At 43.8% G+C, this 57,671-nt stretch carries 50 protein-coding genes, 1 rRNA gene, 2 pseudogenes and 1 riboswitch (1 of these 54 running past the window's edge); of the genes and pseudogenes, 18 read left to right on the top strand and 35 right to left on the bottom strand.

Features of this window, described 5'->3' with window-relative positions; genetic code table 11:
• Window positions 1-837, top strand: the 3' end of a protein-coding gene (locus HFD99_RS22795) for an amidase (protein WP_045245278.1). It extends 1,332 nt beyond the left edge of the window; only the last 837 of its 2,169 coding nucleotides appear in the window; the start codon falls outside the window, past its left edge; its stop codon occupies window positions 835-837.
• A 172-nt stretch (window positions 838-1,009) separates the two neighbouring features.
• Here the strand turns inward: HFD99_RS22795 and HFD99_RS25830 are convergent.
• From HFD99_RS25830 to HFD99_RS22780, 3 genes and pseudogenes are all read right to left on the bottom strand, one after another.
• Window positions 1,010-1,129: pseudogene (locus tag HFD99_RS25830) on the bottom strand (QacE family quaternary ammonium compound efflux SMR transporter); the annotation flags it as partial.
• 81 nt (window positions 1,130-1,210) lie between these two features.
• Window positions 1,211-1,309: riboswitch (guanidine-I (ykkC/yxkD leader) on the bottom strand.
• Window positions 1,310-1,317: 8 nt separating this feature from the next.
• On the bottom strand, window positions 1,318-1,839 hold the full coding sequence (locus tag HFD99_RS22785) for a GNAT family N-acetyltransferase (protein ID WP_045245277.1): 522 nt from the start codon (window positions 1,837-1,839) through the stop codon (window positions 1,318-1,320).
• A gap of 31 nt (window positions 1,840-1,870) precedes the next feature.
• Entirely contained in the window at window positions 1,871-2,323 is a 453-nt protein-coding gene (locus HFD99_RS22780; protein WP_017426905.1) for a MarR family winged helix-turn-helix transcriptional regulator, read from the bottom strand.
• Between the two features lie 114 nt (window positions 2,324-2,437).
• Here HFD99_RS22780 and HFD99_RS22775 point away from each other — a divergent pair, with 114 nt between their 5' ends.
• Window positions 2,438-3,082, top strand: coding sequence for a YczE/YyaS/YitT family protein (locus HFD99_RS22775; RefSeq protein WP_045245276.1), 645 nt, complete (start codon window positions 2,438-2,440; stop codon window positions 3,080-3,082).
• Between the two features lie 211 nt (window positions 3,083-3,293).
• Window positions 3,294-4,181 carry a dihydrodipicolinate synthase family protein gene (locus tag HFD99_RS22770; protein ID WP_016818793.1) on the top strand — a complete coding sequence of 296 codons (888 nt, stop codon included), beginning with the start codon at window positions 3,294-3,296 and terminating at the stop codon, window positions 4,179-4,181.
• 89 nt (window positions 4,182-4,270) lie between these two features.
• Here HFD99_RS22770 and HFD99_RS22765 read toward each other — a convergent pair whose 3' ends face one another.
• Window positions 4,271-7,918 carry a glycosyl hydrolase 115 family protein gene (locus HFD99_RS22765; protein WP_167441015.1) on the bottom strand — a complete coding sequence of 1,216 codons (3,648 nt, stop codon included), beginning with the start codon at window positions 7,916-7,918 and terminating at the stop codon, window positions 4,271-4,273.
• Window positions 7,919-8,057: 139 nt separating this feature from the next.
• Here HFD99_RS22765 and HFD99_RS22760 point away from each other — a divergent pair, with 139 nt between their 5' ends.
• Entirely contained in the window at window positions 8,058-8,873 is an 816-nt protein-coding gene (locus HFD99_RS22760) for an AraC family transcriptional regulator (RefSeq protein ID WP_167441014.1), read from the top strand.
• A gap of 98 nt (window positions 8,874-8,971) precedes the next feature.
• Complete coding sequence (locus HFD99_RS22755) at window positions 8,972-9,826, top strand: SDR family oxidoreductase (protein ID WP_044787898.1); 855 nt, start codon at window positions 8,972-8,974, stop codon at window positions 9,824-9,826.
• Between the two features lie 304 nt (window positions 9,827-10,130).
• Here HFD99_RS22755 and HFD99_RS22750 read toward each other — a convergent pair whose 3' ends face one another.
• Complete coding sequence (locus tag HFD99_RS22750; RefSeq protein WP_167441013.1) at window positions 10,131-10,784, bottom strand: GntR family transcriptional regulator; 654 nt, start codon at window positions 10,782-10,784, stop codon at window positions 10,131-10,133.
• Window positions 10,785-10,943: 159 nt separating this feature from the next.
• Between HFD99_RS22750 and uxuA the strand changes: the two genes are divergently transcribed.
• Together uxuA and HFD99_RS22740 are read left to right on the top strand one after the other, a co-directional pair.
• On the top strand, window positions 10,944-12,020 hold the full coding sequence (uxuA, locus tag HFD99_RS22745; RefSeq protein ID WP_103042416.1) for a mannonate dehydratase: 1,077 nt from the start codon (window positions 10,944-10,946) through the stop codon (window positions 12,018-12,020).
• Complete coding sequence (locus HFD99_RS22740) at window positions 12,021-13,628, top strand: mannitol dehydrogenase family protein (protein WP_167441012.1); 1,608 nt, start codon at window positions 12,021-12,023, stop codon at window positions 13,626-13,628.
• Window positions 13,629-13,734: 106 nt separating this feature from the next.
• On the opposite strand, the gene HFD99_RS22735 is transcribed toward HFD99_RS22740, so the two are convergent.
• Window positions 13,735-14,496, bottom strand: coding sequence for an SDR family oxidoreductase (locus HFD99_RS22735; RefSeq protein WP_044787902.1), 762 nt, complete (start codon window positions 14,494-14,496; stop codon window positions 13,735-13,737).
• A gap of 307 nt (window positions 14,497-14,803) precedes the next feature.
• On the opposite strand from HFD99_RS22735, the gene HFD99_RS22730 reads away from it, so the two are divergent.
• The 4 genes from HFD99_RS22730 (at window position 14,804) to HFD99_RS22715 (ending at window position 19,346) form a co-directional block, all read left to right on the top strand.
• A complete protein-coding gene (locus HFD99_RS22730) occupies window positions 14,804-16,012 on the top strand; it encodes an MFS transporter (RefSeq protein WP_016818785.1) in 1,209 nt (402 codons plus the stop codon).
• Between the two features lie 222 nt (window positions 16,013-16,234).
• The gene (locus HFD99_RS22725; protein WP_017426895.1) at window positions 16,235-17,503 is read left to right on the top strand and encodes an aspartate aminotransferase family protein; all 1,269 of its coding nucleotides are present in this window, start codon (window positions 16,235-16,237) and stop codon (window positions 17,501-17,503) included.
• 34 nt (window positions 17,504-17,537) lie between these two features.
• Window positions 17,538-18,587: a 2-amino-2-deoxy-D-mannitol dehydrogenase GutB1 gene (gutB1, locus tag HFD99_RS22720; RefSeq protein WP_019687253.1), complete on the top strand. Its 1,050-nt coding sequence runs from the start codon at window positions 17,538-17,540 to the stop codon at window positions 18,585-18,587.
• Between the two features lie 30 nt (window positions 18,588-18,617).
• Entirely contained in the window at window positions 18,618-19,346 is a 729-nt protein-coding gene (locus HFD99_RS22715; RefSeq protein ID WP_103042415.1) for an HAD family hydrolase, read from the top strand.
• 446 nt (window positions 19,347-19,792) lie between these two features.
• On the opposite strand, the gene HFD99_RS22710 is transcribed toward HFD99_RS22715, so the two are convergent.
• From HFD99_RS22710 to HFD99_RS26130, 6 genes are all read right to left on the bottom strand, one after another.
• Window positions 19,793-20,404 carry a DUF1349 domain-containing protein gene (locus tag HFD99_RS22710; RefSeq protein ID WP_016818781.1) on the bottom strand — a complete coding sequence of 204 codons (612 nt, stop codon included), beginning with the start codon at window positions 20,402-20,404 and terminating at the stop codon, window positions 19,793-19,795.
• 37 nt (window positions 20,405-20,441) lie between these two features.
• Complete coding sequence (locus tag HFD99_RS22705; protein ID WP_016818780.1) at window positions 20,442-20,996, bottom strand: GNAT family N-acetyltransferase; 555 nt, start codon at window positions 20,994-20,996, stop codon at window positions 20,442-20,444.
• A 137-nt stretch (window positions 20,997-21,133) separates the two neighbouring features.
• Window positions 21,134-22,063: a D-alanine--D-alanine ligase gene (locus HFD99_RS22700; RefSeq protein WP_017426893.1), complete on the bottom strand. Its 930-nt coding sequence runs from the start codon at window positions 22,061-22,063 to the stop codon at window positions 21,134-21,136.
• Between the two features lie 36 nt (window positions 22,064-22,099).
• Window positions 22,100-23,611, bottom strand: coding sequence for an aminotransferase-like domain-containing protein (locus HFD99_RS22695; RefSeq protein WP_017426892.1), 1,512 nt, complete (start codon window positions 23,609-23,611; stop codon window positions 22,100-22,102).
• A gap of 310 nt (window positions 23,612-23,921) precedes the next feature.
• Window positions 23,922-24,458: an oxidoreductase gene (locus tag HFD99_RS26135; protein WP_167441011.1), complete on the bottom strand. Its 537-nt coding sequence runs from the start codon at window positions 24,456-24,458 to the stop codon at window positions 23,922-23,924.
• A 69-nt stretch (window positions 24,459-24,527) separates the two neighbouring features.
• The gene (locus HFD99_RS26130) at window positions 24,528-24,695 is read right to left on the bottom strand and encodes a hypothetical protein (protein WP_162835295.1); all 168 of its coding nucleotides are present in this window, start codon (window positions 24,693-24,695) and stop codon (window positions 24,528-24,530) included.
• Window positions 24,696-24,860: 165 nt separating this feature from the next.
• Here HFD99_RS26130 and HFD99_RS22680 point away from each other — a divergent pair.
• Together HFD99_RS22680 and HFD99_RS22675 are read left to right on the top strand one after the other, a co-directional pair.
• A pseudogene (locus tag HFD99_RS22680) lies at window positions 24,861-25,519 on the top strand (LysR family transcriptional regulator).
• A 129-nt stretch (window positions 25,520-25,648) separates the two neighbouring features.
• Complete coding sequence (locus HFD99_RS22675; protein ID WP_025364863.1) at window positions 25,649-26,470, top strand: helix-turn-helix domain-containing protein; 822 nt, start codon at window positions 25,649-25,651, stop codon at window positions 26,468-26,470.
• A gap of 36 nt (window positions 26,471-26,506) precedes the next feature.
• Here the strand turns inward: HFD99_RS22675 and HFD99_RS22670 are convergent, their stop codons facing one another.
• Complete coding sequence (locus tag HFD99_RS22670) at window positions 26,507-27,511, bottom strand: aldo/keto reductase (protein WP_031463525.1); 1,005 nt, start codon at window positions 27,509-27,511, stop codon at window positions 26,507-26,509.
• Window positions 27,512-27,944: 433 nt separating this feature from the next.
• On the bottom strand, window positions 27,945-28,628 hold the full coding sequence (locus HFD99_RS22665) for a response regulator transcription factor (RefSeq protein WP_025364861.1): 684 nt from the start codon (window positions 28,626-28,628) through the stop codon (window positions 27,945-27,947).
• A 264-nt stretch (window positions 28,629-28,892) separates the two neighbouring features.
• On the opposite strand from HFD99_RS22665, the gene HFD99_RS22660 reads away from it, so the two are divergent.
• Window positions 28,893-29,069, top strand: coding sequence for a helix-turn-helix domain-containing protein (locus HFD99_RS22660; RefSeq protein ID WP_080724265.1), 177 nt, complete (start codon window positions 28,893-28,895; stop codon window positions 29,067-29,069).
• Window positions 29,070-29,125: 56 nt separating this feature from the next.
• Here HFD99_RS22660 and HFD99_RS22655 read toward each other — a convergent pair whose 3' ends face one another.
• The 3 genes from HFD99_RS22655 to HFD99_RS22645 form a co-directional block, all read right to left on the bottom strand.
• Entirely contained in the window at window positions 29,126-30,607 is a 1,482-nt protein-coding gene (locus HFD99_RS22655) for a glycoside hydrolase family 5 protein (RefSeq protein WP_031463524.1), read from the bottom strand.
• A 689-nt stretch (window positions 30,608-31,296) separates the two neighbouring features.
• The gene (locus tag HFD99_RS22650) at window positions 31,297-32,670 is read right to left on the bottom strand and encodes an MFS transporter (protein ID WP_167441010.1); all 1,374 of its coding nucleotides are present in this window, start codon (window positions 32,668-32,670) and stop codon (window positions 31,297-31,299) included.
• A 343-nt stretch (window positions 32,671-33,013) separates the two neighbouring features.
• A complete protein-coding gene (locus HFD99_RS22645) occupies window positions 33,014-33,901 on the bottom strand; it encodes a LysR family transcriptional regulator (RefSeq protein WP_102998120.1) in 888 nt (295 codons plus the stop codon).
• A 112-nt stretch (window positions 33,902-34,013) separates the two neighbouring features.
• Between HFD99_RS22645 and HFD99_RS22640 the strand changes: the two genes are divergently transcribed.
• Window positions 34,014-35,399, top strand: coding sequence for an MFS transporter (locus HFD99_RS22640; RefSeq protein ID WP_103042410.1), 1,386 nt, complete (start codon window positions 34,014-34,016; stop codon window positions 35,397-35,399).
• Between the two features lie 159 nt (window positions 35,400-35,558).
• On the opposite strand, the gene HFD99_RS26125 is transcribed toward HFD99_RS22640, so the two are convergent.
• The 6 genes from HFD99_RS26125 to HFD99_RS22610 all read right to left on the bottom strand — a co-directional run bounded on the left by HFD99_RS26125 (window position 35,559) and on the right by HFD99_RS22610 (window position 40,182).
• Window positions 35,559-35,705, bottom strand: coding sequence for a DinB family protein (locus HFD99_RS26125; protein ID WP_158442527.1), 147 nt, complete (start codon window positions 35,703-35,705; stop codon window positions 35,559-35,561).
• The gene (locus HFD99_RS22630; protein WP_123797203.1) at window positions 35,677-36,471 is read right to left on the bottom strand and encodes an SDR family NAD(P)-dependent oxidoreductase; all 795 of its coding nucleotides are present in this window, start codon (window positions 36,469-36,471) and stop codon (window positions 35,677-35,679) included. Before HFD99_RS22630 ends, HFD99_RS26125 begins: the two co-directional genes overlap by 29 nt.
• A gap of 213 nt (window positions 36,472-36,684) precedes the next feature.
• Window positions 36,685-37,734, bottom strand: a complete 1,050-nt coding sequence (locus tag HFD99_RS22625; protein WP_167441009.1) for an AraC family transcriptional regulator — start codon at window positions 37,732-37,734, stop codon at window positions 36,685-36,687.
• A gap of 262 nt (window positions 37,735-37,996) precedes the next feature.
• Window positions 37,997-39,019 (bottom strand): NADH:flavin oxidoreductase/NADH oxidase, encoded by a 1,023-nt coding sequence (locus HFD99_RS22620; RefSeq protein ID WP_167441008.1) that lies wholly within the window; start codon window positions 39,017-39,019, stop codon window positions 37,997-37,999.
• A 215-nt stretch (window positions 39,020-39,234) separates the two neighbouring features.
• Window positions 39,235-39,663: a MarR family winged helix-turn-helix transcriptional regulator gene (locus HFD99_RS22615; RefSeq protein WP_045245258.1), complete on the bottom strand. Its 429-nt coding sequence runs from the start codon at window positions 39,661-39,663 to the stop codon at window positions 39,235-39,237.
• 255 nt (window positions 39,664-39,918) lie between these two features.
• Complete coding sequence (locus HFD99_RS22610) at window positions 39,919-40,182, bottom strand: WGxxGxxG family protein (RefSeq protein ID WP_016818763.1); 264 nt, start codon at window positions 40,180-40,182, stop codon at window positions 39,919-39,921.
• Between the two features lie 151 nt (window positions 40,183-40,333).
• On the opposite strand from HFD99_RS22610, the gene HFD99_RS22605 reads away from it, so the two are divergent.
• Window positions 40,334-40,852, top strand: a complete 519-nt coding sequence (locus HFD99_RS22605; protein ID WP_044787915.1) for a DUF3231 family protein — start codon at window positions 40,334-40,336, stop codon at window positions 40,850-40,852.
• Window positions 40,853-40,962: 110 nt separating this feature from the next.
• Here the strand turns inward: HFD99_RS22605 and HFD99_RS22600 are convergent, their stop codons facing one another.
• From HFD99_RS22600 to HFD99_RS22565, 8 genes are all read right to left on the bottom strand, one after another.
• Window positions 40,963-42,027 (bottom strand): Gfo/Idh/MocA family oxidoreductase, encoded by a 1,065-nt coding sequence (locus HFD99_RS22600; protein ID WP_044787916.1) that lies wholly within the window; start codon window positions 42,025-42,027, stop codon window positions 40,963-40,965.
• Between the two features lie 156 nt (window positions 42,028-42,183).
• Window positions 42,184-42,906 carry a hypothetical protein gene (locus HFD99_RS22595; RefSeq protein ID WP_225164904.1) on the bottom strand — a complete coding sequence of 241 codons (723 nt, stop codon included), beginning with the start codon at window positions 42,904-42,906 and terminating at the stop codon, window positions 42,184-42,186.
• 167 nt (window positions 42,907-43,073) lie between these two features.
• Window positions 43,074-44,675 carry an alpha-amylase family glycosyl hydrolase gene (locus HFD99_RS22590; RefSeq protein WP_167441007.1) on the bottom strand — a complete coding sequence of 534 codons (1,602 nt, stop codon included), beginning with the start codon at window positions 44,673-44,675 and terminating at the stop codon, window positions 43,074-43,076.
• A 194-nt stretch (window positions 44,676-44,869) separates the two neighbouring features.
• Window positions 44,870-45,712 (bottom strand): carbohydrate ABC transporter permease, encoded by an 843-nt coding sequence (locus HFD99_RS22585; RefSeq protein WP_013371135.1) that lies wholly within the window; start codon window positions 45,710-45,712, stop codon window positions 44,870-44,872.
• A gap of 28 nt (window positions 45,713-45,740) precedes the next feature.
• The gene (locus HFD99_RS22580; RefSeq protein ID WP_016818758.1) at window positions 45,741-46,619 is read right to left on the bottom strand and encodes a carbohydrate ABC transporter permease; all 879 of its coding nucleotides are present in this window, start codon (window positions 46,617-46,619) and stop codon (window positions 45,741-45,743) included.
• A gap of 79 nt (window positions 46,620-46,698) precedes the next feature.
• Window positions 46,699-48,000 (bottom strand): ABC transporter substrate-binding protein, encoded by a 1,302-nt coding sequence (locus tag HFD99_RS22575; protein WP_039277281.1) that lies wholly within the window; start codon window positions 47,998-48,000, stop codon window positions 46,699-46,701.
• A 196-nt stretch (window positions 48,001-48,196) separates the two neighbouring features.
• Window positions 48,197-49,303 carry a response regulator transcription factor gene (locus tag HFD99_RS22570; protein ID WP_016818756.1) on the bottom strand — a complete coding sequence of 369 codons (1,107 nt, stop codon included), beginning with the start codon at window positions 49,301-49,303 and terminating at the stop codon, window positions 48,197-48,199.
• Window positions 49,296-51,104, bottom strand: a complete 1,809-nt coding sequence (locus tag HFD99_RS22565) for a sensor histidine kinase (protein ID WP_123797198.1) — start codon at window positions 51,102-51,104, stop codon at window positions 49,296-49,298. Before HFD99_RS22565 ends, HFD99_RS22570 begins: the two co-directional genes overlap by 8 nt.
• Before the next feature lie 175 nt (window positions 51,105-51,279).
• On the opposite strand from HFD99_RS22565, the gene HFD99_RS22560 reads away from it, so the two are divergent.
• Entirely contained in the window at window positions 51,280-52,278 is a 999-nt protein-coding gene (locus HFD99_RS22560; RefSeq protein WP_123797197.1) for a LacI family DNA-binding transcriptional regulator, read from the top strand.
• A 39-nt stretch (window positions 52,279-52,317) separates the two neighbouring features.
• Window positions 52,318-54,594 (top strand): alpha-galactosidase, encoded by a 2,277-nt coding sequence (locus HFD99_RS22555; RefSeq protein ID WP_123797196.1) that lies wholly within the window; start codon window positions 52,318-52,320, stop codon window positions 54,592-54,594.
• A 65-nt stretch (window positions 54,595-54,659) separates the two neighbouring features.
• Here HFD99_RS22555 and HFD99_RS22550 read toward each other — a convergent pair whose 3' ends face one another.
• The 4 genes from HFD99_RS22550 to rrf all read right to left on the bottom strand — a co-directional run.
• Window positions 54,660-55,220, bottom strand: coding sequence for a GNAT family N-acetyltransferase (locus HFD99_RS22550; RefSeq protein WP_019687226.1), 561 nt, complete (start codon window positions 55,218-55,220; stop codon window positions 54,660-54,662).
• Window positions 55,221-55,943 (bottom strand): YjjG family noncanonical pyrimidine nucleotidase, encoded by a 723-nt coding sequence (locus HFD99_RS22545; RefSeq protein WP_045245252.1) that lies wholly within the window; start codon window positions 55,941-55,943, stop codon window positions 55,221-55,223.
• 419 nt (window positions 55,944-56,362) lie between these two features.
• On the bottom strand, window positions 56,363-57,214 hold the full coding sequence (locus tag HFD99_RS22540) for an alpha/beta fold hydrolase (RefSeq protein WP_123797195.1): 852 nt from the start codon (window positions 57,212-57,214) through the stop codon (window positions 56,363-56,365).
• A gap of 381 nt (window positions 57,215-57,595) precedes the next feature.
• Window positions 57,596-57,671 (bottom strand): 5S ribosomal RNA (gene rrf / locus HFD99_RS26120); the annotation flags it as partial.

Here is a 57,671-nt window from a genome sequence, read left to right as displayed (position 1 = left end):
ACTGTCTTCCCGAATCCGCCCGGTTCGGTAGATGCCAAACGTGGCAGAGACCTTGGTCACTATGACGTATTCATTGAAACCATAAAGAAAGGCGTCACCCCTTTCGAACAAATTCCTCAGTTTCATGAAGGGTTGCGGGGGCTGGAAAATGTACGAAAGATAGATTTTGAAAATTGGATGAAGCAAAACAACCTTGATTTTATTGCTTTCCCGGCCAATTCGAATATTGGCAAGGCTGATTCCGATGTGAATGAAACGTCTTATGAGGAGGCTTGGGAGAATGGCAACTATTTCTCCAATACGAATTTCCTTCTACGCGAGTACGGGATCCCAAGTGTGTCTGTGAGTATGGGCGCTATGAAGGATACTGGTATGCCCGTCAATCTGACGATGGCAGGTGCCGCATATAGCGATAATGACCTGCTTCGATACGCTTATTCCTATGAGCAGGCAACCAAAAACCGTCCTATTGCAACACGCACGCCAGCGCTTGAGGATGAAACCTTTTCCTATAACCCGCAAACTGCTCTTCCACCCTCTAAACGCAAGGAAACAGAAGCCCCTGCACTTAAGTTGAATGCTTCGGTCAAAAACGATGTTCTCGCTTTGGAAGGTTCAGTCACAGATCAAAGCGAAATCACGCAGCTCAAAGTTTATGTCAATGGCATGCGTGTCGCTATTACAGAAGATAAAGCTAATTGGTCAGCAGCGCTCCCAACTACTAAATTCAAGCAGGGAGGCGCCTCCCAAGCTGATACACTGCATATTCTCGTGCTGGCGAAGGATATTTACGGAAATACCGCAGCTCAAATCAAGTCTGTCACTTTACCCCAATGACGAAGGACATCATGGTCTTAGCAACGGGATCATTGAGCTGGGCAGGCTGGAGGTTGGTCAGATGAAGCTGTAACTTCCAGCTCTTTGAATTAAATATTTAAATTAGCAAGCTCCCTCGCTGCTTTCGCAGTATAGGGAGTTTTTCTTCAAATCCCATCATTATTCAGCTTACCTACTTCAGTCCAACCGCTGAACTGAGTACTATCGCAATGAATAAAATTCTCGTGGTATTACGCGGTTCACCATAAAGGATCATATCCAGTATGGCCCCGACCAAAGCTCCAATACCAGTTTTTGATAACGCTGCAAATGTAGTGCGGAACTAAAGCAGTAATGAAAAAAAAGCCTGAGATCATACTGCATACAGCAGTTTTTCTCCCAGGCTCTTATCCCTCCGTGACACAGTACAACGACTGTGAGTTTTCTCTTGGACCAGCCGATATGACATCGCGGAACCCTAGAAAATCTTTTTAAATTCAATTATAGTATTAATGTTTTGGTCATTATGAAATCAATCTGTTCTTCATCCCCCATATAAAAAGAGTGTGCACCCGTTTGAACAAACCCCATTTTCTCATAAAAAGCAATGGCATTTTCATTTTTTTCCCATACACCGAGCCAAACCTTCTTTTTATGATGTCCCAGTGCAATTTCGATAGCTTTATTTAACAGATGCTTACCCAGCCCATGTTTTTGAAATTTGTTTTTAATATAAATCCTCTCCACTTCGAGTGACTCATCACCCATTTTTTCGGATTGGGCATCATTTATATTGATCTTCAAATATCCGGCAAGTTCTTCATTGAAATAGATGAAAAAGATTTCTGAAGAGACAATAGCCAATTCCTTATCCAGCTGTTTCAAGTTAAATGCTCTTTCCAGATAGGCTTGCATATTTTCAGGTGAATTTTGATCTTTAAAAGTATCGTTGAAGGTTTCAATGCTTATTTCTTGGAGTATTTGTACATCTTCACAGCTGCATTTGATCATTTTCACATTCATTATAACTATATCGCTCCTTCATATAAATCAATTAATAATTTCTTTTGTTCCCTTTTTTCACAAATTCCCATTCATCACTTATATTTTTTCTTACTCTTTGAAGAAGAGTAAAAATAGTGTTTACTTCACTTTCCGAAAATCCCGCTAATGCAACTTGATCCGAATAATCATGTTCTCTTTTTATGAAAGGATAAACACTGTTTCCTTTTTCTGTTGGAAAGAGTTTATTAATTTTTTTGTTATGCTGATCCTCTTTCTTTTCAATAAAACCATTAATTACAAGTTTTTGGATAGCGCGAGATGCTGTTGTTCGATCTACTTTTATCATCTCAGCTAACTTTTCTTGAATAATTCCTGGGTTTTCACATATTCGTACAAGGTATAAATACTGTCCTTTTGTAAGGTCATATTCTTTGAATTCAATATTACTGATAGAATCTAATGCCCTTGCTATCATTCCAATTTCACGAAGTACTTCCTTCATAATGAACTCCTTTGCCTCTATTTTGTTGCAAATGCAATAAACATAGTATATATTTAATCTACCCTAATTTTGTTGCATTTGCAACTTGAAATTATAATAAAGAGGTCGAGTAAAGTGAAATATGTTTTTTTTGTAATAGGAATTTTTATATTATCCCTTGGTATTTCTTTCACTATACAATCAGACCTTGGGACATCACCTTTTGATGCACTATTGGTAGGACTATCCACAAATGTGGGGCTTACTGTAGGAAGTTGGGAAATCATAATGGCTTTAATCTTGATCTGTTGTAATTCACTTTTAAAAAGACAAAGACCAGAAGTTTTGGGGTTGTTAACAGCATTTATAACGGGGATTGGTATTGATATGTGGCTTTTTTTATTGCAGGATTTAATAACACCTGAACTATGGTACAGCAAAGTTGTTTGTTTTGGAATTGGTTTAGTTATTGTGGGATTAGGAACTGCAACCTATTTACAGACAAACTTTGCACCCATTCCAGTTGACCGATTAACCATAATCATACAAGAATTAACTGGAAAAAATCTATTTTTTTCGAGAACATTCATTTACCTTATCTTCTTGATCATAGCATTCATTTTAAATGGACCCATTGGCATTGGAACTTTGTTAACTGTTTGTTTAGGGGGGGTAATACTCAATTATTTCATGCCCCTCACTGGAAAAGTATTAGACCGCATATTAACACACTCTGGTACATCACCAAATCATAAGAAAGATAAAAAGCATTCAATGTAGAATGCTTTTTATCTTTCTTATTCAACTGACCTGATCTGAAGGCATAATATCATTATATTAATTTCAATACAGAATCTTTGTTTTCAGTTTTAAGTTTCTCTAAAAGAATTGGTACAGTTATTTGTCTCTTAATTGGTACTTTAATTGTGTCTAATTCATTTTTATAATGTGTTTGTATTTTGAAGGTCAATTCATAAAGGAGTGTAACTTTATGTTCCACGGATTATCTGCTTTTCCACTCACCCCGGTGAATGAGACAGGCATTGACGAAAAAGCATTTGTAGCACTGATTCAACGATTAGTTGCAGCTGGTGTAGACTCAATTGGGGCATTGGGTTCAACTGGAAATTATGCATATCTTAATCGAGAAGAACGTTTCCGGGTTCTTCAACTTGCTGTCCACTCAGCAGACGGGATTCCCGTGATGACAAGTATAAGTGCGATTCGTACCTTAGAAGTACTTCGATTAGCGGAAGATGCACAAAAAGCAGGAGCAAGTGCAGTGCTGCTAGCCCCTATCTCCTATCAAGCACTAACGAATGAAGAAGTATTTTCACTCTATGAACAGGTAACCCGTTCACTCTCCATTCCACTTTGTGTCTATGATAATCCAGGTACCTCCCATTTTCATTTCAGTGACGAATTGCACGGCCGAATTGCTGAGTTACCTCATGTTGGTTCTATTAAGATTCCCGGAGTACCTACTGATCCCGAAGCAGCCAAGACACGCATCAAAAAACTACGAGAGTCGATTCCTCCCCATGTAACTATAGGAGTAAGTGGAGATTCATTTGCAGTCACCGGCTTGAATGCAGGTTGTGAAGCATGGTACTCCGTTCTCGCTGGTTTGTTTCCAAAGGCATGTCTAAAAATAACCCGATTGGCCCAGGACGGTTTTGCTGACGAAGCAGAACGACTCTCGACACTACTTGAACCTATTTGGACGTTATTTCATCAGTATGGTAGCCTTCGTGTTGTTTCAGCAGCAGCAGAAATAAGTGGCTTAATCTCAAGTCCCAGTCTTCCTTTGCCCTTACAACCATTGAATCAATCAGCTAGAGAACACTTGAAACTTATACTAAAGAATCTTCAGGAATGAATTGTTTCTTTTACTATTTATCAAAAAAAGAGCGGAATCTCAACATGTATCTAGATTCCGCTCTTTCAGCATGGAGACGCTGCTTTAGCTTAGGACTGTTTTCTTATCGAATCCGTCCAGAGAGCATCCACAGGCGGTAATTCGCTCCCTTGTGTCATATATATCCGGTCGACTCTGAGTTGTGACTTTCGAGCTAAGATCGAAAACAGGTGAACACCACTGGGCAATTCCAAATCCGACAGTAAACACCAATAGTACACTTGAGCGGTGTTATACGTATGCAGTGTGCCCTTGCCCAGTTGTTCGGATAACGGTCTTACTACGCCGTCCAGCGATAAGTAGCATGAATCGGATTGGTCGTTATGATGTCGAACCAAAATCCAAATATGGTAAAGACCTGAATTCGTGATGTTTATTTTGTAATGCATCGCTGGAGCAATATCCGGGTTATCCCACTGCCTTCCAGGCTCAGAGACATGCATGGCGAAACCTGTTCTTCCATTGGTTTCTGCCTGTAAGTGGCTCCAATGAATAGCAGTACCGTCTTTACTGGACGTGAGATATGCATTTTCAGAGTTTTCCAGCGCATATTCGGCTTCGATCGCAACGATGCCGTTCGATTCGATAAACATACCCGCACCAAATTCTTTTATAACATCCTTTGTACCATCAGCATCACAAATGTTTGCATAGCGTTTATCCCCTAACGTGGTCTGCGGAACATCAAAACATTTCAAGAAGATTTCATCGATGGTGGCGTAAAAATCTCTTGTGGCATAAAGGACGACGGGAAGAGGTACTTCATGCTCTCCCGTTTCGTAAAATTGATTACATAATTGTTCGACTTCATTCCAATTCACAGTAGAACTTTCCAGTCCATGATCGGTAACCAGCCTATGATGATGCTCACTGGAAATCGGTCCTAAATTGCTCGTTTTTTGCTCTTTCGTATATATCACGAACTTGTTGATAGTGACATAAGGATCTACCATATAAATTTTTAAGACATGTATACCGGAAGCCAGGTAGGGCAGCTCCACTCTCATTTTCTCACCGTTATTAAAGACGGCTTCCTGCCAAGCCCCCAACCACTCGTCACGAGTCTCTGATTCTACCAGGATGGGTGCTGTATCATCGACTCCAATACCGAAACGAATATTGCCTGTCGAATTTAAAGTAAGAAAACGATGAATCTCTAAGGTAAACTGCCCAGCCTCTTTCAAAAAAATATCGTATCCTAAATATGGATGATTCTTAAGCTCTCCTGCAAGCGGTCGTAGTTCACCGCTCCAGGCCATCATCGCGGCTCCCTCATACCTTGCCATCCCCGGTATGGCCACCCAACCGGAATTATCGGCCGAATCTGCACCAGGAACATTATGATCGTAGGAGGCTGCTGGGATAGACACATACCCGTCTGCCTCTATATGTCCGTAAAATGTTTCAGGAACATTTACACCTTCCTCAACTTGCACCTTTATTGGAACAGAAGTCATATCTTTATGGTTTCGGACGCTTAGTTGTGCAGTCTTTCCAGCATGTTTATGTGGATCAATGACCGAGACAAGAATTCTTTTCTCCGTTTGGATCAATCCTTCACTTTCGGAAAGGATGATCCAATCAGCGTCTTCCATTACCTCAATCGTGAATGGAATGGTCCCGTTCCCCTGGTTTCCTATCTCGAACCATTTTTGTTTCTGACCATGGATGGAAAAGCGCAGCGTTGTTTCTTCATTCCAAAGGTCGATTCTCATGCCACCTTGAGCAATTTTCAATGCGGGCTTTCGCGCAGGATACAAGGCGGTAGGCGGTGGTGGAAAACTTTCCGGTGTCAGGATTCCGTTCCACTTGCCTTCACTCATTTTTGCGTTATAGAAATGAAGCATTCTTCGTTTGTAGTCCGCCATTTTTACCGAAAGCTCCACATATAGGTCAGCAGCCTGCATGTTTCCGCGCTCATAAGAAAGCGTGCTTCTGTCGGCAAAATAAAACTCATGGTTGGTATAATACGATGCGTGAATTTTCATGAGAAACATCTGGAAAAATGCAACCCGCTCCTGCACCGGAAGGCTGTACATTATGGCATTGCCTCGACGAAAAACATCCTCCAACCGCATTAATCTACGCCCTGCTTCATCACCTAATACAGTTTGTGAAAACACATTGGATTGCATATGTTCGATCTTTCGTACGTTAGTGACCTGTGCAAATGTTTCGTATATTTCCGCAGCTTCAGATCCGTGGTTGCCGGAAAAATTGGCGTTTATCCAAGATTCGACGAATTGAGATGCATTCTTGGTCATTCCTTCTTCTTTGCCGGCTTCCCAGCCAGATCGCAAAAAGAATTCCATATCCTGTTCAAGGGGCTTCAACCCGCCAACATTCAGAATCCACAATTTCCGGATTCCCGATTCATACGATTTTTTCAATTCATTCCCTGTATGGGCCAATGGAATTGAATTGATAAAAAGATAACTCATCGCCGTTCCTGGAGCTGCCCAGTAAGAATTGTGATAATACAAACCGTTGCCTCCACTGCGTTGACGCTCCTTCTCATTCGGATATCGGCGCATATGCCCAAAATTGTCGTTTGCCCAAATGAGGGTCACACCTTCAGGTAGATCAAGACCTCGGTCATATAGCTCTAATACTTCTTTGTACGGGATAAATGTCTGTAATGAAGCATTTTCTTTTGACTCGCCGATCACGTCCTTGAGAATTCGCTTTTGATCCTGTATAACCTTTCCTAAGAGAGAACTCTTGGCTTTTGCCCGTTCTTCCTTAGACATGGAATTATCCTCATCAATGGACTGCGTATGAAATCCGGAATCATGGATTCCACGCATACCAACTGTATAACACACCTCGTAATTTTTATTCTTCTCGACACTTTCCCGCCAATATTCCTGTAGAATTTCGCGATTTCGACCTTCGATGGAATAATCGTATGAGACGTCGTCATAACCCTTGGCTGCGAGCCATGGCCCCCATTCATTCTGGTTGCTGCGAAGCAACATATCGCAATGCGACGTGCCTACTACAATCCCCATTCTTTCCGCGAGTGCTCCATTTTCGGGATTCTCATTAAAATAATTCACATGCATGGCAGGCCAAATGAAATTGGCTTTCAGACGAAGTAAAAGTTCAAAAATAGATTGATACGCGTCAGGTCCGATTGTGCCATCTTGATTATGAATCTTGGTCCAGTCATCAAGCTCTTCCTCATCATTCAGGAAAATTCCCCGGTACTGAACCGCTGGCCAATCTGCTTTGGAGAGATCCAAAGGCAAACAAAATACATCGCAGGTTTTCACCGGTACGTCCGCCCAGTAATACCACGGAGACACACCCATCGCCTCGCACAGGTCATAGATTCCGAAGATGGTACCGCGCCTGTCGGTTCCTATGATATATAACACACCGTCAATGACTTCCTGAAGAAACGCTTCCCACCGATACGAGCCATCCTCCAGCATCAGTTTTTTCAGCGATACCCCTTTATCTTGCAGATAAGCGAGTAACGGCTCATTGTCTGTGATCGTGCCGATCACGATGCTGCTTTGGTCCATTTCTTTTGCTCGCACTAGCTTACAACCGCAAACCCAATCAATATCTCGCATAAGATTGCAAAAAGCAAGATGCACCGCGCTGTTTTCCGTTTCGGAAACAAAAACAGGCACCTCGTGATTTCTTTTCAACAGTTCAAATTCATTCTGGGTTCCTTGGTGTGATTTCAAGTGTCTAACCTCCTCATGTGCTCCATTCGGAAGAAAATCTGGTAGATAAACTATACCTGAATACCAAGCAATAATCTTTTAATATGTTGCCGAATTATCGATTTGTTATATTATATTGCTATAGGATGGAGGTTGAGCAATGGTTGTTGATGTAAGTCATACGCACCCCCTATTTTCAATCGAGTATGTCGTCCATGATGCAGACCACAACATGACCAATTTTCATTATCACGATGCATATGAACTTTATTTTCTAGAAAAAGGGTATCATCAGATTTTGATCCAGGACTCCATCTATGACATTAAGCTGCATGATGTTGCACTGTTTAAACCAAATCTGTTCCATAAAAGCTACCAAAATCAAGGTTGTGCCAGAACATGTGTCTATTTTACGGAGCGTTTCTTGCGATTATATTTTACGGAACGGGCAATAAAATCTTTATTAGGCTGCTTTGATACAGAAATTATCTCTTTGAAAGAAGAAGTATTTGCGAAAGTGAAAAGACTATTAAAGTCCCTGGAGAAAGAAAACGTCTCGGGTGAGAGTGACCGTATTTTTATACTTTTAGCTGAGCTGTTATCTCTATTAAATAATAAGAAGAAGAATGCCCAAATAGTGGAGCAGCCGTCTTCCAAGAACGCTAACTTTGAACCTATTCTGTCGTACATCAACCAAAACTATAACAAAATCACCAAAATCGAAGATATTGCAAAGTCGTTTTACATGTCCAAATATTATTTGTGTCATCGTTTTAAAGAAGCCACGGGACTTACGGTTATTCAATATTTAAATAACATTAAGATTCAACATGCTTGCAACTTGCTGATCAATACAAAGTTAACGATACTCGAGATTGGTAACGAATGTGGCTTCAACTCGTCCATGTATTTTTGTAAGGTCTTTAAACAAACGGTATTTATGACACCTAGGGAATTTAGAAAGAAAGCTAGATAAGATCATCTGTTATAGTTTTAGGATAAAATTCATGACAGCTTGTGGAACGCGTATAAGCGTAATGCGGGCTTATCTTCCAACGAAAAGAGGAATGTAAATTGACTAGTCTTCCCCTGCATCCGGCTTTGTCTGGAAAAACAGTTGTGGTAACCGGCGGCTCCGGCGTGTTGTGCAGCTCCATGGCCAAGGAACTTGCCCGCCAGGGTACCAAGGTCGCTATTTTGAACCGTACTGCTGATAAGGGCGAATTGATAGCCAAGGAAATTTGTGAGAGTGGTGGAGAATCCATCGCTGTTGCCTGCGATGTGACCGATGTTGAAAGCGTGAAGCAGGCTGAGGAGACGGTCCGTCGTCTGCTCGGTCCGTGCAATATTCTGATCAATGGAGCAGGCGGCAACCACCCCAGTGCGAATACGAGTTTGGAGACATTTCATCCTGAAGATCTGAACCAGTCTGGAATCACTACCTTTTTCGATCTCAGTGTACCTGGCTTCCGCAATGTGCTTGATTTAAATTTTATCGGGACTTTAATCCCAACACAGGTTTTTTCCAAAGGCATGATCGGACGACCTGGCGCTGTGGTCCTTAACATATCCTCCATGAGCGCTCCCAGCCCAATGACCAAGGTTCCCGCTTACAGCGCTGCCAAAGCCGCCATCAACAACTTCACCCAGTGGCTGGCCGTACATCTAGCCGAATCTGGCATTCGGGTGAATGCCATTGCCCCCGGATTTTTCCTGACAGAGCAGAACCGACAATTGCTCACCAACGAGGACGGCTCGCTTACCGAGCGTTCGGCCAAGATTATTGCCCACACCCCTATGCGCCGTTTCGGTGAGCCTGAAGACCTCCTCGGAACGCTGCTTTGGCTGGCAGATGAAACCGCTTCCGGTTTTGTGACCGGTGCAGTCATTCCTATAGATGGTGGTTTTATGGCCTATTCGGGGGTATAGAATCTTCACTTTCCATCCCTTGCCCTTCTATTTACAATTACGAAGTGGCAAGGGGCTTAGTGTGTCAACAACGCTCTACTATAGTTTCAACTGAATCCGTTTACATAAATAATAAGTCGAAGGAAGCATTGCTCAATTGGTCATGCTTTAATTTATCACATTCTCCTATGCGTATATTCAAGCAGGATTACACTTGTCTTGTATACAAGATATCGAACCTCTATGAAAATCCTTCAATTCCATCCACCGCTTGACGGCAAACAACTAGACTCACGAGCAAAAAAATGAATAACACAGGCCAGCATTATTTCTTGATATAGTCAGCGAACTGCCGGAGGAATTCGAGAGAATGTATATCCTTTCGGAGATGATGGTGAACCAGATCATCCATTTTGCTTGTATCCTGATTCAACATATATTCAAGCATAGTTTGGTGTTCATGCCAGATTTCCATCAGCTTCCCTGCTTCCAGCATATGGAGCTTGCGATATCTGATATAGTGAACATTTGATTGCTGAATCAGCTGCCAAAGAAATTCTCGGCCCACCAATTGGAACATAGTATGGTGGAACTGATCGTCCAAAATGAGAAATTGATCCGTAGCATGATCGTCATCAATGAGAGCCCTCTGCCTGTCCAAAATTTCGCTCAGCTTCTGTATATCGCTTAATGCAAATTGCGTAGAAAGCTCCTTCATAATCTCTTTTTCCACTGCGCTTCTCAAGTAGCTCATTTGTTCTACGGACTCCAGATCAATATAAGAGACAATGTTCCCCTTCTTGGGATAAATATCAATATAAGACTCCAGCGCAAGCTGTTTCAGCACATCGCGCAGCGGAGTTCTGGACAACTGGAAGCGTTCTGACAAGGTCGTCTCGCTGAGCAGAGTCCCAGGCTTTAAGGTCAACGACAAAATATCATTTTTCAAAAGCTGCTTGATTTCTTCCTTTGTAAACATAACATTCCTGCCTTCACTTTATAAATCTAGTCTTATTATAAAGCATTTTGATGTGATAGACTCCTCAAAAATTGTCATTGACAAGGATAAACTTTGCATTTTATGATCAAGTCAATCTTGTATACAAGATTAAAAAAATCAATCAGGGAGGGTATCGTTATGAACATGACCTGGAGATGGTATGGGGAAGGCAATGACATTATTACACTGGATCATATCCGGCAAATTCCAGGAGTTATGGGCATTGTTTGGTCTTTACATGAAAAGATAGCCGGTGAAATATGGGAAATGGAGCGAATTCAGGAGGTAGCTGATCAGATTACAAGCAAGGGCTTTAGTACGGCAGTCGTAGAGAGTGTAAATGTCCACGATGATATCAAAATCGGCCTGCCATCCCGCGATCAATATATTGACATTTATATTGATACCATTCGCCAATTGGCCAAAGTGGGAGTCAAGGTGATTTGTTATAACTTTATGCCTATTTTTGACTGGACAAGAACGGAACTGTATAAAGAGCTGCCTGACGGATCCAACGCCCTCTTTTATGAAAAGGCTGCCATCACCGATAATCCCCACCAAATGGTGGATCGGATTCTCAAAGGAGCCGGGAAGTTCACGATGCCAGGCTGGGAACCGGAGCGGTTGGCGAGACTGGATGAACTGTTTGCTGCTTACGCGGATGTCACAGAAGACAAGTTGTTTGATAACCTAAAGTATTTTCTTGAGCGCATCATCCCGGTTTGCGAGGAGGTTGATATCAAGATGGCCATTCATCCTGATGATCCGGCATGGCCCATCTTCGGGCTGCCGAGAATTGTTCGAAGTCGTGAGACCATCCGGCGCATCCTGGATGCAGTGAACAGTCCATATAATGGTCTAACCTTCTGCACAGGCTCACTGGGGACTAACCCCGAGAATGATTTGCCAGCTATGATTCGGGAGTTCCATGATCGTATTCATTTTGCGCATATTCGTAATGTCAAGGTGTTTGAGAATGGCGACTTTATTGAAGTGTCACATCGCGGGAAAGACGGAAGCGTCGATATACCGGAAGTGGTTAGAGCTTATCACGAAAAAGGCTATCAGGGATATGTGCGCCCAGATCACGGTAGACATCTATGGGGAGAAGAAAAGAATTGTCGGCCAGGATACGGTTTGTATGACCGTGCACTGGGAGTTATGTACTTGCTGGGTGTCTGGGATAGTCTCGCTCAAAGCAAAGGAGTGAAATAGATGCTCCAGCTTGACCGGAAAGGTCTTTTAGATAAGGCGGCCTGGGAAGCAGTAGGCATCGAACTGCCGAAGTATGATCTGGAACTTGTAGCCCATAACACCCGAGTTAGACCGCAATGGGTGCATTTCGGAGCAGGCAATATTTTTCGGGGGTTCGTAGCCAATGCACAGCAACAACTGCTGAATAGTTTGAAAGCGGATACAGGTATAATTGCGGCCGAAACCTTTGATTTTGGAATGATTGACAAAGCCTACAAGCCTTACGACAATCTAACCTTACTGGTGTTAATGAGTGCAGACGGTAAATTTCACAAAAGTGTGGTCGCAAGCATCGTTGAGAGCCTTGCAACGGAGCAGAATCGTCCGGACGACTATCTCCGTTTGCTTGAAGTATTTGAAAATCCGACTCTGCAAATGGCCAGCTTCACTGTCACGGAAAAAGGATACGGCCTCACCGGGCCCGACGGTAAGTATCTGGCTGTTGTGGAGAGGGATTTAGTGAATGGTCCTGAACAGCCGGTGCATGTGATGAGCATAGCTACTTCGCTTGCCTATCGGCGTTATTTAAAGGGACAGCATCCAATGACCTTGGTAAGCATGGATAATTGCTCCCATAACGGCGATCTGTTAAAGGATAGTATGATTGCTATCGCCAAGGAGTGGACGCGCAGAGGCCTGGTAGAGAAAGGATTTGCAGACTATCTGCAGAATGAGGAAAAAATAACCTTCCCGCTGACTATGATTGATAAAATCACCCCCCGCCCTTCCTTACAGGTACAATCTGCTCTTCGAGAGCTGGGGTTAGCCGACATGGAAATTGTCGTTACCTCCAGGCATACGTATACGGCTCCCTTTGTCAATGCTGAGGTTAGCGAGTATTTGGTCATTGAAGACAAGTTTACAAACGGGAGACCTGCACTGGAGGAAGCTGGCATCATCTTCACGAATCGGGATACGGTAGACAAAGTGGAGAAGATGAAAGTCACGACCTGTCTCAATCCGCTACATACAGCGCTGGCCCTCTCCGGGTGTCTGCTCGGCTATCAGCTCATTGCAGATGAAATGAAGGATTACACCTTGCGTCGTCTGGTGGAAACCATCGGCAACAAGGAAGGCTTGCCTGTTGTGGTTGATCCCGGAATTATCCAACCTCAAGCGTTCATTAACGAGGTATTGCAGGAACGCTTCGCCAATCCCTATATTCCAGATACGCCACAGCGGATTGCAACAGATACTTCCCAAAAGATGAGCATCCGTTTTGGCGAAACCATAAAGTCGTATGTTAGCACAGCAGGGCTTGATCCCACCGACCTGACTGCTATTCCCTTGACCATTGCGATCTGGTGTCGTTATTTGCTGGGGGTGGATGATCAAGGAGCACCCTTCACACTCAGTCCGGACCCGTTACTGGATACATTGCAGGGGTATTTGCAGGATACGAAGCTGGGCGATCAGACCTCTGGGGTTCGCAACCTCCTTGAGGATGAAAAACTGTTCGGCGTCCGATTATATGAGATTGGTCTGGGCGACAAGATTGAAGCCATGTTTCATGAAATGCTATCAGGTCCCGGAGCAGTCCGAAGCACCATAGAGAAGTATGTGAACTAGAACTTACATTAAACAATCCCCCTGCCACGAAACTTTGGTCAGGGGGATTTGTAATTCTCATGTTTGTTAGCTTGTTGTCAACAGTAGAACCGGGCCACAACTTTGATTAGAATCCTGCCGTCCAACCCGCATCAGCAGCAATAACTGCCCCATTCACAAAGCTCGACTCGTCTGAAGCCAAGAAAAGGGCTATTTTCGCGATTTCTTCAGCCTGCCCTACACGAGGAATTACGCCTTGCGTGACCTTCGTTCGAGATGCGCCAAACTCATTCAAGTTATGAATCGTTGAAGTAATGTTGGTAGCTGTTGCACCTGGCGCAATGGCATTGCATCGGATGCCTTTTTGAGCATACATAAATCCCGTGTTTTTCGTAATACCGACTACCGCATGCTTTGAGGCGGTATAGGCAGCGCCTGCATGCGCACCACTGAAGCCACCCGTGGATGCCGTATTTATAATTACTCCATTTCCTTTATCCAGGAAGATCGGGATGACTTTGCGAATCGCACGCATAACGCTTTTTGTATTAATATCGAATATCAAATCCCATTTCTCGTCGTCCACATCCCCTACTGGCGCCATGTTATCCATAACGCCCGCATTGTTAACCAAAATGTCGAGAGTTCCGAATTCATTAACAGCTGTATCGATCAAAGCATGTATATCATTCAAATCAGCAACATTGGTTTTTATTGCAATGGCGTTTCCTCCAGCTGATTTAATTCCTGCTGCAACCGCTTCTGCTCCTTCAATGTTCAGGTCTGAAAGAACAACACTTGCCCCTTCTTTTGCAAATAATTCTGCAATCGCTTTCCCCATTCCTGATGCTGAGCCTGTAACGACCGCAACTTTTCCTCCCAAACGCATGAAAGATCCCTCCAATGTTTTTTAGTCAACCGTTCATTTGAAGTATGGATCAACTTCTAAATCAAAGTCAATTGTACGAAAGTACAGGCGAATAATCTATCTTTCATACCATAACCCTGATAGTCCCCCTGTAAGATAAAACTGATGTGTATCACGTTGATAAGGAGCAGGATGCATATTATTAAGAGTTTATCGATTTATTTTTACAATTTCTGTGGAATTATATATATACTTTTCCAGAGTAATGGTATATTCTAGTAAAAACAATGCTCATATAAAAAAATATGACCTTATGGAGGGACAGGCCTTGAAGAGACTTTTCGCTTTAAGTTGTGCTTTCTATCTATTAATCGGCGTCACCAGCGTGGTGCTTGGGACATTACTGCCGACTTTACTGCCTCACTATGGACGGGGGTACAGCGATGGTGGATTACTGCTGTTCTTGCAGTTTTTTGGCTTTCTTGTCGGTGTTCTGCTCACTCCCTTCATGGCTCTACATATGGGCCGCAAGTCCATGCTTGCTATTGCCTTGGGGAGTATTGTCGTCTCATGTACTATCTTGGGCCTACTTCCCTCTTGGAATTGGGTCATTGTAATGGCCATATGGATTGGCTTCGGCTCAGGCATTATTGAATCATCCATCGGAGCGTTCACCATTGAGTTTACGGAGGAGCAAAAAGCCGTAGCGATGTCCAAGCTGGATGTCTATTTTGCACTTGGTGCACTGCTTATGCCTGCGATCGTTAGCCTGTATATCTGGTTTGGAATTTGGAATCTAACCTTTTACACCATCTCCTTTCTCACTTTTATCCTATTGCTATTTTGGCTTACCATGCCTGTTTCCGCCTCCACTCACCTCACTCAAGCAGACATCCGCACTACTGAGCGTTCAGTTGAACAAGCCCGTTACTCAGGACAGCATCGTGTATTGCTAGGAATCTTCATTATTTTCTTCTTTGTTTATATGGGTCTTGAACTTGGACTCATGAACTTCCTACCTTCTATTCTGACCGAAACGCTACAACTTCAGGGATCTGTTGCCTCGCTAGGTGTCAGCGTGCTTTGGATTGCAATGATCATTGGTCGTATGTTCTCAGGAAGGATTGCAGAATCAGCAGGATATATTCCTTATCTGCTATGGAGTGCAATTGGAACTTTCTGTTTCTTAGTCGCTATGGTGTTTATATCCAGCCAATGGGCTACATACCTTCTAATTTTTGGTGCAGGGATATTCATGTCTGGACTCTTCTGTATCGCACTTGTCTACGCCAACGTACTGATTCCGGGAATGACGGAGCGGACGACCAGTATTCTGATTGCGTCAGGCGGAATTGGCGGCTCAGTGCTTCAATACGTAATAGGCTGGAGCATGAGCGAATGGCCAGTGACAGCTAGCCTCTGGATCTTAGGAGGATTTACTTTGATTTTGCTGCTGGCACTTATTCTCACACATCTGTGGAATAATCGGGGCAGCCGAGTAATTGACTCCCTTGTCCATCAGGGCAAGGAAGGATGATATTGTTTTAGTCCTTAGGGGAGGTGAGGCCTATCGCGTTTTTGCTTTTCGGGCAGATTCTGTTGCTGCGGTTATCTCTCATATCTGTGAAATCGCAGGAACAGTCAAATTGTGGCTTCTTTGTCCATTAGGACAAGGAAGGTGATTTTCTTATTTTGGGGAGGTGAGTTCAGCCTCGTTATGCTGATTGGGCGTTACTCTTTTTAAGGATGACTTAATGAAATGTATATTCTGATATGGAGGGGAAATATCGTGCATACCTTGACCAAAGAACGTTTCAGATACGGAAAAGGCATTACTTTGATTGACGATTCAGGTAAGGAGTATTTGGATGGCGTATCTGGCACCTTCAATCTGTCGCTCGGTTATAATCACCCTCATGTCGTCTCCAAAGTACAGGAGCAAGTCGCCAATCTTGCCCACATGTCTTCATCCTTTACCGAGCCTTACGTTGAAGAAGTCCTAGACCATCTAATCCAATATGCCCCGAACGGCATCGATGCCGGGTGGATGAGAGATATTACCGGCTCCACGGCGAATGAATGTGCTGTGAAACTGGCCCAGAAATATACCGGAGCAACTGATATCATCAGCCTGCATCTGTCACATCATGGACAGACCCAGTTCGCAACAGGCATTTCCGGTAATGCCTTTCGCCGCAAGAATTTTCCCAATTCAACTGCGGCATATTCTCTGCATGTGCCTGCCCCCTACTGCTATCGTTGTCCCTTTAATTCTTCACCAGACAAGTGTGGTCATCACTGTATTGAAGCCATATCGGACGCCATTGAATATGCAAGCTCAGGCTCTGTGGCCTGCATGATTATTGAACCCATTCTGGGCAACGGAGGTAATATCATCCCGCCTGCAGGATATTTCAAGCGTCTCCGTCAGTTATGCGATGAGCATGGGATGATTCTGATTGCTGACGAAGTGCAGACTGGGATTGGGCGGACAGGCTACATGTTCGCAAGTGAGCTGTTTGACATCCAACCGGATATTATTACTCTTGCTAAGGGTCTGGGCGGCATTGGTGTCCCGGTTGCGGCGGTCTTGATGCAGTCTCGTCTCGATGTCCTGGAGAAGCACGAGCATTCCTTTACCTCGGGCAGCAATCTGATCTCGGTCACGGCAGCCAAATCCACGCTGGAGGTTGTAAGCGAGCCCGGTTTTCTGGAAGCCGTCCGGTCCAAAGGAAACCTGCTCGGATCCCTGCTGACCGAGATAGCTGACAAGCATGATTGCATTGGTGAGGCTCGTGGCGTCGGACTGATGTGGGGACTGGAAATTGTAGACGAGGACGATAGCCCGGATGCAGTGAAAAGCAATGGAATTATCGATCGTGCATTTGAGGAACAGCAATTAATCCTCAGAGGTTCCCGTTACGGTTATGGCAACGTGGTCAAAGTGAGACCTTCCCTCACGGCTACAGAAGATGAGATTGTCGAAATTGTTAAACGGCTTGACACCGTTCTTGCTACCCTTCACTAACGATCTGCCCAATAGGCCAAAGGAGGAATTATTCATGCTTGCACTGGTATACAAATCAGCTTGGGATGTCGCACTTGAGGAAAGACCTATCCCGGAGATTAAAAAAGATAACGATGTACTCGTCCGGATTCGGGCGACAGGCGTATGCGGTACGGATCTAGGCATCATTAGTGGCAAATATCATGCCGTGCCGTCCACGATCTTGGGCCACGAATCAGCGGGGGATGTGATCGCTGTAGGATCAGCCGTCAGTTCACTACAGCCTGGAGACCGGGTGGTAATTGATCCAACATACTACTGCGGGCAATGCGAAATGTGCCGGACAGGAAGACAGAATCATTGCACACACAAATCCGTAACAGAGACCGGAGTCAGCGCCGACGGTACGTTCACCGATTATTATGTGACTGAGGACCGTTTTTTGTACAAGCTGAAGGACCATATCAGCTACGAAGAAGCGACGCTGACCGAACCGCTGAGCTGTATGCTGACCGGAATCAACCAGATTAACCTGCTGCCTAACTTCACAACCGTTATTATAGGTGCGGGTCCGATCGGGATTCTGTACAGCTATGCTCTTGCTTCGAAAGGCGTAACTGGTTGCCTTGTTGACATCTCGGAGGAACGGCTCGCCATAGCGGATTCTATTGCCCCCGAACGGTGGTCCGCGCACGCCACACTGGAATCGGCCATTCATAAGCTGGCTCCGTTAAAAAATCAGGTGGACATGATTGTGGACACCACAGGAGTGGTCGGCACTGAGGTACTAAGCCAGCTTGCGAGCGGCGGGTATTTGATGCTGGTGGGGCTGAGAGATGGGATAAGCTCGTTTAATCCGAAAGAGGTAGTTGACCGTAGCCTTAAAATCATCGGCTCCATTGATTCTCTGGGCACGTTCTCCACGGCACATTACCTGATTGAGCAGCAAATCATTCCCGCCAAAAAAATCATTACCCACTCGTATCCGCTGGACGACTACCATGAAGCCTTCAAGACGCTTGGATGCAATATCAGCGAGCGGACACTTCAGCCTTCGTCGCAGGCGATCAAGATTGTGCTGCAATCGAATGGCTCCGGCAACTAAATTTAGCTACTAACAAGGGGGAGAATGGACATGACGAGCATCCATCATGTTACACCGACGAATAATGAATACACAGGAGACCTATCAGCGTCCGTTCCGGTCAAAGCGGTCATCTTCGACATGGACGGGGTGTTGGTAGACAGCGAACCGATTTATTTTGAAGTTGAACGCAGCTCCTTTGCCCATTTCGGTGCACCCATGACGGAAGAAGAGCACCATACCTATGTCGGAGTGACACTCGAATCCATGTGGCGTCAAGTGCTGGACAGGCATCAACTCACTCATACATTGGAAGAGGCGCTTGCCTATCACCGAAAAAATGTGATGCAGACCATAACAGCACACGAGGGCCTGGTGGCGATCAACGGACTGGAACGGTGGCTGGACTGGCTACAGGAAAAAGGAATTCCGGTTGCAGTAGCCTCTTCCTCTCCACGGTCGTTGATTGATCTCATTATGGAAAAAACGGGACTGGGCCGTTACTTTGATATTCGAATCACCGGAGAAGAAGTATCCCAGGGTAAGCCGGCTCCGGACATCTTCCTATATGCCGCCGAACTGCTAGGTATAGCCCCGGCCCATTGTATTGTTATTGAGGATTCACGAAATGGTGTTCATGCGGCCAAGAGTGCGGGTATGCGCTGCATTGGTTTACACAACCCAGGCTCGGGCCAGCAGGATTTATCCAAGGCAGATCACCGTATTTTCAACTATGATGACCTGTGGGCGCTTAAAGAGAACTTGCCATTCGGGGAATAGTTGCCTGCCAAGAGAAGGACCGTAAGATGCTGGAAGGCATATCTCCTCTATAAATATATTAAACCGCATAACCTTTAAAATGGATGAGGACATATATAAATATGCCCCATAGAGTACACAGTTGAGTATGTTAACCTACCCTGTGTGTACTCTATGGGGTATGCTTTACATCAAATATTTTTTAACCCCATTTTGTTACGGAAAAAACTGAACTTAGGAATGCCATAATCGGAATTTTTATAGTATGTATTTTATGTGTCAAGTAGCAGTTTTCCGCTTTGGCCATCCTCATCAGTCCCGGCTTTCACACCCAAATACACCTCTTCCCTTTTGGGTCCATTAAAAACCATTTTATTATAAGACGCTTGCTCTTAATCATTACTTTATGTGCATATAAGCTAGTTTATAGTATCTCATATTGCTGTGCTCAGTTGTGCAGTCGTTTTTCAATGATGTTCTACTGGAGGATCACTGTGAAGGTCTTGATCCCGCTCTGTAAAGTTCCAGCGAGTAAAGGTAACCTCAAAACCCTCTCGGGTTGGCGAACAGGTATAAGGACCGGCCTGATTTCCGGTGGTGTAGGGAAAACGCGCCACACGTATCGTTCGCCATCCGTGCTGCTCCGTCCTTGCGCGAATAATTACAGCATCCTTGATGATGGAAGCGCGCAGGGTGACTTCTTCACCGACCCACTCTGGCACAGCCGCAAGCGACCAGTCAGAATATCCAGCGGTTACGACTGTGGAAAGCTGAGGAATGCCGTCATTGATTTCTATCCCCGCTTTAATCCATTGCTCCGGGCCATGGTATAACAAAATACCTGCCTGATCGTAAAGCTCCGTAAATGATGCGAGTTGAAACGACACTTCCACCGCCGTGTTATGATTCCAATCCGATAATAGAGCGGACCCATCCTCAAATTCAAAACCATATAAAGTCTTTTTCCAGAAGTCTCTTCCCTTTTCAGGCGCAACCTTAAGAAAATCTCCTTCTTTCCGGGCATATAGAGGTGAATTGATCCAATTCCCTTCCTCCCATTCCATTCTCTTTTTAGTCATCTTTTTGTCCTCCCTTGTTCAATAAAGGTGTGTCGTTCTAAGCAAACATTAGATACCAATAGATCGCGATCTCGTCACTTTCTCTATTTAGACCTTTGTAGACGTAGGAGTCGAATCCACCGATCACAAAACCGCAGCTTTCATAGAATTTACATGCGCGAACATTATTGCTTTGTGTCTCCAGCATGATCCCTGGCATTCCGCCATCTTTCGCCCAGCGTTTAGCCTGTTCGATTAGTTTCTTACCGATACCGAGGCTTCTATATTGCTTGTCGACTTTGATATCTTCCACATATGCATATTTGTTCCAATTTCTTTTCAGAACAATTTGACCTACAACTTGATTATTTACGAGCGCTAAATATATGATTTGATCGGGATTGCTGATATAGTTCGAATAATCCTCAACTGTATCTTCCTCAAGCTGATCATCATCGTAGCTTTTTTTGCTAATAGGCCTCTCCTTCACCGTATATTCGATTTGCTGTCCCGTTAATTGCAAGACAAAGGTAGAATCCACGATAAAGCTACCATCAATGTTAGTACCACGCTCACCGTCCTCAGCCTTCAGTTCTCTGATTAAAATATCCATTTTCACCTCCCCCATCTTGAAGCAAAATCAAATTGCATTAATACTGCACATTCTTCAAATCTACATCAGTTTAACGCTGTTCCGTTCTAACCATTATAACAAAGTTTCGCCATTTTCTGTATAATCCATCAAACATATTAAACCTTCTCCCATTCCCGATTCCGTTCATAAAGTGAGCTAGTAATAATACGGTCCAGCAGCTGCGTAAAGGTTATGCCTGCTGCAGCTGCACTCTTCGGAAGCAGGCTGTTAGCAGTCATTCCGGGTAAGGTGTTTACCTCCAGTACATAAGGTACATCCTGACACAAAATCATATCGACCCTTGCATACACCTTGCACTGCAGCAGCCGATAGCTGACAAGTGCCGTCTCGCGCACACGCTGCTCGATAACGGGAGGAAGCTGGATTACCTTCTCCTCAGCGCCGCCGATCTCATATTTCGCTTTATAGTCAAACCATTCAGAATGAGCGGAGCGAATTCCGATGATTGGTAATACCTCGCCATCCACAATTGAGCAGGTAAGCTCCGTTCCTTGAATAAAAGGCTCAACTAAAAGCGTCTGATCCAAACCGCAAGCCTCCTGAATAGCCGAGTGAAGCTCCATCTCATTATGCACAAGCTGGATGCCGATGCTGGATCCTCCCATATTCGGCTTCACAATAACGGGGTAACCCAACTGCTCTACCGCTTGCTGATCATAATCGTCCCTTCCCTGCCAGCAGAGACCTGCAGGCGTATGCACCCCTGCCGACTTCAGCAGCATCTTGGACAGCTGCTTATTCATGCACAGGCTGCTTGCCAGAACACCGCTCCCTGTATAGGGAATGCCTAGTGTCTCCAGCGCTCCCTGCACCGTGCCGTCTTCTCCATATTGGCCATGCAGCGCCAACAGTGCAAAATCGATGCCTGCGTGCTGAACCTGTGCGATTAAATCCGCTGGCTGATCAATCGCAATTGGAACCACTTCATAGCGGCTGCGGTCCAAATGATTCAGCATCTCTTGACCTGTCTGCAGCGAAACCTCACGCTCAGTGGAAGTCCCTCCCATAATAACGCCTATCTTCATCATGACCCCCCATTTTCTTGAAAAATCATAGTGCAATTACAGGTTGTTCTTATGACCACATGCCTTATGAAAGTTACGCACCTGTTGGCCTATGATCTGAATCCCCCGCTCGATCTGTTCATCGGTTACTCGGGAAAAACCAAGCCGCAAAGTATTCGTCCCTTCACCTTCTTGTATAAAAAACTTGTCTCCAGGTGTATATATAACCCCTTGATTTATGCATACTTCAAGCAACTGGCGCGTATTTACGCCTGACGGAAAGGTAAGAAACACATGTAAGCCCCCATCGCCAGATAGTTGCGCCTCAGAGAGATGGGTTTCACAGCATGCCTTTGTAAGCTCGTATTTGCGCTTATACTCCATACGTGCTCTTTTTACATATTTCTCAAAATTTCCATTGAGCAGATATTGATATAATATCGATTGGTCGATCGTTGAGGTATGAATGGTGCGCGCCCGCTTAATGCTTTCCAGAGTGTCAATCAGCGCTCGATCTCCAAGCACCCAGCCTACTCGCAAGCCAGGGAACAGCACCTTGGAGAAGCTGCCTATATAGATTACTCCGTTCCCTCGCCCTGCTGTTGCTATTAATGGCGCAATATGAGCTCCTGAATAGCGCAGCTCCTCATTAAAACCATCCTCAATCACCGGAATCTGATAGCGCATCATTAAATTCATTACAGCGCTTCGCTTTGCTGGCGACATGACAATGCCTGTAGGATTGTGATAGGAAGGAGTCAAATAAGCGAGATCGAAGCTATTTGTCTGCTTCTGCAATACCGCTTCAAGCTGATCTACATTAATACCATCCCGCTCCATTGGAATACCGGTAATCTCAAAACCTTGTAGTTTTAAATTTTTGATCGCTGTGTGATGGGTTGGATTTTCACAAATTACCGTACCGCGGCGCGCTGAAGGGCGGAGTGCCGACAACACAATGTCAAAGCCTTCTGTAAACCCGCTTGTAATCAGTATATCCTTGCCGCTTATATCGACGCCCTTATTCTCCATATATCCCATCAGGTAATCGATCAGTGGTTTGTAACCCTTGGCATAGCCGTAGTTGAGCAGCACCTGCCCTTCGATTGCCATCCGATCCATAAAGGCTCGCCTTACATCTCCCAGATCAAACAGCTGCTCATCCGGTGCGATGCTTGTAAACGAGATGGTTCCTTTTGGGGTGCGAATGCCCTGCTTCATCATATCAAGCTCTGCAGCCGATACAGCGTACTTGCTCATTCTTGTCTTCCAATTAATCTGCCAGGCGAAGGAGGCGTCAGACCCTCCGTTATCCACAGCCAAACGGCCCACCATAGCGGCCACATAGCTGCCTCTACTCGGTATCGTATACGTAAATCCATCGTCCTCCAGACCTTCATAGGCTGCAATAACTGTATTGCGACTCACCTTGAGCACACTGCTCATTTCTCGTGTGGAGGGTAGCTTCTGATCCTTATGAAACGTCCCTTTTATAATTAAACGTTTAATATATTCTTTTACTTGTATCGCGACCGGACGGTCACCAACAAGCTTAAAATCTTGGAACATGGTTCATCGCCCTCCATCTACAATGATGGCACAGGTAACAAAAGAAAAAAAGAACCACCGCTCTGGACTTTTCATCCTTCGATGGTTCCTTCGATTTTATTCCAGCACATCCGCACCATAACCGTGCCCCCAGATGGTTGTTTACCCAAAGATTATCTTTTGACTAATCTCGAAATCCTTAATGGTTGCATCCGGTCTTAAAACTTTATTTTGATCCAGCTCAGATAACGGACCACCATTTCTAACCTTCTTTATCCAATCATGATTTGCAAGTGCCCCTTTCCCTATAGTCTAACCCTGCTTGCCCTAATTACATGAAAATAACTTCGGCCTCATCCTCTTTTCCTGACCATTTATGCTGATAATCATTAACCTTAGCCTGGGAAATTCGAATGCCTACTGTAAAATCGGGGCCAACGGCTTGGCGAATTGCAGTAGCCACTTCAACCAAGAGTCGTATCCGGTTTTCAATGGATCCACCGTATTCATCTGTTTGACGATTCGTATAGTCCGTAAGGAACTGATCAAGCAAATAACCATTTGCTCCATGGATCTCCACGCCATCAAATCCTACGCTCTTCGCACGAACGGCTGAAGCAACAAATCCACGGATGACTTCCTCAATATCTTCTTTCGTTGCAGCGATCGGAGTAGAAAACGATTCAGCACCACCATAAAAAGCTAGAGGTTCACCCTTTGGAAGCACTTCTGACGGAGCTAGATTTTGGGACTTGAATCGATTTCCTTGTGATAAGGCTCCTGCATGCTCAAGCTGCACAACAATAGATGAGCCTGCTGCATGAACAGCATCCACCACTTTTTTTCCAAGATGTGATTTGCTCCTCATTCACTAAACCAGACTGATTAAAATAACACTGGCTATACAATTCATCTGTATATGTTCCTTCTGTTATGATTAGACCAAGCCCCCACGAGCGAAAGAGGCATAGTAAGCTGCCATTTGATCAGTGGCTAATCCTTCCGATGTAGCACTGATACGTGTCATTGGAGCTACGCCTACACAGTTAATTAACACGTTATTACCTATCTGCACGCTCTTAAACAATGTATTTAGTTGTCCCAATTCACATCCACCTCTAACATTAGATTCATTCGTAACACATTCAATACTTGATTTATGATCATCGAACAAGTACATTATAAACCGGTATATTTTATCGGTAAAATTGATGTTATCGAACGATTAATTCAACAAAATTGAACTGTTATTAACGAAAGACGTGGACGTATGGAACTTCGTTATTTGATCACATTAAAAACCATTGTCGAAACAGGAGGATTTAAAAAAGCAACTGAACACTTGGGTTACGCTCAGTCTTCTGTGACGACACATATTAAGGAATTGGAATCTGAGGTCGGCAAGCCCATCTTTGATCGCTTAGGTAAGAAGGTGGTTCTAACCCATCACGGTCATCAGTTTCTCCCTTATGCACTTAAGATCATTGAGCTCTACACTCAGGCACTAACGACCAATGATGAACCTACCGGCAACTTGACATTAGGAATCTCAGAGTCGTTAATGATCTGCCGTATTCCATCATTGCTTGTTGAATATAGACAAATGTATCCCAAAGTCAATCTTTCTCTGAAATCTTTGGATTATCAAGATGTCTCTCATGCTGTTCAGACCGGTGAGATTGATTTCCTTGTCGCCTTGGAGAAAGAAGGCTGGGGAGCTAATGTGTTAAGAGCGGTTTAGGCATCTCCATGGTTCCTTTTTTCTCCGTTAAAGAGGAACTAGAACATTACAAGCTTCAGGGTGAAGAGGTTGGACCAGACTGTCCTGCAATATCAACATATTTGGCATATCACAAAGATAAATGGCCCTCACCTGCTATGAAGGAAATGATCAAGCTCATTAAAAGACATGCGGAGAAATGGGGCTAGTTTCCTGTGAGGGTGATATCATATGTATTTTGTAGTTATAAATTGTTCTTCTCTGTATATTGACATATCGCAAGTGACTTTCAGGGTCTTATATATCATGATGTACTATTTTAGGAGGAACGCAACCAGATGGATATTTGTTACTGTTATCACGGCAAACAAGTTTGTGAACCCAGCTATTCATGGGGACCCGGCATCAAAGGACAATACAAAATCATGTTTATCCATGCGGGTAGAGGCGTTTACCAGATTGACGGTAAGACCTTTCATCTTCAGCAAGGCGAAGGATTTATCGTATACGATAACATTCTTTGTTACATGGAGGCAGACCAAACTGATCCTTGGATTTATTCTTGGATAGCCTTTTCGGGTAACGGGGTTATACCTCTATTCGAGCAGGCGCACATTTCTCCCCTTCATCCCGTATTCAGGTACTCCCCGTTGTTTTGGTTTGATTCTTATTTGGAGGAATTTTCCGCCTGCGACGTGAACCACAGCACCAGTGAACTGCGAAGACAGAGCATTTTGTTCAGGTTACTTGCCGATTGGATCGAAATGTTGGTTGCTACGAGTCAACTACTGCCCGAGGTACGGCCCAAAGACGCCTACATCCGTAAAGCGGTCGAGTTTATTCGAATGAACTATAACCAAAGAGTTTCCATTTCCGAGGTCGCACACATAGTTGGCATTGATCGTGTCTATCTGTCCGTTCTTTTCAAGGAAATTCTTAATGTTTCCCCTCAGCAATACTTGTTGAACATCCGGATGGACAAAGCAAGCGATCTGCTGGACAATTCGCAGCTGTCCATCACGGAAGTCTCCTATTCTGTTGGCTATAGCGACCCGCTGCTGTTCTCCAAAATGTTTAAAAAGGTGAAGGGACTTTCTCCATCACACTTTCGCGCAAGGCTTAAAAGAGACAGCTTAATGGGTCTTTCAAGCCTTGACTGATTTGTTCGTTTAATGAATCGTATTGTTGCTCTGACATTACCAGGGGACATCCCCGATATTATGCATAACCTGGTCGATCTCTTGAAGATCCGCTGCTGATAGCGGATCCGCATGTACTGCTAGCACGTTTTCCTCAATTTGACCTACACGGCTTGCACCGATTAGCACCGAATCGACGCCGCCTTCGCGTAGCGCCCATGTCAACGCCATTTGCGGTAGCGTCTGACCGCGGCGCTTCGCGATCGTCTCTAGCGCACGGAATTTGTTGATCCGCTCCTGAGATACGGCCTCCGGTTTCAGTGTGCGCTGGCCTGTTTTAAACTCAGTTTCCAGCTTATCGATGTATTTTCCCGTCAACTGTCCGCGACCAAGCGGGCAGAAAGCCACTGTGCCGGCTCCCACTTCATTCAGCACGTCCTGCAATCCGTTCTCAATCCACCGGTTCAGCATTGAATAAATAGGCTGGTGGACGAGCAGCGGTGTACCAAGGTTCTTAAGGATCATAGCTGCTTGCTTCGTTTCCTCCGGTCCGTAATTGGATAAACCGACATACAGTGCTTTGCCTGATTTTACAGCATGAGCAAGCGCTCCCATCGATTCCTCTAATGGGGTATCACCATCGGGACGATGATGGTAAAAGACATCGACATAGTCGAGTCCCATTCGTTGAAGGCTGCGGTCCAGGCTTGCAAGCAGGTTTTTTCTCGAACCCCACTCACCGTACGGACCAGGCCACATATAGTAGCCAGCTTTAGTTGAAATAAACAGCTCATCCCGATAAGGTGCAAGGTCTTTTTTTAAAACGTGTCCAAAGGTCTCTTCGGCCGATCCGGGAGGCGGTCCGTAATTGTTTGCCAAATCAAAGTGCGAGACACCAAGATCGAAGGCGCGTAATATCATTGCACGACTATTCTCAAACGGTTTGTCCCCTCCAAAATTTTGCCACAAGCCGAGCGAAATGGCCGGCAGCCTGACGCCGCTCCGTCCAATCCGCCGATATTTCATTTGTTCGTATCGATTTTCTTGTGCGATATAAGTCACCTGATTTCATCCTTTCTCATTCCTAGCGAAATGCTGACCTCCCACGTACCCGCTTCTTATTTTTCATTTCATGCCTCCCTCAAGACATGTCATAAGGTTGAGGACTTAACCTTAGGCAGCTCAAGTATATCTAACAATTCTTATGTATTGGAATGTCACTGTGATAGTAGTACATGTCATAATGTTATTAGATAACAGGACAGCTCCTAAAAAAGAAGCCAAGAGCGAGTAATGTGCTCTTGGCTTGCTTGAAAAGGCGCTGCATTCGACTTTGGATTTATTCTGCCAGCATAAATACCCTTGAATAGTTTCACTAGAGGAATTTGCTCGCTTTCCCGATGGTGCTCTGATATCCGACCGAAGCCAGTCTTCACATGTCGTTTACCAATAAGTTCGTGTCAATGTAAGGGCTAATTCTTGGTTTGCTTTTCACCTATTTTTCGAATTTGTATCCAATACCAAACACGGTAGTAATCAGATCGCTTGCATCCAATTTCTTGCGAAGCCTTTGTATGTGTGTATCAACAGTCCGAGTATCGCCGACAAAATCATATCCCCATACAATATCCAGCAGTTCCGAGCGTGTGAACGTTTTGCCTCGGTGATTTATCAGAGTCATAAGTAAATCAAACTCTTTCGGAGTCAAGTCAATTGGAATACCATTTTGTTTGACAAGATGTTCCTCGACAATAATTTCGATTTGTTTAAACCGAATTACTTTACTCTCCGTATTTTTTCCATTGTTTGCTTGATCTACCCTCCGGAGGATTGTCCGAATCCGAGCAATAACCTCCCTTAAATCAAAAGGCTTTGTAATATAGTCATCCGCGCCGAATTCAAGACCAAGGATTTTATCGGTGATATCCGATTTCGCGGTAATCATCAAGATCGGTATGTTATAACTTGCAGTTACTTGTTTGCAAATATCTAATCCGCTTTGATCCGGCAGCATCCAGTCAAGTAGCAAAAGATTAGGTTGAAATTGTTGAAGTTCAACCATCCCCGCTGCTCCATTTGCCGTAGTTCGCGTTTCAAACCCCTCCATTGAAAGTCCGTATGATAATAAATCTGCTATTGGTGTATCATCTTCAATAATGAGAATTTTTGCTTTATTCATCATAACCCCCGTCTTCTCTCGTTAATCCGCGATATCATAATGTTAATGATTAGTTAGGGAATAATCAACTCGGAACATAATACAGTAATCTTTGCACCTTGGACTGCAGTTCATGAAAACATCAGCCGTTTCTGGCATTTTGTGTCACACAACGAAGGATGCCTATTTTATAACAAAGAAAAACAACCTTGCTCCAGTCCGAGGACTAAGATAAGGTTGCATTTAAAAGGAGGTTTATTGATTCTATTTATAAGCCACACGTTAATGGCATTTTTGCACAACGGACAACATACCGCCAAAACATCCAGTGAATTAAATATTCACAAAAATACGCTACTTTACCGCGTAAATAAGATCAATTCCTCGCTTGATGAGGGTGACGAACTCTTCTCTTACCAGTTGCCTTTCAAAATTTTAGATTATATGTCCTCGCAGCTGTAGCCTTATTTTTCCCAACTACAATACACGGTACTTCATGAAGATCTGTTAGGAATGTGTTATTGCAGCGTCACGTTGTCAACGTAAACGGCTGACTTACCGCTGCTGTTCTCCGAGGCAAGAAATTGTACGCCGATTTCCCTAACATCGTCAAGATTAGGTATAGATGTAAGGTTGAACGACAGCGTCGTATCTCCAGAAGAATTAATCTTGACGGCTTTGCCAGCATACCAAGCCCAACCTGATCCTGTCTTGGCATAAATCTTGGCATGGAGTCCGTCACCTGCGGAATCCCAAGATGCATGTTTGACGGTCGCGCTTAGCGTGGTCTTACCACTTAGGTTGCGGCTTTGTGAGAGAAGCAGGTAGTGCTGAGAATTGGCAGACATGATGATATCCGCTTTAAGAGAATTACTGCCCTTGGATGACCACTCGTTTACGCTCCATGGACCATCGGATATATTCGAACCGGTCCAACCCTGCGTACTACCCTCGAAGTCATATAATGTGTGTGCGCTACTGCCACCGCAAGCCGCATTCTGCCTCCACTCGGCATATGGAGCGTGCCCAGCTAAAATGCTTTTCAGATAGTTACCTCCTGCTGTGAGACTCCCGTTCGTATTGAAAATACTGGCGCCTTCTGTCTTGTCATTAATCGACCAGTTGGCCCATGACAGGTTATTCTGGTTCATCCAGTCAAGCCATTGGTTCGTGGAATCGTAATTAATGCCGCCGTCGCCATCCGCGTTAACAAAGCCCATCTCGGTAACAAACAGCGGGATACCCTTGCTCATTGCGTAGTTGGCTTTGTCCCGGAGCGACTGAAAATGAGATCCAGCGTAAAAGTGCAATGTATAGGCGATATTACCAGAGGATGTAATGGGGTCGTTCGCTGCCTGATCTACACTCTGAGACCAGAACGGCGTTCCAACGACAATCAGATTGTCGGAATGTTGACGAATGGCCGGGATAACTTGCTCAGCGTAACTTTTGATTGTCCCCCACGAGACTTGGGTAGGTTCGTTATAGATCTCAAAAATGACGTTATCATAGCTTCCGTATTCCTGCGCCATCCGGCTGAAGAAACTTTTGGCAGCGTTGACGTTGTTGTGCGCGTCATGTGAGTGCCAATCAATAATGACATAGATCCCCTTTGCGATTGCCGCATTGACCACGTCACGAACTTTGGACTCATCGGCCGTGTTATATGGATTTCCGCTGGGGTCCACACCATATGCCGCTCTTACGATCTCTACTTGAAATTCATCCACCATCCGATTCACCGTGGTGGTGTTCCAAAATGGACCGGACCAGTTGCTCCAGAAGAAACTCGCCCCTTTGACCATCATCGGCCGATTCGTTTTGGAGCCGTTAATCTTGTTTCCACTTGCTTTCATTTCACCGAAATAGCTTACAGGGTTTGCGCAGGCAGCTGCAGAAGCAGGCGTTGCAGGTATGACCGCTTGAAAAAGCAGCGTTAATAAGCTGAACAGTAGGATCATGGTTAACGACTTAGTGAATGAATTGAACGACATTTTCATAATTCTCTTCTCCCTTTAATATGGCATGGTTACGCGAAAAATTTCGGCAAGTAGCCCCGATATTCATCAGCATATCGGCTGGGTTCAAGAACAGTGACAGTGTACAGACTTGTTAGCGAAAACGTTTTAGATTTCAATACCAATTTTCTAGTTTTATATCTTTCACAAAAAGTATAAATTTATTGATTTCAAAGAAAAACATGAAATTTGATCAGTCGACATCAAGTTCTTAAAGCTTTATTATCGAAAACGTTTTTGGTAATTAAGCTGAAAATGTTAGTAAAACCTCCTGCTCCCATAGATTCAACCATTAACATTCCAGGCTTGCATTGGGTTTACAACATATCGCCCTACGTCTTCCAGGTCATCACCTTCTTTCAAAATCATATCTCTTCTAGTTTCCTCCCCTCTGACGCAATATGAGGCTTTCCCTTTTGTCCATAACTCGGGAATGAAACAAGAACGAGCAGAAGAGTGTTTGATTCAAGGAAACTCATGTTAAGCGCTTACATCATAACTAAAATAAAATTTGTTAATTGTAAACGTTTACAGATAGTATTTTATCATCGAATTCTTCATATTTAACCTGCAAAGAATTAACCTTATACTATAAAATGTTTAGTTTTTTGTATAAAAAAGCTGACATCATGATGTATCAATGTCAGCTCTATAAAAATTATTATTTCCTATTAATGATCCAAGGAAGCCTTTTCTCCCTTGAACACGATCATAAAAATGGCACCGCCTGTAATTACTACAGCTAGAAGTAGTAACGTTAAATTGCTGTATAAATATGCTGCAACGTCAGTAACGATTGGGAAAATAGAAAAGTTGAACCTCAGCTGTGTAAGCAGTCCGCCTACAACTGCGATACCGATCCCTTCCGCCAAAAAGCAGGAAAAATTCAAAAAACCCATACCTGAGCCAGATTCGTCAGCACTTAGCGAGCCTGCCACAATGGTTGAGATGACCGTTTTGACAAAGGATAGTCCACCAAAAATCAAAACCAATGCTCCTGAGATGATCCAGGGGCTACGATCGGCAAAAAGTGAAACGATTAAAAGACCCGACCCCAGAAGCAATAACCCTGCAACCATGACAAAACGAGCTCCCTGCCTATCGACCAAAGAACCGCCAACGATCCCGAAAAGAATCACGCTAATCGTTCCTGGAAACAGAACACCGCCTCCAATAAGGCTTGTCGACATCTGGTGCACTTCTCTCATCATATAAGGGACCATAGACATAAATCCTGCAACGGTTCCTAGAAGTATTCCACCTACAAATACGCCGACAATAAATCTTCTCCTCTTGAATAAAGCTGGTTCTATGAAAGGTTCCTTAGCTCTTCGAATTCTCAGCACAAATCCTATGAAAAGAATGACACTGATGTTCAAATACCACCACTCGTAATGTGTCGTAAATAAAGTGAACGAAACCGTTCCAAGAACAAAGAGCAGGCCTCCCGGAACATCAAGCACACCTTTTTTCACAGGTTCGTCAGAGAGCGTCCGTAAGAAAAACGGTAGTGTGACTAGCGTCATCATGGGCAGGAAAAACAGATAGGACCAATGTACATAGTCCGCGATCCAGCCTCCAAGTATAGGACCAAAACCTTCTCCCAAGGCAACGGTCGATCCAATCATACCAAAAGCTTTTCCTTGATGCTGCATTTCGATACTTTTGGTAACGATGACCATAATCAGCCCAGGGACGGCAGAAGCACCCGCTCCTTGGATAAATCGTGCAACAAGCAAAATCGGAAACCAGGCATGAAAAAGCAAGCCAATTAGCGATCCCCCGCCGTATATCATCATACTGATGAAAATCAGTTTTTTTACGCCGTAAATGTCCGATATTTTTCCGTAAACGGCCGTTCCTACGGCAAAAGAAAGAATGAAGCTGGTATTAACATAATTTGCAGCGGATGGCTTAATTCCAAATTGAGCGGCAATGTCGGGCAACGATACGTTGAACACCGTCTCATTCAATACGCTGAAAAATGCAAGCACGCACAGCCAAATCAAAGAATTAGGAATACGTTTCTCAATCGATTTTTCCATTATGCAAACCCCTTAAAAATGCCAGGGATTACGCAGTTTATAGGGCCAGTGATGCGTTATCCCCTTTAATTTGTGCCCTTCTTTTCACTATGTACTTCATTCTAACGCCTCCACAAAATAAAAGTGAAAATCTGTTTAATTGCAATTACCTAACCATATTATCACTAAAATAATAAAAATATCACCTGTTATTTTTGACGATAATCATTTCATGACGAGGTAAAGCAAAAACGGTTAGTTCCTACTCGTTGGATAACAATGTTTATCCTCTGCGCGCTATCTTATTAACGCAATCTCCTACTTATTTATTTTCAATGGTAGATCATCAAAAACATATATGGAACTAAGTTGTTTGTTTGGAAATCGTCGCAAAATATTTTACAACTATCTCGCGGAATTCCTGAGCAGCCTGCGAAATATACCGATTCCTGTTCCATAATAAAGCAATTTCCCGTATCAATTCGTGATTCTCTACCTGGAGGTATTTGAGATGTTCCTGCGAATTTCGTGCCGTGCTCGGTATGAAAGCTATGCCAATTTCGGCTTCCACAAGAGTACTAAGTCTTGCAGGTTCATCCCCCTCATACACATATTTAGGCACAAATCCTTCCGACATGCATACAGAGTCCACTAAATCACGAGTACCATAGCCTCTCTTTACGCCGACAAACCATTCTTCCCTTAGCTCTGTCAAGGATACGCTATTTCGATCCGCAAGCCGATGCCCCTTTGGAACAGCTACAAGAATGGGGTCGATACATACGATTTTACATTCAATGTCATTCCCTTCTACAGGAGGTGAGGATAAGCAAAAATCAACCTCCCCTCTATGAAGAAGTGTAACCATTTCCTGCGTGGTCAGCATTTGCACATGAAATTGAATATAGGGTCGTTTTCTCCGAAACTCTCGAAGGATATTTGGCAATGTGCTTGCGGTGGTCACTGCCAATTCGAGAGTTCCGTGTTCTGGGCTGGATAAGTCGCTAAGCTCCTGCTTCCCTTGTTCTAATTCAAACAAAGCCCTTTCTGCACGGTGAAGAAATTTGCTCCCGAACTCATTCAATCGCAGTTTTCTCCCTGTTCGATCGAATAAAGGGACCCCCAGATCTTCCTCCAAGCGTTGAATCGTTTTGCTGAGCGACGATTGAGTAACGTGCAGACTTCGTGCAGCTTCTGTTACATGTTCCAAACGAGCTACAGCGAGAAAATATTGCAGTTGAAGAAGTTCCAAATCGCATCCTCCATTCATTCCCTCAAGTCAATGAGATTATAACATCAAATGCATTGGAATAAATAATCGATTTCGAGTACGATGACATTAATTCGCTATAGGGGGACCAGAAATGAGTGTTCGCAGCTGGTGGTTAATGATTTCAGTTGGTCTAGGGATACTATTGAATCCATTAAATTCTTCGATGGTTTCTGTTGCGATTCCAAGTCTGCAAAAGGTATTTCGCCTTGACTTTACAGGTGTTTCCTGGATTATTTTTTCTTTCTACATTGCAAGCAGTATCGCTCAACCTGTCATGGGCAAAGCCAGCGATTTATTCGGTCGTAGAAAGATATTTCTTACAGGTCTTGTTGTATCATTCATTGCATCATTACTAGCCCCATTGTCACCAAACTTTGGATCGCTCATCGTGTTCCGCATTGTGCAATCCATCGGAACAAGCATGATGGTTGGGGTTGGAATGGCCATTGTTCGAATCCATATTACAGAGAAACAAGCGACTGCGCTGTCTGTTTTGTCCATTTTCCTATCAGGAGCGGCAGCAATTGGACCCTTTATTGGCGGGGTTTTGATTCATTGGTGGAATTGGCCTGCCATCTTTTTCATCAATATTCCGTTTGTGGTAGCCAGCTTTCTATTGGCTTGGAGGACTATTCCTAAGGACGAATCACCAACATCCGTTGCACGCAACATGTCCTTTCGTAAATGGTTTGATTTAATTGATGCAAGAGGAATCCTGCTCTTCACATTAGGGCTGGTTGCCTTGCTCGTTGGATTACTCTCGGCAAAATCATCTGGGCATATCTCGTTAGAAAACGTCATTGTCGGGTTAATAGGCCTCGCTGCGCTGGGGGCATTCGTACGATATGAGTTAAAAGCGACGTCACCCTTTATTCCTTTACGCACGTTCGCCAAATATCCTGCGTTGACTTGGGTTAATGTCGAATTCATGTTCGTTAACGTACTCTATTACTCGCTTTTTTTCGGGCTTCCGTCCTACTTGCAAGTGGTAAGGCATGTAAGCGAGTTCCAAACAGGGATTCTCATGCTAAGCTTAGGCTTGTGCTCGCTAGCTGCTTCTCCAATAGCAGGACGATGGATTGATAAATCAGGACCCAGACCGGCATTACTGGTATCCGCAATCCTGATGACATTGGGATCTGTGTGGCTTGTAACATTAAATCCAACTTCTCCGGTGATCAGCGTGTGTTTGGCTTTGGCTGCATTCGGTATTAGCAACGGACTGAACAATGTAGGTATGCAAGCAGCCTTGTTCCAAAGTTCTCCAAAAGAAATAATCGGTGTAGCATCCGGATTGTTTAATACATCAAGATATCTGGGAACCATTTTCTCTTCATTGTTGATAGGTATCGTAATGGGAGGTAAGTTCAGCTTCGAGGGATTTCAAGTGCTTGGGATTGTCCTTACGGTAATTGCATTGACTTTGGTATTCATGAGTCGGCGACGCCGGGAGTCAGGACAATTGCGAGAGTCATAGGTTCACCGTTTCTTCAAATAAACCCCTCTACTCTTTATTTAACGTTAATTTTTCAACGAAAGAGAAAGGAGTTTAGTTAAAAAACAGCCGAGCGATCGGCTGTTTTTGGTAGCGATGGGTAAGTGACAATAATTCCAGTTCACAGCCCTAATCCAGCTCTCAAATCCCTTTATGCAAAGGTAAATTAGCTTCTCTCATCAGGACAGTCATTTGCGCTCGATGGTATGCTTGATGCATTACGGTAAAACGCAGTGAAGCCCTGTTCGCAGTAAAAATATTAAAAAATAGTTGGCACCATTCCCCCATCCATACGGATTGGAGAGCCCTTAAATGCGGCTGCATAAGGACTACATACAAATGTAGCTAGTCTACCTATTTCTATAGGTCTAATAAATCGTTGTATTTCGGATTGAGGCAGGTTTTCGGCCATAAATTGTTTCTCTTTTTCTAAAAAAGTCATATCATCATTGGCATAAATACCCTCAATAATTTGGTGTACATTTTCAGAAAGCGTTGGTCCTGGCATAATCGTATTGACTGTAACTTCTGCTCCTATTGTTAATTTAGATAAGCTTTTTGACAGTGATAACAGCATCGATTTGGTCATACAATACTGTGGCATTTGCCCTGAAGGCATGATTGCTTCTTCACTCGCAATAAAAATAATACGGCCATAATTGTTTTTCAACATTTTAGGTAAATAAAATTTAGATAATCCGTTTGCAGCAAGAACATTAGTACGGAAATATTTTTCCCATACTTCATCGTCAACGTCTTCATATTGCATAATTTCATAAATCCCCATATTATTCACTAAGATATCGATATTGGGGTATTTTTCAAACAAAACCTCCCTCTGCTCCAGATCCACAATATCGGCTGTAGCATTTTGAGGAAAGGTCGTTGGAAAATTTGATTTTATTTCATTTACAGTTTGTTCTACCTCTTCATTATTCCGTCCATTAATAAGTACATTCACACCTTCTTTGGCAAGCTCAATGGCTATTGCTTTACCTATACCTTTCGTAGACCCTGTAACTAAAGCTGTTTTATTGTTTAATCCCATATCCATAATACTTTTCTCCCCTCTCATTCGTTTATCTTTGCTGGCAAGCGAATTCTTAGCTTATTTTTAAACAACCTTAAGCTCTGGTATCTGATTATATTACCTTGGGCAGCAATGCTCAGTAACTAGCATATTGCGCCAAAGTTCTTGTTTAACACGCCAGATGAATAAGGTCAGTAATTACAAGCTTTCTGTAGAATGAATGGAGTTGGGAAACTATTAATAGATAGTCGATCTTCCTAGCGATTCTTTTGATATCGAGTTGGTATCTAAATGTGTAGTGCGCCAATTTGAAGGAGTATCCCCTTCCCAAAGACGAAAAGCGCGGTAAAATGAGTTCTGGTCTTCATATCCAATCAAAAAGGCCACTTCTTTTATATCAAGCGAGGGATCTGCCAAGTATTCTAGTGCCTGCTCATGTCTAGCTTGTGTTAACAGTTGTTTAAAGCTCGTATTGTCGTCAGTAAGCCGGCGCTGCAAGGTACGATCGCTCATTCTGAGCTCCTTCGCCACAGCCTGAATGTCGGGGCGTCCTCCGGTGAGGCTACGTTTTATAATCCATTTGACCGCCTCAGTAATTGAGCGGCTGCACTGTTCATCCAGCGACCGGTCCAGAGCGGGTGTGAGAATCTCTAACAACTCTTGGTTGTATGAGACAAAAGTTCGGTCCAGATCTCTTCGATATAACGTCAATCGATTACAATTTGCACCAACCTGGACACTACACCCAAAATAAGCTTCAAGAGCCTGCACATCTCCCATGGATTGCGAAAATTCTACGAGCTGCGCCGTCAAAGGTTGACCAGTGCCTCGGCGCCCAAGCTCCAGAAGACATGCAAGTGTAATACCCGTCAGCATCGGTGGACCGGGCTGTTTGGTATATAGCCATTCCAGTTCTATGGTACAGCGCTCCCCCTCCTCAGTGACACGTAAGGTTTCGGGAGGACATAGTTGTTTGTACCGAGCCATTCGGTTTAGAGCGTCGCGGTAGTCACGAGCGTGGTATGTCGCTAAGACGGTCGGTGGGTACTTCGCTGTCTCAAAGACAGTTGCAAGCTTAACGATTCCTTTTGCAGTGTCACCAATGAGATCGGAATATGCCTGCCAGATCGCGAGATATTGTACGCTTGTGACTACGGGCTCATGAATAATGGTGAGCGGCAGTCTTGCTTTACAAGCTACGTCGTGAGCGGAAATTCCTAATTGATACAAACCTGTCCAAAATCCTGGTGGAATTTTAATATGGTCAGAAGTATGAGACTTCTTCATACATAGAGACCTCCTTTATTACTTCCATTTTACCTACTAATTGCACTCTCTGATCATTCCAGTATAGTGAATTTTGTTAATATATGCTTACTGAATGTTTGACCACCATAATAAAAAAGCAACCGGCATACCGGTTGCTTTGAGTCATTTCTACTTCCAAGTTTATTTTCAAGAACACCAGGGTGTATCAACGTGTATGTTAAATTACTATGTTAAAGTATTCTGTCTTCTTAATACCTGGAAGTATAGTAAGGTTTTGTATCTAAAAACCTGTAGTATACTGTTTCGGGATCGTTATTTCTTTTTTCAAGTTTGTTGCGGCTTCAAGAGCCCAGTAAGGATTTCTTAACATTCCTCTCCCGACAGCCACAAGATCTGCATCCTCATTTCCTACTACAGCGTTAGCTAGGATCGGATCATCGAGTCTTCCGACTGCAATGACTGGAACTTCGAGTGCTTGTCTGATTTCTCGAGCAAGTGACACCTGGTATGCTGCGTGACTGCCTGGTCTACCCCATGCAGCGATAGGTCCTTCCCCGCCTGAAGAAATGTCAAAAATATCTACCCCTGCTTGTTGATATTCTTTGGCAAAAGAAATGCTATCTAGAATATCGTACCCGCCTTCTACGTATTCTTTAGCGGAAATGCGCATGATAAGCGGCATGTCTTCCGGCATCTCTGCCTTGGCTGCCTGAATAACTTCTCGACCAAATTTTAGGAGATCTTTCCCGTATTCATCATCTCTTTGGTTGGTAAGAGGCGAATGAAATTGATGGATTAAATATCCGTGAGCTCCATGTATTTCAATGGCATCAAATCCGGCCTTCACAGCACGTGCTACAGCGCCGCGGAACTTCTCCACCATTTCTTTAACTTCTTGTGTTGAAAGTGCTCTAGGTAATGTAGATTTCTCATCAAATGGAATAGCGGACGGAGCAACAGGCACTTCAGCATCTTCTGCTTTACGTCCAGCATGAGCAATTTGAATACCTACTTTTGCTCCATAACTATGGCAGGCATCTACAATTCTTTTCAATGCAGGAATTTGCTCATCAGACCACAATCCCAGGTCAAAGTCAGAAATACGTCCATCTGGTTCTACATCAGTCATTTCAACTATAATGAATCCAGTTCCACCAATGGCACGACTTACATAGTGCATAAAATGCCAATCGGTAGCTATACCATCTTTCTTGTCAACAGAATATTGACACATTGGAGGCATGACGACCCGGTTCTTTAATTCCAAGTCTTTAAATTTATAAGGACTAAATAAATCTTTCATTAAGAAAGACCCCTTTCTAGGTTTATAGTGAACAATCTCATTAAATGCATGCACATGCATATAATACAGCATGCATTTTTTATTTGTCAACTATCGTTTAAACTATGCATTTACGTAAATAAAGGCCCAGAGATTGTATTCTCTAGACCTAGGGTTAAATTTTACTCTATTCAGGCATTAAATTTCGTATTAAGTTTTAATTTTATATGAAAGAATTATATTTTTTCAATGAGTGATTGTAATTTTTGCTTCAACTCATCTTTTGAAAGAGCCGACTCCAAAATTTGGTTGAAGGTTTCGAGCGCTCTGTCAAACTTCTTTTCCCCAAAATCAGTCATACTTGTATAGATTCCCCGACGATCATCTTCACATATATGTCTTTGCAAAGCTCCGCAGCTTTTTGCTTCCATTCTAACTACCAGTCTAGATAATGCACTTTGGCTTAACCCAACCATCTCTTGTAAATGCTGCAATCTCAATTTCTTTTCCTCGGTTTGAGATAAGAAATACAGAACCAAAAATTCATTTAAGGATAAACCATAGTTTTCTTGAAGTGCATGTTCCAATTCATCGTTTATGTTCGATTGGAGTTTAGTAAGGGACAGCCAAATATTTAAAAGTTCGATAGTATTGTTGTTATGCATTTCGACTCACCCGTTCTATTCTAAAGTATAAATAACACATATTATAGGAGTCATTATAGGGAATAATTAATTCTATCAGGGTTACTGGAAATGGTCAAAACCCTTAAGAACAGATAGAGGTTATAAAAAATCCTTTCTGAAGCAGTGACTTAAGTGGTCAACACAAAAACACCTTTCAAAATCGGCCTCCATATTTAGAAATGGAAGCATTCTCCTGAAGGTGTTTTTGTTTTGAAACCCATTGTAGTTTACTAATTATTTATGGTCAGATACTCTTTTGCGCATTCCAGCCAGTCCCAGTAACCCAAGTAAGCCAATCCATCCCCAATCCATATCGTTGTCATTATCTACGGCGTTTGCTCGTACACTGTTAGCGTTGTAGGTTGAATTGTTGTTGTGATAAGCGTTATTAGCTGTGTCATTGGCCACATCTACATTTGCACTTTGTGCTGATGAAGGAACGACTAAAGCTGCAAAGAAGAACATGGAAGCTACAGCAGTGACTATTTGTTTTTTCATAAAAAGGAATCCTCCCTGAAAGTGTGATGCATATAATTTCTCCAAAAAACTGCTCCTTATTCCATTGTGTAATTACAAATTTATTTGGATACTTTTAATCATTAATTGGAACTATAAGATCGGTGTAAAAAATATTAAAGGAGCGGTTATGATGGGAATATTAAGTGGAAATCCAAAAGATGAACCTATGCACTATGGTGAAATTTCCGGTGTTTGGCAATTTTCATTGGCCGCAAAAGGAGCTCTGTCTTTCTACCAAGCATTCCTGAATCATGCAGGAGATAAGGATTTGAAAAAAATATTGGATGCACTCATTGATCAAGCGAAACTTGAAATTAAAGAGTGTGATACACTCCTTACTGATAATGGGATTGCTCCAGCGCCAGTCTTACCAGAAAGACCTCCAGTGAAACTTGAAGATATTCCTGTTGGTGCGCGCTTTACTGACCCGGAGATTGCTGCTAAAATTGCGTCTGATACCTCATTGGGACTGGTGGCTTGTAGTCAAGTGATGGGGCAATCCATTAGAGAGGATATAGGGGCCTTGTTTGCAAAATATCATGCTACCAAAACAGCTTTAGGAGTTAAGATTCTTCAAATGACTAAAGAAAAAGGATGGCTGGTGCCTCCTCCCCTTCAAGTGAAAAGACCTGAAGCTGTTGAAGTTTAAAAATAGATTAAATCGCTTCTAGCCATATTCAGAACAGATTGAAAGTTAAAACAATAACCCCCATTATCCTCAATATGAGGACAATGGGGGTTAGATTTGTTTACAATTCGTTAAATATCTCTTCGAATCACGCTTTTGTTCGCTGCCGCCTCAAAAATCGTCTCAATCAGCACCAGTACACGGTGCACTTCTTCGCTTTTGATCGCAAGCTCGGCTTTTCCTTCAATGGTGGAGACAAAATTTTCGTAAAAGCTTTCTGCAGCAGCAGGTATTTTCTCAATCGGGAACTTAAGGGTGGATTCCTCAGACGGAGGTGCCATCGTTTTCGTCAACCCTTGACCTGCTTGAATCGGTTTGGGTTCCACGTGAGCGACATCTGGATTCCGAGTGACAATCTCTCCGCTCAGATCCCAATCCTTGATCACTGCGGTTCCTTCGGTTCCTTTAACATACCAACGCGGCAACTTTACGTAATTCGTTGTACCTACTTCAATGACCGCTGTAAGACCGTCCTTAAACTCAATGAAGCTACTAAAGCCGTCATCCACTTCTGTCCCCAAAATATAACTTAAGGTAGCGGTCACGCTTTCGATTTGACTGTCCGTAATCTGAAGTAGCTGATCCAACAGATGCACTCCCCAATCCAGCAGCATTCCTCCACCATACGCTTTCAACTGCCGCCAATCGCCTGGAATGCCGTTAGCTCCCTGAACCCGCGATTCCAGATGGAAAAGATCGCCAACAGTCTTCTTACTGATTATATCTTTGACAATACGGAAGTCTTCATCCCATCTGCGATTCTGATGTACTGTAAACAGACGATTTTCTTGCTTGGCCACCTCGACAATATCTAAGAAATCTGCGCTCGTGATGGTAACGGGCTTTTCACAAATAACATGTTTGCCAGCTTGCAATGCTTGGATCGCAATTTCTTTATGAACGTCATTAGGCGTTGCTATTAATACAATATCTACGTCCTGATCGCCGAGAACGGCATCTAGACTGGCATAAGTTTTATAGCCGGCTGCTGCAGCCAATTCCATCCGATAATCGACAATATCATATACACCGCCAATGGCAAGCTGCTCAATAGGTTCAATTAATTGAACATGGTAGCTTCCCATACCTCCATAACCAATAATAACTACATTGTATTTCCGATTGTCCATTTTCATTTTCCTTCCACTCCTAAATTGAGCCACCACCTATCAAACGGTTGCTCACGGATCGAATTCAATTGTAAATCGGTTACTGCCATGCAGGTCATCTGTAAGATGTTATTGCATACGCTTTCATTATAAAGGAAATCTTTCCCCAAAAAAAGGGGGATATTAAGATCTAGGGGATTCAGTATTGGATAAATACTCACTCAAGATTTCCTGCATTGACTTCTTTGAATTTTGAAACTGTTTTATTCGATGACCATTAGCACCAGACGGGTGAGGGAACCCCCACAGAATTTTCTTTTCTTGAATTTTCTGTTCATCAAGCAAGCGACGAAGAACAGTCTCGACTGACTTTCCTAGTGGAATAATAAGTGGATACTCTAAACATTCTAATTCAGGAAGAAAAGATTCATGCACTGCTCCATACAAAAAAGCATGATTAATCATGGAAGGTTGATGTCCATTGTAATTCTCTTTATTTACGAAAACTGGAAAACGAATTAAGGAAGTTGTATGTAACAACGAGCAATCTGAATCAAATAGTTTACGTACATGCGACACTTTCAAAAAATCATGCAATCCTATTTCTTGAAGCATATTTATTAAGTTGTCTCGCATGGAACCGGCCATCCTTGCCGCAAATTTGGCTTTTTTACAAGCTTCCTCATATGACTGTTGATCCTTTAAAGATATTATGGCAGTTCGAAAGGCAATTTCCATCTGCTGCCAACCGGGTGTAATACCAACTAGCATTACTTTCGCGGAAGAATTGATATATTCATTATGCGGGGAATAGAACATTTCAACGTCTCCCGAAGACTTTAATTTGAAATCATTAATCAGTAATTCGTTTTTAGAATACTTTTGCTTTACCGGTAACGAATTCATCACAGCAACTATACGCTTTTGATGAGTGGAAGAGATCAGGTTGCATCCTCCTTACGAGCTTATATTTGAGTATATATTACAGTTTTACAAGAGGGGTGTTCTTCACACCCCCCACATGTATTTACCAATAAATATCCATCCTTATTGTGGCTGTAAGTTTGCGTAGCTCAGCTCTTTCTATCTTCTTGGGTAATTAAAGAACTGTAAGCGGGAATCGTCACCGTTTCTTTCCTTACTTTAGCATCCTTTGAGGTAGAGAAAACCACTTTCCGCTTTTCCTTATCTCGATCTTTCATCTGGATGGTAACCGGCTCTCCTGACAGATTATGATATACATACAATGTTTCTTTGCCTGAAGAACGTTTGTATGCCGTCACGCTGGCAGAACCTGCTTGGATCGGCTCTAGACTGTCGCTGCGAAGAGCCTCATGTTCTTCCCTCAGACGGATAAACGTGCGGTAGCTTTCCAGCAGAGAATCATTGTCCCGCAACTGCGCTTCCACCGATACTTCGCCTTTGTTGTATTTGGGTTCCTCCCACTTTGTTTGACCGAGGCCTTCTCCCTTGTACCAGCGCATAGGCTCTCGAAGATACTCATCGGGCTTCTCTCCCTTCATGCCGATCTCTTCCCCATAATAGAGAAACGGCTGACCCGGCAACGTCAAAAGAATGGATGCAGCCAGCTTGGCTTTTCGTACATCCCCGCCCAGCTCGCTCATAACTCGGGTTTGGTCATGATTGCTTAAAAATGGAGCATCGAGTGCCGCCTTATTGTATGATTTGTACAGCTTCAGCGTTTTCTCGGAGAATGTAACAATACCTTGATCTCGACCGTTTTTCACAGAGTTCAATATCGTTCCGCCCAGGTCAAAATTAAACAGAGAGTGGAGCGATTCGTAATAAGGAGCTATTGTCTCCGGTTTATCCCATACCTCTCCTGCCAGATATACGTTTTGATTTATCTTTTCCATCTCGGAACGGAATTCATTCCACCACGCAATGTTTTTATCGGCACCGTCCTTCGTTTGCCCTTTAAAAATATGCATCGCCGCATCAAGCCGGAAGCCGTCTGCACCTTGCTGTAGCCAATACTTACCGACTTTGATCATTTCCTTGCGGACTTCGGGATTATCAAAATTCAGATCCGGCATCCCGGACCAGAAGGTACCGTAAAAATACCCTTCGCCATTCGGATTCTTATGCCATACCTGCTGGCCCCATGATCCCTTTTCATCCAGGTTTGTATTCTCATCTGCCCATACGTAATAGTCATGGTATTTGCTTTGCGGGTTGGCACTGGCCTCCTTGAACCAAGGGTGCTCGCTGCTTGAATGATTGATAACAAGGTCAATGATCACCTTGACACCTTTTCTTTTTGCTTCTTTCGTCAAGGTGCGGAAATCATTCAGATTCCCGTACTGCGGGTCCACTTGATAGTAGTCAGTTACATCATATTTATGGTAGCTTGGAGACGGATTCAGTGGCATGAGCCAGAGACCGCTGACCTGCAAATCCTTACCCGAACGGGGATTGCCGTCGTTTAAGTAATCAAGCTTTTGCGTAATACCTTTTAAATCACCATGTCCGTCCCCGTTCGAATCATAAAAAGAATTGATATAAATTTCGTAAAACACGCCGCTTCCAGCAGAATTCGGAGGCTTATGCCCGTTCATATCCTGCTCGGCCATTGCACTTGAGGCGAACATCGTGAGCATAGGCACCGTTAACAGGATCGTGGACCATTTTCTTAAGCGTTTGTTACGAGTCAAAACATATCAGCTCCTTTAATTGTTATGGGTGCGCCTTCATTATAAAGAAAAACCACCCAAAAAAAGGGGATATTATTATCTATTATAGTGGAAAATATCGATTTTATTGTTTGATGTCTGTATCGAACAAACTGCCTGGGTTAGAGGATCTTTTTCTGATCCTTAACCCAGGCAGTTTGCTTGCAAGTCTATTTTTATCCTTTTACAGCGGAACCTACCGTCATCGCCCGCTCCACTTGTTCACTCAAGAACAGATACACGAGTACCATCGGTAAGGAGGCAATAGTCATAACAGCCCCCATGGCTCCCCAATCTGTACTATAAGAACCTTGGAAGAAAAGCAAGCCTAGCGGCAATGTCTTCATATTTTCATCAGAAATGAGAATATAGGCCAAAGTGAACTCATTCCAGTTGTTCAAAAATTGAAAAATGGCTACAGTTGCAATTGCAGGTAATGCAAGGGGTACAATGATTTTCAGGAACAGTCTATAAATATTAGCTCCATCCATGCATGCTGCCTCTTCTATCTCCTTAGGGATTCCTGTAAGGAACCCATAGAAAATCATGGACGAGAAAGGAAGGCCAATTGCGATATAAGGAAGAATAAGAGCTCCATACGTATTCGTTAGATTAAAATCGCGAACCAGAATCGCCAGCGGTATCATGATAACCTGAAGTGGCATAAACATTCCTATGGTCATATAAGTCCGGACAGTAGAACGAAATCTCCACCTCATACGAGCCACTGCGAAGGCAAACATCAGAGCTAGTAAAAGGATAAACAGAGTCGAAATCGTGGATACGACCAGACTGTTCAGAAAGTAACGGGGAATATTAAATTGTGTCCAGGCATTAATATAATTTTCGTATCGAAAATGCGTTGGCAGTCCAAATGGGTTAGAGACGAAGATCTCATCGTTGTTCTTTAACGAGTAGGATACCATCCAAAACAACGGGTAGACCGAAACAATTAGATACAACCACAGTGGTATCTGCAGGGCAGCATGTCTGAACTTGCTCAAAGCGGTTTTACTCATTTCGTTCTCCTTTTCAATACACGCCTCATCAGGCGGTTTGTCCGCGGTCGAACAGCTTATTGATAACTACAGTTGCCAATAACGAGATTAATACAAGCAGCACGGATACAGCACACGCATAACCATAGTTGCTCTCCATAAAAGCATAGCGATAAATCATGAATGTCATTGTATAGTTTGTAGTGCCGGGCCCACCATTTGTCATAATCAGCATCTGCACAAACGCCCCTATTCCAGAGGTTATCGCGATAATGAAGCAAAATTTGTATGTTTCCCTCATTAAAGGAAGCGTAACATGCAGATGCGCTTTCCATTTGCTGCAACCGTCAATCGTGGCCGCCTCAAAGTAGTCTTCGGGTATTGACTTAACTCCCGCATATAACAAAGAGAATTGGTATCCCATAAACTGCCAGGCATTAACAAAGGCGATGGCAATAATGGATGTTGTTGGGGAGCTCAACCAATTTTGCTGATACGGGATGTTCAAGAGTTCAAACAGTCGGTTGATTAATCCGTTGGTTGGATCGTAGATTGCAATCCATAGCTGGCACACCACGGTTACCGATAGGACAACTGGGATAAAATAAGCCGTTTTCAGTATTTTCCGCCCGCGTGTACGTGGGTCCGCACAGATTAGTGCCAATATCGTTCCCAGTCCGATCTGAAAGACTGCCAGTACAATTGCAAAGATCAATCCGTTCTTAAGTGAAGTCCCAAGTAGAGGATCGGAGAATAATTCTCGGTAATTATTCAATCCCGAAAAGGTCAGCGTACTAAGACCATCCCAATCATAAAAGCTGCGAAGAACGGTTTGCAAAACAGGATAGATTAGAATCACGCTATACAGTATCAAAGCAGGGAGGAGAAACAGTGCGAGCGCCGGTTTGTTCCCCAAATATTTATTCATGTCTTGCTTCCACCCCTTATCTTTGGAACAGCACCCCCCAGCGCCTTATGCCGCCAAGGGTTGCCGATTCCCTGAATTCTCAGTTTTCTTTATTCAATGTGCTATTCAGATTGCTCACAAAATCGTTTTCAGAAAAGTTGTCTACCATCATATTTTGAGTATTGTCATTAATGGTGTTCTGAATTTTTGTATTGCTAAGAAGTTGAGCATATTCCTGCGCATTAGGCAGCAACTCTTTGACAACTCGCTGCATCATTGCTGGAACATTGGAGGCCATTGGCTTATCTACTTTCACTGGAACTATCGGACTTCCAAGTTGAGTGTATCTGTACTCTGCTGACTTCGAGGCAAGGAATGCCGCTACCTTTACGGCTGTTTCCTTATTTTTGCTATTCGCTGATACTGCATAACCTTGCGGAGAACCTGAGCCGTCAATAAAATATTTGGACTTCTCGTAGGTTGCTTCATCCTTTGCAGGCCAGTACATCCAATCGACTTGATCGCCCAGCTTTTCCTGGGAACTGTAAATTTCCCATTGTCCATTCACGAACATGGCAGCTTTGCCCTGATAAAATAGGGAGGATGCCTGATCATAATTGGTGTTCGTAGCGTTGGCATCGAACAATCCGGCTCTTTGCAGTTGCTTCATTTGCTGTGCTGCTGTTACGAATGCTTCTGGCAATGCTTTTACACCCTTCTCCTCAAGTGCTCCAAATCCACGCGGCTGCTCTCTTGTAACCAGTCCGTTATAAAAAGCGGTCGTAATCCATTTTTCCTTTGCAAAGATCGACATCGGTACATAACCAGCAGCTTTTAACTTTTTCGCTGCATCGGCCATCTGGTCAATCGTCTTAAGCGGTGTTTTAATTCCTACCTTCTCAAAAATGGACTTGTTGTAATAAATCATTTGGAATTCAATACCAGTTTCAGGGTAAGCATACACATGATTGTCAGGAGCTACCAAACGCGATTCAACTCCCGGGTTAAGACTCTTCTTGAATTCGGCTGTTGTGTCATAGTTGTCAAGAACCTCGACATTTTTCGATTTTGCAAAAGTTTGCAGGACAGACCAATCCGCTAAATAAACATCTGGCATGTTGCCCGTTGCCGCATATGTTTTAAGCTTCTGGCCTCCGTCCTGCACGGCAGGATCCAATTCAATTTCTATGTTTGGCATCTTCTTTTTGAGCTCTGCCACCGCATAATCGAACGGCTTAATGGTATCGTCATCGAAATGCTGCGCATACACCTTCAATTTGATCGTTCCGTCCCCTGATCCGTTATTGGAAGAGGCTGAGTTGTCTTCGCCACAAGCAACCAATCCGACGGACATGGTGAGTACTAGCAAGGCTGCACTCCAAATTTTAAGATTTTTTTTCATTTGTTTTATCCCCCTCATGAAGAGTCTTTGATGATTGCGCTTTCATTTGCTTGACTACAGTATACCGCTGCCTCTATTCTTCTTTAAGGAATAAAACGGGTATTATCAGTAAAAAACGGGACAAATAGAGCAGCGGTCCTCCATATAGGAAAACCGCCAGGCTTAAATTGATGTGTTCTGCCTCACAAGGCAGATACTATCTCTTTTTGAGTTGCTCATATTCAGTGGGTGTCATACCAAAACGTTTCTTAAAACATTTGCTGAAATAATTGGGGTCACTGTAACCGACACTTTCAGCGATTTCTGACAGCTTCCGATTGCCTTTCAGCAGAAGCTCCTTAGCCTTCTTCATTCGGATGTGTGTAATGTGATCCACTATGGAAAAGCCAGACTCCTTGCGAAATACACGGCGCAGGTAGCTGGGATCGACGAATACTCCGCACGACACCTGCTCAGCAGACAACTCTGCGTCTGCATAATGTTCCTCAATATAGTTGATCGCCGCCGCGAATAAATTGGAAGCCTTCGTAGGACGCATATTCTCCATGAGCAGGATCAGCTTGCGGTATAGGGCGAGCATCCAACCTTCAGCAGCCTCCCAGGAATCTAACTCTCGCAGCCGTTCGTAAGGAGACTTGTCTCCTCCGTTTTCCCATAGCTGGTCATAAGGAATGCCACGTTCACTGGCAAAAGAAAGGGCTAAAGATACGATTCCCATAAGCATCGCATCTGCATATTCATCTCCCCATTTATATTTACTAAGCTGGCGGATTGCCTTGCGGACCTCCTCTAGCGTTTCACTGTCTTTCATTCGGAGGTCAAGCACAACCGCATCGCGTAGATGACCCAAATCAGGCATACCTGCTCTGCTATGCAACACTTCGCCGTCCTGTCCCCTTAACTCTGCACTTTCACTCTCCTGTGGAAGCACTGGTAATTTCGCTTTAATACGCTCCAACATTGAGAGCATTTCTTCTGCATTGAACGGTTTCAGCAAATAATCCTGCACTCCAGTTCGAACGGCCTTCTGTAGATATTCAAACTCGTTATGCCCGGATATGAATACAATTACGATTCGTTCGAACTTGACTTTCAACCTCTCGGCTAATTCAATTCCGTCAATAAAGGGCATATTGATATCAACGAGGGCAAGGTGCGGCTGATGCCGCTCGGCTTCCTGAAGTGCTTCCTGCCCGTTCCTTGCTTCACAGCAAACCCGAAAGCCGTGACTTTCCCAGTCTATCTTAATTCGCAGAAAGTCTCGAAACAGCGGCTCATCATCAACAATCATCACTTTATACATCTTGGTGTACACTCCCCTTTGGCTGCGTTGGTAGCGACAGGTCAACAATGGTCCCCTCTCCGAGAACACTCTGCACGGATATCCCATACTCCTCGCCAAAATACAGGCTCAGCCGTTGCTGAACGCTATAGGTACCGATTGATCGTATTCCTTCTTTCGGTAAATGTCTGGACATAATATTCTGAACTTGAATTTCGTCCATCCCCACACCGTTGTCCTCCACCCGGACGATCACTCTATCGTTCTGTTCAAAAGCGAAAATACGGATAAAACCTTTGGTTCCTTTCTTCTTAAGACCATGGTAAATAGAATTCTCGACAAGTGGCTGGAGCGAGAGTTTCGGAATCGGTGTACCCGCAAGTTCTGGAGGGATATCCACTTCATAGCGGAACACATCGGGATAACGGATTTGCAGAATTGTCAGGTAATCATCGGTAATCTGAGCTTCCTTCTCTAAAATAATGAGTTCCCGTCCTTTATTTAGCACCATTCGATAAAAATCTGCCAGCGCCTTCGTAGTATCTCTAGCCTCATCATTACGATCCAACTCATTCAGTGCATAAATGGTATCTAAAGTGTTGTACAGAAAATGCGGTTTTATTTGAGCCGTCATCAATGCGAGTTCATATTCACGCTTGCGGTTTTGCTCCTGCCTCACTTCATCCAGCAATTCCCGAATCCGTCTTATCATAAAGTTAAAAGCTTCAGCAATGGTACCGATTTCATCTTCTGTTCGAACTATCGCAACCGATTGTAAATCGCCGGCTACTACTTTTCGCATGGCTCTAGTCAGCTGTTCGAGAGGACTAACGACCATTTTGGACAGGAAGCTAGCACCGAGCCAGGAAAAAGCAAGACAAAATACGCCGATTAAGAGTGAAAGCCTTACATTTTGTCGGACATCAGCTGTAAGCAGGTTAAGAGAAACAATATTGACCAGCTTCCAACCCATCCGGTTATAATCATTGACCGTTACGAGATTGCCGCTATCCTCAAATGAACATGTTTTTGGGGACACATCAGATCCACAGCCTTGGATGGCCTCCGCTAACTGTGAACTCACTGGCTTCATCAGCATCCCATTGTCTTCTGCCACAGCCACACGCATCTCGTTATCTAAAAAATAATAAGATTTGGGCGCATCGGGATCGCTGGAACGAAAATAATCAGACAAACCTTCTTCCTTCACTAACAGAAAAAGCGTTCCATAGGGTTCGCCGGTGTCTATATTAATGACCATCTTTCCCAGCGTCAAAACCGGAGAGTTGGGATCCGGTGTTAGGAAATCTCTCTTCTCCATATCAAACCAGAGTGCTTGTCCATAACTTTCGGATTCCCTTACCCGCTTGAGCATGCTATAGACTTTACTATCATCCCCACTTTCGGTATAAGAAGCAAAAATTGTCCCTTCATTATCAATAAATACCGCCGCATCCACTTCGCGAAAGATTGATAAATCAATAGATAGACGGCTTTGCATCAGGTTACCAAATTGAACACGATCTATGGCAGTATCAGGTCTAGCACCGTATGAATCATACATCCGGTTAATATTCGTGACCATAATGTTGGCCGCCGTTTCCACACTACTGAATATGTAGTCGGTCCGGGACAGGATAAGCTGAGATTCGTCAACTACGTTGCTGGTCGTTTGCTCTATCAATGAACGACTGAAAAGTTGGTTGGACACAAGTCCAAGAATGAGCAGAGAAATAATGATCAGCGGGAGAAATACCGCTATAACCTTGCTTTTAAAGCGAAGGCGACCAAACCACTTACGAGCTAGGGACAGAATATTCAAATAAGACCCCTCCGTCATCAGAGAATATTCATCATGTTAACACAACTAATCTGAACAGTAGTAGAACTAAAATAATGTTAAAAAAATTCAACAATCCATCTTGAAAGTACCAAAAGTATGTGTTAGGATAAAGTCGATTTTTAGTAAAATTATTAACTAAAAAGGTGTGAGCTCTTTGGCAACCATTAAAGACATTGCCCGCGAAGCGGGAGTGTCTGCCGCAACCGTTTCAAGGGTTTTAAATAACGATCTGTCACTATCCGTGAGTCCAGACACCAAAAACAGAATTTTTTTAATTGCTGAGCAGCTCGGGTATAAGCCTTCCCGCCTGAGGCAGTTAAAGAGGAACACGGAACGTGCCGGGAAAACGGTCTCCCTCCTGCTGTGGTGTTCCATTGAGGAGGAAAGAGACGATCCGTATTACGCCTCGATCCGCCGTGGAATCGAACTGCGCTGTGAAGAGCTTGGCCTGACATTGGGACAGACGCTGCGAGGCCGTTCATCTCTCGACACCTTGCAGAAGGCGGATGGTCTGATTGTCGTGGGCGGCGTTGATCCTAAAGAGGTGTCCAAGCTGTATCCGGACAAGAACACCATTGTCCTTGTCGACCAGTACCATGAGCAGCTGGAATACGATTCCGTACGACTCCATTTTCGGCAGGCGGTTGACCAGGCACTTGGACATCTGCTCGAGCTTGGCCACCGACAAATCGGATTTATTGGCGGGAAGAGCGATGGAGAGCGAAGGGCGCATTATTTTGAACGATTCATGCGGGAACGAGGTTTGTATAATCCGAAGTTCGTCCGCATAGGCGCCTGGAGTACTGCGGATGGATATCTAATGATGAACGAGCTTCTAGCCGAGCAGGAACGACCGACAGCCTGCTTCGCTGCCAGCGATCCGCTCGCCATTGGAGCCCTCCGCGCCCTTCATGGACATGGAGTCAAGGTACCCGAAGATATGGCTGTTGTCGGCTTCGACGACATTGAGATGGCGGCCTTCGTGCAGCCTCCGCTAACTACTGTACGTGCCTATCCCGAACAAATGGGAAAAGCTGCCGTGCAGTTGCTCTCTGAACGGTTTGAGGGACGTGAACCACCTGCGTACAGCGTGATCGGGACTAAGCTTGTCATACGGGAAAGCTCATGCATCAACAGTAAAGTCAATATTTGAGAGTCAATCGAGATGATAACCCCCTAAGGAGTGAATATCATGAACATTCATGTTAACGAGGCGCTTGGTTTGTTTCACCTGCAGTCCAAGGATTGCAGCTATATTATCCAGCTGGTAGAAGGATATCCTGCACATGTCTATTGGGGAGCTCAACTTCATCATGACCAAAGTCTCGCAAGTATATTGGAGCTTAGAGAGCGCTGCTCCTTCTCCCCCACTCCCGTTTCTTCTAATCGCGTGCTTTCTTTGGATGCGCTTCCACAGGAATATCCACAGTATGGGACAAGTGACTTCCGTCAACCGGCTTATCAGGTTGCGCTTGCGGATGGAACTCGAACTACGGAGCTAAAATATAGTGGCCACCGTGTTGAACCGGGCAAACCAAAGCTTGAAGGCCTCCCTTCCGTCTATACCGAATCGGATGATGAAGCAACAACTCTCCTGTTGTTCCTTGAGGACCAGCACTCAGGTCTTAAGGCTACACTGCTCTATACTGTATTTGCGAACCACAGCGCTATTGCTAGGTCTACTCTTTTTGAACATAAGGGAAGCGCTGTCATGAATATTGAGCAGGCGATGAGCGCCTCTGTCGACTTCGCCGATTCCAATTATCAAGCTCTCTATCTATCTGGAGCCTGGGTTCGGGAAAGACATATCCAACGCCGCGATCTTGGACCCGGCGCCATTCGGTTGGAAAGCCGGCGAGGCTCGAGCAGTCACCAAATGAATCCTTTTTTGGCCCTGCTTCGTCCAGATGCAACAGAAGATCGTGGGGATGTGTACGGCTTCAGTCTAATCTACAGCAGCAATTTCGTTGCGCAGGCGGAAGTAGAACAGTTTAATCAGACCCGTGTAAGTATCGGAATCAATCCTTTTGACTTCTCCTGGCGTCTTGAACCGGGTCAGTCATTCCAGACCCCTGAAGCCGTGCTGGTCTTTTCCGAAGAAGGTCTTGGGGGCATGTCGCGCACCTATCACCGACTCTACCGCACACGTCTGTGCCGGGGAACTTATCGCGACAAGGAACGCCCGATTCTCGTGAACAATTGGGAAGCCACATATTTTGACTTCGACGCCAATAAAATCGAGGCGATTGCCAAAGAAGCGGGACCTCTTGGAATTGAGCTATTTGTTCTTGATGACGGTTGGTTTGGCAAGCGCGACAACGACAACAGTTCGCTTGGGGACTGGTTCGAGGACCGCCGCAAGCTACCTGGAGGTCTCACCGACCTAGCCAAACGGGTTAATGAACAAGGATTACAATTTGGCTTGTGGGTTGAGCCGGAAATGGTATCACCTGATAGTGAACTGTACCGCACCCATCCCGACTGGTGCCTACATGCGGAAGGTCGGCGGCGGACGGAAGGCCGATCCCAATTGGTGCTTGATCTCTCCCGCAAGGAAGTATGCGATTACTTGTACGAGACGCTGAGCTCCGTATTCTCGATCGCCCCAATTACTTATGTCAAGTGGGACATGAATCGTAATATGACGGAGATTGCTTCGGCTACCGCTACTAGCGAACGTCAAAAAGAAACTGCGCACCGTTATATGCTCGGACTTTATGACCTGCTGGAACGCCTGACCTCACGCTTCCCGGACATCTTGTTTGAAAGCTGTTCTGGTGGAGGTGGACGATTCGATCCCGGGATGCTCTACTATATGCCGCAGACATGGACCAGTGATGACACTGATGCTATTGAAAGATTGGCTATCCAGTACGGCACCAGCATCGTGTATCCGGCCAGTACCATGGGGGCCCACGTATCGAACGTGCCGAACCACCAGGTGGGACGAAACACCTCCCTCGCCATACGTGGCGACGTGGCAATGAGCGGGAATTTTGGCTACGAGCTTGACCTTACTGCATTTACGAATGAAGAAAAAGAGCTTGCTGCCAGACAAATTGCCCAGTATAAAGAAATCCGTTCCCTTGTACAGCAGGGAGATATGTATCGACTTCTTAGTCCGTTTGAGGGCCGAGGCAATACTGCCTGGATGTTTGTTAGCGAGGACCAGTCCGAAGCTTTTGTCGCTTACTTCCGTGTGTTGGCTGAGCCAAATGGTCCTATCCGGCGACTAACTCTAAAAGGACTTGACCCAGCTAAAAAGTATATAATCGAAACCGGGGCAACCAGCAATACTTCAGAACCTGTCGGTGGTACCTTGGCTGAAGATGGCGTCTCCCCCTTCCGTGTGGCGTTCGACGGTGAAATTTTTGGAGGTGACCGTCTAATGAAGATTGGACTTGTTGTCTCGGATCTCACTGGGGATTTTGCCAGCTCTACCTTCCGCCTTAAAGCTATCTCCTGTTAATCATAGTTCAGCCGGTGACGATAAAAAATTAAAACAAGGCAGGTCGATTTTCCGACCTGCCTTGTTTAATAACTTTGTGACCATTTAATAGCATCCTTGATTTTGATTCTCCATATCATATGATCAAAGCCTTTTCCCCAATAATCTTTTAATAAATAATCAGGAGTTCCAAACTTCTTTTCCCATATTTTTTGTGCAATACGATACCCACTATCTAAACAAAATTCTTCTACTCCTCTATCTTTCAACGCCAGATACATTGATTTCAATAATAAATTTCCTACTCCAATCTTCTGGTAGTCAGGGTGAACAAATACAGTTCCTACCTCGCACAAATTTTTTAATGCATCATTGGTAGATTTACTTATAAGTTCACTTGCCGGGCCATATTCAATTGAACCCATTATTCGATCCCCGTCTACAGCGATTAAAAAATATCGTTGCTCACCGTGGCTTTCTAAGTCACTTTCCAAATACGCTCTTTTAGTCTCAATTTCATCCTCTATATCCTCCAGCTTGCTTCCAATACCTTCTTTAGCAAATGTGTCTGTAATCACTATTCTAAACAATTCATTTAACTTTTCGGCATCTTTAACTTTCGGTCTTCTGATTTCTACATCATTCATCTAGATTTCCGCCGACGTACGATTCAGTACAGACCCTATTGAAAGTACACTACTCAGTAGTTCCATCAAACTTGTTATTTCATAAGTGGGTTGAATACCAGACGTATTTGTTTTTCTGGCAGGGTTGAACCAGCAGGTATCAATTCCGTACTTATTCCCTCCTTGAATATCAGAGGTTAAAGAATCGCCGACCATAAGGACCTTACTTTTATCTGAAATGGCTAGCTTGGCAAATGCGTAATCGAAAATACCAGCTTGTGGCTTTTGGCAACCCACTTCTTCTGAAATAATTACCTGCTCAAACACATCACGCAGCGGGGAAAGCTGAATTCTTGAGGTTTGGACCTCTTTGATTCCATTCGTAATAATCGCCAAACGACACTCAGATAGTACATCACATAATTCAATCGCTCCGTCCATCAAAAAAGCACCTTCACCCAAATAACGTAAATAAGCAGCACTAAAGGCGTCTGGATTGAAGTCTAGCTTATGGACAGTAAACAATCGTTTAAATCTTTCCACCCGCAACTGTGCCGAGGTAATAAGTCCTTCCTCTGCCTCTCGCCACAACACACTATTAATCTCATCATAGCTGGATTTGTACTCTGTGGCCCCTTGCGGCAATCCAAATTGGGTGAACGTATTATGTAGCGCATGGCTCTCTGCCATTTTAAAATCAAACAGCGTATCATCAACATCAAATAAAATAATTTCGTATTTCAAAACGACCTCCAACCTCCATATCATAACTTTACATTGTGGTTAAGTTCCGTGAGCCTTGGAATTGTTCCAGATGGTATATAAAAAAACGGAAAATAGACAATCATTACAGTATGATCTCTCGGTTATTATACAGAACCTCATTGATCCGTCAAGTCATGACAAAAAGAATGGAGTAATATTTTCTATGAGTTTGAGCCAGTGCGAAGTAACATGCTTCGTGCCAAACTACTACCATAGCGATTTATAAATGAAAGGAGAATGCTAACTCAAGCTGTCCCCGATGCTTCAGTGACAAGCCTAAAGATAAACATTCTCCTTTTAAAATTCAAACTATTTGTTCTCCATTCGTAGATCTTTAGGGTCAACCTGCCATCATCTTCAAGTCTGTTTCCAGTACCGGAATCGACTGTTTTAAAAACCTAGTGATTTTCATTAATCCATTCGGTTAATGTTTGATCAAAATAATGAGGTTCTTCAAACATCGGATTATGGCCACTATGCTCAAAAACCACCTTTTTTACGTTCGTATAGCTATCATCGACCCGATCCCACAATGAAACAGGCGCGACTAAGTAATCAGTTCTTCCAAGACCAATAAACATGGGCTTATCGACATCTCCCAAGGACTGTATCAAATCTATCTTTCCGAAGGCTTCTCCCCATAAATAATCAATGATAGGCATGTTCGTGTGCACATCATTCCACATATGAGCTGCATCATAGGTATAATCATAAAAACTTTGGGCTCCCATACGTATACACACGTGAACAAATCTTCTGTCGGGATCTCTTTTGATATCATCCTCTAATAAAACAATATCTTTTTCAAAACGTTCTTTTCTGGCTGGACTGGCCGTTTCATAAAAGTATGACAAGCTTTGCCGTTGTCTTTCTTGGCTGTTCGTAGGCGCTGAATTTAATAGCACCACTTTTTCAACATAGTCTGGGTATTGTTTAGCATATTCCAAAGCCATAAAAGCATGCCCGGAATGTCCTAATATGATAAATGGATCTAAATGAAGGCATTGTCTTGCTGTTTCTATGTCTTTGATGACTTTATCCAAAGTATAGTCTTCTGGTTTTAAAGCACGAGTCGGTTTTGCAAACCCTCTATGATCTAAGAAAATAAACTGAAACTTTTTATATAAATGGTCTGAAAATATGCGAGGATAATATACACTACTGCCGATCACCAATATCGGCTTTCCGTTACCTCTTATAGTATATTTCAGCTCAAATCCATCACTAATAACCGTTTGATAAGTGCTCATCCTCATCGTCTCCTTTTCTTCTTTAAATCACTCCCTTTCCGTTGTTTAAATCCCTTGTATTCTCCATAGAGCGTTCCAGCACTACAACTCACCTCTGAAAGTCCGTTTATTTTATGAGAAAAGTTTAACATGATTTTTTCAAAAACAAAACCGAATTTGGATCTTCTCAATCTTGCCGTACAAGTCGGAGATACAAAGTGGCAAAAGGAAATTACCCATAAACTTCAATCCTTAAGTGCCCTCCAGGCAGTACTGTATAAGGAACAACCAGAGTATTGTAGTACTTTTAACCGAAGGCATGGCATGAGCCGTTCAGGTGACCGATAAATAAATCGGTTATACAAAAAGAGCACAACCCTAATGGCTGTGCTCTTTTTTCGTGCTTGGCAACGTCCTACTCTCCCAGGACCCTGCGGTCCAAGTACCATCGGCGCTGGAGGGCTTAACGGTCGTGTTC

The organism is Paenibacillus sp. EKM301P, from assembly GCF_011800295.1.
Classification (GTDB): domain Bacteria; phylum Bacillota; class Bacilli; order Paenibacillales; family Paenibacillaceae; genus Paenibacillus; species Paenibacillus polymyxa.
This window is presented reverse-complemented; position numbering and strand designations above follow the sequence as displayed.

Bases quoted from the DNA above. Each gene is read 5' to 3' on its own strand.
- HFD99_RS22770 (WP_016818793.1), top strand. From the start codon at position 3,294: ATGTTCCACGGATTATCTGCTTTTCCACTCACCCCGGTGAATGAGACA.
- HFD99_RS22550 (WP_019687226.1), bottom strand. From the start codon at position 55,220: ATGAATGATGTAGAAATCAGAAGACCGAAAGTTAAAGATGCCGAAAAG.
- HFD99_RS22625 (WP_167441009.1), bottom strand. From the start codon at position 37,734: ATGAAGAAGTCTCATACTTCTGACCATATTAAAATTCCACCAGGATTT.
- HFD99_RS22735 (WP_044787902.1), bottom strand. From the start codon at position 14,496: ATGCGTTTGGGAGGAAAAGTTGCGGTCGTTACAGGCTCAGCATCAGGA.
- HFD99_RS22750 (WP_167441013.1), bottom strand. From the start codon at position 10,784: ATGTTTACAAAGGAAGAAATCAAGCAGCTTTTGAAAAATGATATTTTG.
- HFD99_RS22650 (WP_167441010.1), bottom strand. From the start codon at position 32,670: ATGGAAAAATCGATTGAGAAACGTATTCCTAATTCTTTGATTTGGCTG.
- HFD99_RS22740 (WP_167441012.1), top strand. From the start codon at position 12,021: ATGCTCCAGCTTGACCGGAAAGGTCTTTTAGATAAGGCGGCCTGGGAA.
- gutB1 (WP_019687253.1), top strand. From the start codon at position 17,538: ATGCTTGCACTGGTATACAAATCAGCTTGGGATGTCGCACTTGAGGAA.
- HFD99_RS22715 (WP_103042415.1), top strand. From the start codon at position 18,618: ATGACGAGCATCCATCATGTTACACCGACGAATAATGAATACACAGGA.
- HFD99_RS22700 (WP_017426893.1), bottom strand. From the start codon at position 22,063: ATGAAGATAGGCGTTATTATGGGAGGGACTTCCACTGAGCGTGAGGTT.
- uxuA (WP_103042416.1), top strand. From the start codon at position 10,944: ATGAACATGACCTGGAGATGGTATGGGGAAGGCAATGACATTATTACA.
- HFD99_RS26125 (WP_158442527.1), bottom strand. From the start codon at position 35,705: ATGGGGGAATGGTGCCAACTATTTTTTAATATTTTTACTGCGAACAGG.
- HFD99_RS22660 (WP_080724265.1), top strand. From the start codon at position 28,893: ATGGCATTTTTGCACAACGGACAACATACCGCCAAAACATCCAGTGAA.
- HFD99_RS22675 (WP_025364863.1), top strand. From the start codon at position 25,649: ATGGATATTTGTTACTGTTATCACGGCAAACAAGTTTGTGAACCCAGC.
- HFD99_RS22610 (WP_016818763.1), bottom strand. From the start codon at position 40,182: ATGAAAAAACAAATAGTCACTGCTGTAGCTTCCATGTTCTTCTTTGCA.
- HFD99_RS22780 (WP_017426905.1), bottom strand. From the start codon at position 2,323: ATGAAGGAAGTACTTCGTGAAATTGGAATGATAGCAAGGGCATTAGAT.
- HFD99_RS22595 (WP_225164904.1), bottom strand. From the start codon at position 42,906: ATGAATTCGTTACCGGTAAAGCAAAAGTATTCTAAAAACGAATTACTG.
- HFD99_RS22695 (WP_017426892.1), bottom strand. From the start codon at position 23,611: ATGTTCCAAGATTTTAAGCTTGTTGGTGACCGTCCGGTCGCGATACAA.
- HFD99_RS22785 (WP_045245277.1), bottom strand. From the start codon at position 1,839: ATGAATGTGAAAATGATCAAATGCAGCTGTGAAGATGTACAAATACTC.
- HFD99_RS22600 (WP_044787916.1), bottom strand. From the start codon at position 42,027: ATGAAAATGGACAATCGGAAATACAATGTAGTTATTATTGGTTATGGA.
- HFD99_RS22630 (WP_123797203.1), bottom strand. From the start codon at position 36,471: ATGGATATGGGATTAAACAATAAAACAGCTTTAGTTACAGGGTCTACG.
- HFD99_RS22585 (WP_013371135.1), bottom strand. From the start codon at position 45,712: ATGAGTAAAACCGCTTTGAGCAAGTTCAGACATGCTGCCCTGCAGATA.
- HFD99_RS22580 (WP_016818758.1), bottom strand. From the start codon at position 46,619: ATGAATAAATATTTGGGGAACAAACCGGCGCTCGCACTGTTTCTCCTC.
- HFD99_RS22705 (WP_016818780.1), bottom strand. From the start codon at position 20,996: ATGGATATTTTAATCAGAGAACTGAAGGCTGAGGACGGTGAGCGTGGT.
- HFD99_RS22640 (WP_103042410.1), top strand. From the start codon at position 34,014: ATGAGTGTTCGCAGCTGGTGGTTAATGATTTCAGTTGGTCTAGGGATA.
- HFD99_RS26135 (WP_167441011.1), bottom strand. From the start codon at position 24,458: ATGAGGAGCAAATCACATCTTGGAAAAAAAGTGGTGGATGCTGTTCAT.
- HFD99_RS22555 (WP_123797196.1), top strand. From the start codon at position 52,318: ATGAACATTCATGTTAACGAGGCGCTTGGTTTGTTTCACCTGCAGTCC.
- HFD99_RS22710 (WP_016818781.1), bottom strand. From the start codon at position 20,404: ATGACTAAAAAGAGAATGGAATGGGAGGAAGGGAATTGGATCAATTCA.
- HFD99_RS22615 (WP_045245258.1), bottom strand. From the start codon at position 39,663: ATGCATAACAACAATACTATCGAACTTTTAAATATTTGGCTGTCCCTT.
- HFD99_RS22725 (WP_017426895.1), top strand. From the start codon at position 16,235: ATGTATATTCTGATATGGAGGGGAAATATCGTGCATACCTTGACCAAA.
- HFD99_RS22540 (WP_123797195.1), bottom strand. From the start codon at position 57,214: ATGAGCACTTATCAAACGGTTATTAGTGATGGATTTGAGCTGAAATAT.
- HFD99_RS22620 (WP_167441008.1), bottom strand. From the start codon at position 39,019: ATGAAAGATTTATTTAGTCCTTATAAATTTAAAGACTTGGAATTAAAG.
- HFD99_RS22760 (WP_167441014.1), top strand. From the start codon at position 8,058: ATGGTTGTTGATGTAAGTCATACGCACCCCCTATTTTCAATCGAGTAT.
- HFD99_RS22605 (WP_044787915.1), top strand. From the start codon at position 40,334: ATGGGAATATTAAGTGGAAATCCAAAAGATGAACCTATGCACTATGGT.
- HFD99_RS22665 (WP_025364861.1), bottom strand. From the start codon at position 28,628: ATGAATAAAGCAAAAATTCTCATTATTGAAGATGATACACCAATAGCA.
- HFD99_RS22575 (WP_039277281.1), bottom strand. From the start codon at position 48,000: ATGAAAAAAAATCTTAAAATTTGGAGTGCAGCCTTGCTAGTACTCACC.
- HFD99_RS22655 (WP_031463524.1), bottom strand. From the start codon at position 30,607: ATGAAAATGTCGTTCAATTCATTCACTAAGTCGTTAACCATGATCCTA.
- HFD99_RS22570 (WP_016818756.1), bottom strand. From the start codon at position 49,303: ATGTATAAAGTGATGATTGTTGATGATGAGCCGCTGTTTCGAGACTTT.